The 55,490-nt window shown below is 69.5% G+C and carries 52 protein-coding genes, 1 pseudogene and 1 riboswitch (1 of these 54 running past the window's edge); of the genes and pseudogenes, 23 read left to right on the top strand and 30 right to left on the bottom strand.

Annotated elements, in window-relative coordinates; genetic code table 11:
- Window positions 1–63 precede the first annotated feature (63 nt).
- Window positions 64–1,266: an RSP_2647 family RNA methyltransferase gene (locus DDE23_RS15735; RefSeq protein WP_107752788.1), complete on the top strand. Its 1,203-nt coding sequence runs from the start codon at window positions 64–66 to the stop codon at window positions 1,264–1,266.
- Window positions 1,259–1,774: an RSP_2648 family PIN domain-containing protein gene (locus DDE23_RS15730; protein WP_107752786.1), complete on the top strand. Its 516-nt coding sequence runs from the start codon at window positions 1,259–1,261 to the stop codon at window positions 1,772–1,774. The genes DDE23_RS15735 and DDE23_RS15730 overlap by 8 nt, the downstream gene beginning before the upstream one ends.
- Window positions 1,775–2,048: 274 nt before the next feature.
- Here the strand turns inward: DDE23_RS15730 and metK are convergent, their stop codons facing one another.
- The 7 genes from metK to fabA form a co-directional block, all read right to left on the bottom strand.
- A complete protein-coding gene (gene metK / locus DDE23_RS15725; RefSeq protein WP_107752784.1) occupies window positions 2,049–3,215 on the bottom strand; it encodes a methionine adenosyltransferase in 1,167 nt (388 codons plus the stop codon).
- A 7-nt stretch (window positions 3,216–3,222) separates the two neighbouring features.
- Window positions 3,223–3,271: riboswitch (SAM-SAH riboswitch) on the bottom strand.
- Between the two features lie 32 nt (window positions 3,272–3,303).
- On the bottom strand, window positions 3,304–4,854 hold the full coding sequence (lnt, locus tag DDE23_RS15720) for an apolipoprotein N-acyltransferase (RefSeq protein ID WP_107752782.1): 1,551 nt from the start codon (window positions 4,852–4,854) through the stop codon (window positions 3,304–3,306).
- A complete protein-coding gene (locus DDE23_RS15715) occupies window positions 4,844–5,755 on the bottom strand; it encodes a transporter associated domain-containing protein (protein WP_107752780.1) in 912 nt (303 codons plus the stop codon). Before DDE23_RS15715 ends, lnt begins: the two co-directional genes overlap by 11 nt.
- A 27-nt stretch (window positions 5,756–5,782) precedes the next feature.
- A complete protein-coding gene (gene ybeY / locus DDE23_RS15710; RefSeq protein ID WP_107752778.1) occupies window positions 5,783–6,325 on the bottom strand; it encodes an rRNA maturation RNase YbeY in 543 nt (180 codons plus the stop codon).
- Window positions 6,326–6,361: 36 nt separating this feature from the next.
- Window positions 6,362–7,321: a PhoH family protein gene (locus DDE23_RS15705; protein ID WP_238150008.1), complete on the bottom strand. Its 960-nt coding sequence runs from the start codon at window positions 7,319–7,321 to the stop codon at window positions 6,362–6,364.
- A 286-nt stretch (window positions 7,322–7,607) separates the two neighbouring features.
- A complete protein-coding gene (gene miaB / locus DDE23_RS15700) occupies window positions 7,608–8,942 on the bottom strand; it encodes a tRNA (N6-isopentenyl adenosine(37)-C2)-methylthiotransferase MiaB (protein WP_107752774.1) in 1,335 nt (444 codons plus the stop codon).
- Window positions 8,943–9,135: 193 nt separating this feature from the next.
- On the bottom strand, window positions 9,136–9,645 hold the full coding sequence (gene fabA / locus DDE23_RS15695) for a bifunctional 3-hydroxydecanoyl-ACP dehydratase/trans-2-decenoyl-ACP isomerase (protein WP_107752772.1): 510 nt from the start codon (window positions 9,643–9,645) through the stop codon (window positions 9,136–9,138).
- A gap of 162 nt (window positions 9,646–9,807) precedes the next feature.
- On the opposite strand from fabA, the gene irr reads away from it, so the two are divergent.
- The 6 genes from irr (at window position 9,808) to DDE23_RS15665 (ending at window position 15,016) form a co-directional block, all read left to right on the top strand.
- Window positions 9,808–10,248 (top strand): Fur family transcriptional regulator Irr, encoded by a 441-nt coding sequence (gene irr, locus DDE23_RS15690; protein ID WP_107752770.1) that lies wholly within the window; start codon window positions 9,808–9,810, stop codon window positions 10,246–10,248.
- A 46-nt stretch (window positions 10,249–10,294) separates the two neighbouring features.
- Window positions 10,295–11,065, top strand: coding sequence for a 23S rRNA (adenine(2030)-N(6))-methyltransferase RlmJ (locus tag DDE23_RS15685; RefSeq protein WP_107752769.1), 771 nt, complete (start codon window positions 10,295–10,297; stop codon window positions 11,063–11,065).
- A 384-nt stretch (window positions 11,066–11,449) separates the two neighbouring features.
- Complete coding sequence (gene fabB, locus DDE23_RS15680; RefSeq protein ID WP_107752767.1) at window positions 11,450–12,679, top strand: beta-ketoacyl-ACP synthase I; 1,230 nt, start codon at window positions 11,450–11,452, stop codon at window positions 12,677–12,679.
- A gap of 5 nt (window positions 12,680–12,684) precedes the next feature.
- Window positions 12,685–13,473, top strand: coding sequence for an enoyl-ACP reductase FabI (locus DDE23_RS15675; protein ID WP_107752759.1), 789 nt, complete (start codon window positions 12,685–12,687; stop codon window positions 13,471–13,473).
- A gap of 5 nt (window positions 13,474–13,478) precedes the next feature.
- Window positions 13,479–14,273 (top strand): hypothetical protein, encoded by a 795-nt coding sequence (locus DDE23_RS15670; RefSeq protein ID WP_107752758.1) that lies wholly within the window; start codon window positions 13,479–13,481, stop codon window positions 14,271–14,273.
- A gap of 53 nt (window positions 14,274–14,326) precedes the next feature.
- The gene (locus tag DDE23_RS15665) at window positions 14,327–15,016 is read left to right on the top strand and encodes a hypothetical protein (protein WP_133239579.1); all 690 of its coding nucleotides are present in this window, start codon (window positions 14,327–14,329) and stop codon (window positions 15,014–15,016) included.
- Here the strand turns inward: DDE23_RS15665 and DDE23_RS15660 are convergent.
- Window positions 14,970–16,157, bottom strand: a complete 1,188-nt coding sequence (locus DDE23_RS15660) for a WD40 repeat domain-containing protein (protein WP_107752754.1) — start codon at window positions 16,155–16,157, stop codon at window positions 14,970–14,972. The two genes, DDE23_RS15665 and DDE23_RS15660, sit on opposite strands and share 47 nt — an antisense overlap.
- A 232-nt stretch (window positions 16,158–16,389) precedes the next feature.
- Here DDE23_RS15660 and mbfA point away from each other — a divergent pair, with 232 nt between their 5' ends.
- Window positions 16,390–17,367, top strand: coding sequence for an iron exporter MbfA (mbfA, locus tag DDE23_RS15655; RefSeq protein WP_107752752.1), 978 nt, complete (start codon window positions 16,390–16,392; stop codon window positions 17,365–17,367).
- A gap of 100 nt (window positions 17,368–17,467) precedes the next feature.
- On the opposite strand, the gene DDE23_RS15650 is transcribed toward mbfA, so the two are convergent.
- The 7 genes from DDE23_RS15650 to pcaD all read right to left on the bottom strand — a co-directional run bounded on the left by DDE23_RS15650 (window position 17,468) and on the right by pcaD (window position 25,139).
- Entirely contained in the window at window positions 17,468–18,271 is an 804-nt protein-coding gene (locus DDE23_RS15650) for an ABC transporter permease subunit (RefSeq protein WP_107752750.1), read from the bottom strand.
- Complete coding sequence (locus DDE23_RS15645; RefSeq protein ID WP_107752996.1) at window positions 18,268–19,152, bottom strand: ABC transporter permease subunit; 885 nt, start codon at window positions 19,150–19,152, stop codon at window positions 18,268–18,270. The genes DDE23_RS15650 and DDE23_RS15645 overlap by 4 nt, the downstream gene beginning before the upstream one ends.
- Window positions 19,153–19,325: 173 nt before the next feature.
- Window positions 19,326–20,462, bottom strand: coding sequence for an ABC transporter ATP-binding protein (locus DDE23_RS15640; RefSeq protein ID WP_107752748.1), 1,137 nt, complete (start codon window positions 20,460–20,462; stop codon window positions 19,326–19,328).
- Between the two features lie 74 nt (window positions 20,463–20,536).
- The gene (locus tag DDE23_RS15635; protein WP_107752746.1) at window positions 20,537–21,628 is read right to left on the bottom strand and encodes a polyamine ABC transporter substrate-binding protein; all 1,092 of its coding nucleotides are present in this window, start codon (window positions 21,626–21,628) and stop codon (window positions 20,537–20,539) included.
- Window positions 21,629–21,796: 168 nt separating this feature from the next.
- Window positions 21,797–23,107 (bottom strand): NAD(P)H-dependent oxidoreductase, encoded by a 1,311-nt coding sequence (locus tag DDE23_RS15630; RefSeq protein ID WP_107752744.1) that lies wholly within the window; start codon window positions 23,105–23,107, stop codon window positions 21,797–21,799.
- Entirely contained in the window at window positions 23,104–24,312 is a 1,209-nt protein-coding gene (locus tag DDE23_RS15625) for an MFS transporter (RefSeq protein ID WP_107752742.1), read from the bottom strand. The genes DDE23_RS15630 and DDE23_RS15625 overlap by 4 nt, the downstream gene beginning before the upstream one ends.
- Window positions 24,313–24,344: 32 nt before the next feature.
- Window positions 24,345–25,139, bottom strand: a complete 795-nt coding sequence (gene pcaD / locus DDE23_RS15620) for a 3-oxoadipate enol-lactonase (RefSeq protein WP_107752740.1) — start codon at window positions 25,137–25,139, stop codon at window positions 24,345–24,347.
- 106 nt (window positions 25,140–25,245) lie between these two features.
- On the opposite strand from pcaD, the gene DDE23_RS15615 reads away from it, so the two are divergent.
- Window positions 25,246–25,821, top strand: a complete 576-nt coding sequence (locus DDE23_RS15615) for a nitroreductase family protein (protein WP_107752738.1) — start codon at window positions 25,246–25,248, stop codon at window positions 25,819–25,821.
- Complete coding sequence (locus DDE23_RS15610; protein WP_107752736.1) at window positions 25,818–26,507, top strand: EI24 domain-containing protein; 690 nt, start codon at window positions 25,818–25,820, stop codon at window positions 26,505–26,507. The genes DDE23_RS15615 and DDE23_RS15610 overlap by 4 nt, the downstream gene beginning before the upstream one ends.
- A 14-nt stretch (window positions 26,508–26,521) precedes the next feature.
- On the opposite strand, the gene DDE23_RS15605 is transcribed toward DDE23_RS15610, so the two are convergent.
- Window positions 26,522–26,800 (bottom strand): DUF1467 family protein, encoded by a 279-nt coding sequence (locus DDE23_RS15605; RefSeq protein WP_238150007.1) that lies wholly within the window; start codon window positions 26,798–26,800, stop codon window positions 26,522–26,524.
- Window positions 26,800–27,204: a methylmalonyl-CoA epimerase gene (mce, locus tag DDE23_RS15600; RefSeq protein ID WP_107752734.1), complete on the bottom strand. Its 405-nt coding sequence runs from the start codon at window positions 27,202–27,204 to the stop codon at window positions 26,800–26,802. The genes DDE23_RS15605 and mce overlap by 1 nt, the downstream gene beginning before the upstream one ends.
- A gap of 128 nt (window positions 27,205–27,332) precedes the next feature.
- Between mce and DDE23_RS15595 the strand changes: the two genes are divergently transcribed.
- From DDE23_RS15595 to DDE23_RS15590, 3 genes and pseudogenes are all read left to right on the top strand, one after another.
- Window positions 27,333–28,049, top strand: a complete 717-nt coding sequence (locus DDE23_RS15595) for a response regulator (protein ID WP_107752732.1) — start codon at window positions 27,333–27,335, stop codon at window positions 28,047–28,049.
- 102 nt (window positions 28,050–28,151) lie between these two features.
- Window positions 28,152–28,337 (top strand): hypothetical protein, encoded by a 186-nt coding sequence (locus DDE23_RS24920; protein ID WP_133239578.1) that lies wholly within the window; start codon window positions 28,152–28,154, stop codon window positions 28,335–28,337.
- Window positions 28,338–28,858: 521 nt separating this feature from the next.
- Window positions 28,859–29,613, top strand: a pseudogene (locus DDE23_RS15590) (IS5 family transposase).
- Here DDE23_RS15590 and DDE23_RS15585 read toward each other — a convergent pair.
- The 8 genes from DDE23_RS15585 to DDE23_RS15545 form a co-directional block, all read right to left on the bottom strand.
- The gene (locus DDE23_RS15585) at window positions 29,610–30,746 is read right to left on the bottom strand and encodes a metal ABC transporter permease (protein WP_107752730.1); all 1,137 of its coding nucleotides are present in this window, start codon (window positions 30,744–30,746) and stop codon (window positions 29,610–29,612) included. The pseudogene DDE23_RS15590 and the gene DDE23_RS15585 overlap by 4 nt on opposite strands.
- Window positions 30,739–31,833, bottom strand: a complete 1,095-nt coding sequence (locus DDE23_RS15580; protein ID WP_107752728.1) for an iron chelate uptake ABC transporter family permease subunit — start codon at window positions 31,831–31,833, stop codon at window positions 30,739–30,741. The genes DDE23_RS15585 and DDE23_RS15580 overlap by 8 nt, the downstream gene beginning before the upstream one ends.
- Window positions 31,826–32,593: a metal ABC transporter ATP-binding protein gene (locus tag DDE23_RS15575; protein ID WP_107752726.1), complete on the bottom strand. Its 768-nt coding sequence runs from the start codon at window positions 32,591–32,593 to the stop codon at window positions 31,826–31,828. Before DDE23_RS15575 ends, DDE23_RS15580 begins: the two co-directional genes overlap by 8 nt.
- A gap of 44 nt (window positions 32,594–32,637) precedes the next feature.
- The gene (locus tag DDE23_RS15570) at window positions 32,638–34,047 is read right to left on the bottom strand and encodes a pyridoxal phosphate-dependent decarboxylase family protein (protein ID WP_107752724.1); all 1,410 of its coding nucleotides are present in this window, start codon (window positions 34,045–34,047) and stop codon (window positions 32,638–32,640) included.
- Window positions 34,048–34,102: 55 nt separating this feature from the next.
- A complete protein-coding gene (locus tag DDE23_RS15565; protein WP_107752722.1) occupies window positions 34,103–34,699 on the bottom strand; it encodes a hypothetical protein in 597 nt (198 codons plus the stop codon).
- A gap of 798 nt (window positions 34,700–35,497) precedes the next feature.
- Window positions 35,498–36,634, bottom strand: coding sequence for an arginase family protein (locus DDE23_RS15555; RefSeq protein ID WP_107752992.1), 1,137 nt, complete (start codon window positions 36,632–36,634; stop codon window positions 35,498–35,500).
- The gene (locus tag DDE23_RS15550; RefSeq protein ID WP_107752718.1) at window positions 36,631–37,140 is read right to left on the bottom strand and encodes a glutathione peroxidase; all 510 of its coding nucleotides are present in this window, start codon (window positions 37,138–37,140) and stop codon (window positions 36,631–36,633) included. Before DDE23_RS15550 ends, DDE23_RS15555 begins: the two co-directional genes overlap by 4 nt.
- A 116-nt stretch (window positions 37,141–37,256) precedes the next feature.
- Complete coding sequence (locus DDE23_RS15545; protein WP_107752716.1) at window positions 37,257–37,940, bottom strand: ArsR/SmtB family transcription factor; 684 nt, start codon at window positions 37,938–37,940, stop codon at window positions 37,257–37,259.
- A gap of 70 nt (window positions 37,941–38,010) precedes the next feature.
- On the opposite strand from DDE23_RS15545, the gene DDE23_RS15540 reads away from it, so the two are divergent.
- On the top strand, window positions 38,011–38,328 hold the full coding sequence (locus DDE23_RS15540; RefSeq protein ID WP_107752714.1) for an NIPSNAP family protein: 318 nt from the start codon (window positions 38,011–38,013) through the stop codon (window positions 38,326–38,328).
- Between the two features lie 80 nt (window positions 38,329–38,408).
- On the opposite strand, the gene DDE23_RS15535 is transcribed toward DDE23_RS15540, so the two are convergent.
- The 3 genes from DDE23_RS15535 to DDE23_RS15525 form a co-directional block, all read right to left on the bottom strand.
- The gene (locus DDE23_RS15535; RefSeq protein WP_107752712.1) at window positions 38,409–38,861 is read right to left on the bottom strand and encodes a hypothetical protein; all 453 of its coding nucleotides are present in this window, start codon (window positions 38,859–38,861) and stop codon (window positions 38,409–38,411) included.
- Between the two features lie 140 nt (window positions 38,862–39,001).
- Complete coding sequence (locus DDE23_RS15530; protein ID WP_107752710.1) at window positions 39,002–39,415, bottom strand: (R)-mandelonitrile lyase; 414 nt, start codon at window positions 39,413–39,415, stop codon at window positions 39,002–39,004.
- Between the two features lie 51 nt (window positions 39,416–39,466).
- On the bottom strand, window positions 39,467–40,864 hold the full coding sequence (locus tag DDE23_RS15525) for a lysylphosphatidylglycerol synthase domain-containing protein (protein ID WP_107752708.1): 1,398 nt from the start codon (window positions 40,862–40,864) through the stop codon (window positions 39,467–39,469).
- A gap of 300 nt (window positions 40,865–41,164) precedes the next feature.
- On the opposite strand from DDE23_RS15525, the gene DDE23_RS15520 reads away from it, so the two are divergent.
- Entirely contained in the window at window positions 41,165–46,720 is a 5,556-nt protein-coding gene (locus DDE23_RS15520; protein WP_107752706.1) for a DUF3320 domain-containing protein, read from the top strand.
- Between the two features lie 8 nt (window positions 46,721–46,728).
- Here DDE23_RS15520 and DDE23_RS15515 read toward each other — a convergent pair whose 3' ends face one another.
- Window positions 46,729–47,187, bottom strand: a complete 459-nt coding sequence (locus DDE23_RS15515) for a GFA family protein (protein WP_107752705.1) — start codon at window positions 47,185–47,187, stop codon at window positions 46,729–46,731.
- Window positions 47,188–47,294: 107 nt separating this feature from the next.
- Between DDE23_RS15515 and DDE23_RS15510 the strand changes: the two genes are divergently transcribed.
- From DDE23_RS15510 to purB, 7 genes are all read left to right on the top strand, one after another.
- The gene (locus DDE23_RS15510; protein WP_107752703.1) at window positions 47,295–48,104 is read left to right on the top strand and encodes a helix-turn-helix domain-containing protein; all 810 of its coding nucleotides are present in this window, start codon (window positions 47,295–47,297) and stop codon (window positions 48,102–48,104) included.
- 85 nt (window positions 48,105–48,189) lie between these two features.
- The gene (locus DDE23_RS15505) at window positions 48,190–48,639 is read left to right on the top strand and encodes an acetyl-CoA carboxylase biotin carboxyl carrier protein (RefSeq protein ID WP_107752701.1); all 450 of its coding nucleotides are present in this window, start codon (window positions 48,190–48,192) and stop codon (window positions 48,637–48,639) included.
- Between the two features lie 4 nt (window positions 48,640–48,643).
- Window positions 48,644–50,002, top strand: coding sequence for an acetyl-CoA carboxylase biotin carboxylase subunit (locus DDE23_RS15500; protein WP_107752699.1), 1,359 nt, complete (start codon window positions 48,644–48,646; stop codon window positions 50,000–50,002).
- The gene (locus DDE23_RS15495; protein WP_107752697.1) at window positions 49,999–51,462 is read left to right on the top strand and encodes a biotin carboxyl carrier protein; all 1,464 of its coding nucleotides are present in this window, start codon (window positions 49,999–50,001) and stop codon (window positions 51,460–51,462) included. The genes DDE23_RS15500 and DDE23_RS15495 overlap by 4 nt, the downstream gene beginning before the upstream one ends.
- On the top strand, window positions 51,462–52,301 hold the full coding sequence (locus DDE23_RS15490) for an HAD-IIA family hydrolase (protein WP_107752696.1): 840 nt from the start codon (window positions 51,462–51,464) through the stop codon (window positions 52,299–52,301). Before DDE23_RS15495 ends, DDE23_RS15490 begins: the two co-directional genes overlap by 1 nt.
- Entirely contained in the window at window positions 52,298–53,080 is a 783-nt protein-coding gene (locus DDE23_RS15485) for an SDR family NAD(P)-dependent oxidoreductase (protein WP_107752695.1), read from the top strand. Before DDE23_RS15490 ends, DDE23_RS15485 begins: the two co-directional genes overlap by 4 nt.
- A 103-nt stretch (window positions 53,081–53,183) precedes the next feature.
- Complete coding sequence (gene purB, locus DDE23_RS15480) at window positions 53,184–54,485, top strand: adenylosuccinate lyase (protein ID WP_107752693.1); 1,302 nt, start codon at window positions 53,184–53,186, stop codon at window positions 54,483–54,485.
- Between the two features lie 222 nt (window positions 54,486–54,707).
- Here purB and DDE23_RS15475 read toward each other — a convergent pair whose 3' ends face one another.
- A protein-coding gene (locus DDE23_RS15475; protein WP_107752691.1) for an enoyl-CoA hydratase crosses the window boundary here: on the bottom strand, window positions 54,708–55,490 show its 3' portion. Its footprint extends 6 nt past the window's final position; 783 of the gene's 789 nt are visible here — the last part of the coding sequence; its start codon lies beyond the right edge, outside the window; it ends in the stop codon at window positions 54,708–54,710.

The raw sequence follows: 55,490 nt of genomic DNA, 5'->3' as shown, positions 1-55,490 counted from the left end.
CTTTGGCCTTCCGCCCCGGGCGCCGGGCCGCTATGGGTGGGGCAGCCCTCTCAGGATTGACCGATGACCTCGCTCCCCTCCAGCCGCCCCGTTGTCCGCCTGCGCCCCAAGGCCGAAGCCCGCGCCATCCGCCACGGTTTCCCCTGGGTCTATGCCGATGAGCTGGTCCTCGACCGGCGCACCAATGCGCTGGAACCGGGCGCGCTGGCCGTGCTGGAGGATGGCGAGCGGCGGCCGATGGGGCTGGTGACCGTCAACCCGAAGTCGAAGATCGTCGCCCGGATGCTGGACCGCGACACCGGGGCGGCGCTGGACCGCGCCTGGTTCGAGGCGCGGCTCGCCCATGCGCTGGCGCTGCGCGAACGGCTCTACAGCGAACCCTTCTACCGGCTGGTCCATGCCGAGGCCGATGGCTTCCCGGGCGTGGTCATCGACCGCTTCGGCGATGCGGCGGTGATCCAGCCCAATGCCGCCTGGGCCGAGGCGCATCTCGACATGCTGGTGGCGGCGCTGCAAGCGGTGACCGGGGTCGGCATCGTGGTCAAGAACGGCACCGGGCGAGCCCGCAGCCTCGAAGGCCTGACCGAAGAGACGCTGGTCCTGAAAGGCGCGCTCGACGGGCCGGTGCCGGTGCGGATGAACGGCGCCAGCTATATGGCCGACCTGACCGGCGGGCAGAAGACCGGGATCTTCTACGACCAGCGCGACAACCACGCCTTCGCCGCGCGGCTGGCCAAGGGCGGGCGCGTCCTCGATGTCTTCAGCCATGTCGGCGGCTTCGGCCTCGCGGCGCTGGCGGCGGGGGCGGAGAGCGCGCTGGCCGTCGATGGCTCGGAACCGGCGCTGGTGCTGGCCGAAAGGGGCGCCGCCGCCATGGGCCTGGCGGAGCGCTTCGCCCGCCGCCAGGGCGACGCCTTCGAGACGCTGGAAGCGCTGCAAGCCGAGGGCGAGCGCTTCGAGCTGGTGGTCTGCGACCCGCCCGCCTTCGCACCGCACCGCCAGGCGCTGGACGCGGGGCTGCGGGCCTATGAACGCGTGGCGCGGCTTGCGGCGCCGCTGGTGGCGCCGGGCGGCTATCTGGTGCTCTGCTCCTGCTCGCATGCCGCGGATCTGTCGCAGTTCCGCGCCGCCTCGACCCGGGGCATCGGCAAGGGCGGCCGGCGCGGGCAGCTGATCCATACGGGCTTCGCCGGTCCCGACCACCCGATGCTGCCGCAGCTGGCCGAAAGCGGCTACCTGAAGTCACTCGCCTTCCGCCTTGACTAAGGCCTTCCTCGACACCTGCGTCCTCTACCCGCCGATCCTGCGCGACCTGCTGCTGGGCCTCGCCGACCGCGGGCTCTACCAGCCGCTCTGGTCGGAAAGCGTGGCGGCCGAATGGCTGCACACCACGGCGCGCAAGGGCGAACCCGGCGCCGCCGAGGCGCTGGCGCGGATGCGCGCCCGCTGGCCCGGGGCGGAAGTCGCGGCGGCAGAGGCCGAGTGGCTCGACCTCCCCGACCCCGGTGACCGGCACGTGCTGGCCGGCGCCATCGAAGGCGGCGCGGCGCTGCTGGTCACGCTGAACCTGCGCGATTTCCCCCGCCGCAGCCTCGCCCCGCACGGGCTGCGCGCGGTCCCGCCCGACGATCTCTGCATGGAACTCTGGCTCGCCGGGCGCGAGGCGGTCGAGGCCGAGGTCGCCCGCGTCTGGCCCGGCCTCGAGGGCCGCCCGCTGCGCAACGCATTGAAGAAGGCGGAACTGCCCCGGCTGGGCCGCGCGCTGGAGAGCTGAAGGGAGGGGTTTCGCCCTCGTTGCCCGCTGCCGCGGGCGCCTCGGGCGACCAGCGGCGCGGCGTTGCCGCGCCGAAGAAGGGGGGCCGTCTGCCCCCCTCTGCCCTGCGGGCATTCACCCCCCGAGGATATTTGAAGCGCAAAGAAGACGGCTTAACGCCCTCTTAACTTACATCTTTGTTCTCTAAATATCCTCGGGGGTTTCCAAAGGGGGCCCGAGGGTCCCCTTTGGCGGGGGGCGCGGGGGGCTGGCCCCCCGCATGACCCGGCCCGTCTCAGACCGCGCTCTTGAGAACCCCGGCGAGGTCGATCTTCTCCCAGGAGAAGCCGCCGTCTGCCTCGGGCGCGCGGCCGAAATGACCATAGGCCGAGGTCCGGGCGAAGATCGGCCGGTTCAGCCCCAGATGCGTGCGAATGCCGCGCGGGGTCAGGTCCATGCTGCGGGCCACGGCCGTCTCGATGGCGGCGTCGTCCACCGACCCCGTGCCATGCGTATCGACATAGATCGACAGCGGCTTGGCCACGCCGATGGCGTAGCTCAGCTGCAGCGTGCAGCGCTTGGCCAGCCCCGCCGCCACCACGTTCTTCGCCAGATAGCGCGCGGCATAGGCGGCCGAGCGGTCGACCTTGGTCGGATCCTTGCCCGAAAACGCCCCGCCGCCATGGGGCGCGGCGCCGCCGTAGGTGTCGACGATGATCTTGCGCCCGGTGAGCCCGGCGTCCCCGTCCGGTCCGCCGATCACGAACTTGCCGGTCGGGTTGACGTGCCATTCGGTGGCGGCGTCGATCCAGCCGTCCGGCAGGGTGGCGCGGATATAGGGTTCGACAATGGCCCGCACATCGGCCGAGCTCAGCGACGGGTCCAGATGCTGGCTCGAGAGCACGATCGAGGTCACGCCCATCGGCTTGCCGTCGACATAGCGGATCGACAATTGCGACTTGGCGTCCGGCCCCAGCTTCGGCTCGGTGCCGTTCTTGCGCACCTCGGCCAGGCGCTTGAGGATCGCATGGGCGTAGAGGATCGGCGCCGGCATCAGTTCGGGCGTCTCGTCGGTCGCATAGCCGAACATGATGCCCTGGTCGCCCGCGCCCTCGTCCTTGTTGCCGGCCGCATCCACCCCCTGGGCGATATCGGCGGATTGGGCATGCAGGTAGCTGTCAACCTTGAGGTTGGCCCAGTGGAACCCGTCCTGTTCGTAGCCGATGTCGCGCACGCAGTCGCGGGCGATCTCCTCGACCCGGGCGATGACCGAGGCCGGGCCGCGCACTTCGCCGCCGATCACCACGCGGTCGGTGGTGGCGAAGGTCTCGCAGGCCACGCGCGAATAGGGATCCTCGGCCATGAACGCATCGAGGATGGCGTCCGAGATCCGGTCGCAGACCTTGTCCGGATGCCCCTCGGCGACGGATTCCGAGGTGAAAACGTAGTTCTGTCGGCTCATGGGGATGTGCTCCATTGCATGTCGCCCGTCACGCCAGGAAGCCGTTGTGACAGGAGTATGATGGGGCTATCCCTCCTTGCAGGCAGCGTCAACCGCTTTGTCCGGGGCCTTTTCCCGACTGCCTGCGGCGCAGCGCCGCCAGCGCCAGACCCAGCATTCCAAGGGCCAGAAGCGCGTGCCAGGGCCCGTCGCCCCAGCGCGCATAAGGCGTGGGCGGCAGGGCGCCGGGCAGGTCCGCATCCAGCGCGCCGGTGACGTCGAGCGGCAGCGAGGCCAGCACCCGCCCCCGCGCATCGGTCACCGCCGAGATCCCGGTATTGGCGGCGCGCACCAGCGGCAGACCGGTCTCGACCGCCCGGAGCCGCGCCTGCGCCAGATGCTGGTAGGGGCCGATCAGGTTGCCGAACCAGGCGTCGTTCGTCGCCTGCAGCAGCCAGTCGGGGCGTTCGGTGCCGCGCAGGTCGCGGGGAAAGACCGCCTCGTAGCAGATGAGCGGCAGCGCCCGCCCTGCCCCGCCCAGATCCATCAGTTCCGGCCCCGGACCGGGCGTGTAGCCGTCGAGCAGTTGCTGGGCCAGCCCGCCCCAGCCCTGTTCGCGGGCCCATTCGCCGATCAGGGGGATGTATTCGCCGAAGGGCACCAGATGGTGCTTGTCATAGATTGCGCCGACCGAGCCGCCCTGCCCGATCACCGCCAGCGAATTGAAATACCGGCTGATCCCGGCCGCGTCGCGCTCGCGCCGCTGGATGCCCATGACCAGGGGGGCGCCCGCGGCCTCGGCCGCCATCTCCAGCCCGGCGCCGGGGTTGTCGAGAAGGAAGGGCGCCGCGGTTTCCGGCCAGATGACCAGATCGACGGGCGCCTCGCCGGTCGAGAGGTCGAGATGACGCTCGAAGAACATCCCGATCAGGTCGCGCTGCCATTTCTGGTCCTGCGGCACATTGGCCTGCACCAGCCGCAGCCGGATCCCCGGCCCCTCGGGCAAGGGCTGCGCCAGACGCAGGCTGCCCCAGCCCCAGGCGCCCGCCAGCGCCAGCCCGCCAAGCCCCAGCGCGAGCCCGGCCAGACCGCGCCGCCCGCCCTGCCAGCGCAGAGCGGCCACCGCCAGCGCCGCCGCCAGCGACAGCGTCAGCGCGCTGAGCAGCAACGCGCCGCCGAGGGCGGCCAGCTGGTCAGGGGGCGTGCCGATCCAGACATGCCCGCTCAGGGCCCAGGGGAAGCCGGTGAACAGCATCCCGCGCAGGTCCTCGAAGGCCAGAAACGCCAGCGCGAACCGCCAGACGCGGGCCGTGGGCCGCGGGGTGCCGAGGGACGCCAGCCAGGCGGGAAAGGCCCAGAACAGCGCCATGCCCGCCGCCATCAGCCCCAGCGCGAAAGGGGCCATCCAGCCCGTCACCTCGGGGTCGACGAAGAACGGATCGACGATCCAGGCCATGACCGGCAGGAAATGCCCGAGCCCGGCCAGCAGAGCCCGGCCGAAGGCGCCCCGCGCCGAGGGCGCGCGGGCCACCAGCCAGAAGGCCCAGGCCAGCCCCAGGATCGTCAGCGGCCAGAGCCCCCAAGGCGCCTGCCCCGGGGCGGCCAGCGCCCCGGCGGCCAGGGCCTGCAGGATCACCGGCCAGCGGCGTTCAGCCGGCATCCGTCACCGCGGCCGGGGCTTCATCGGCCGAACCGGCCTTGCGCAGGCGCACGCGCTTGACGCGGCGGGGATCGGCGTCGATCACCTCGATCTCGTGGCCGACGGGATGCTCGATCACCTCGCCCCGCGCCGGCACCCGGCCAAGCAGCAGATAGACGAGGCCGCCCATCGTATCGACGTCCTCGTCTTCCAGACCCTGGCGCAGGTCGAACCCCAGCGCATTCTTCAGGTCGTCCAGCATGGCGCGGGCCTGGATCAGCCAGACCCCCTCGCCATCCTCGGCCCAGAGGTGTTCATCCTCGGTGTCGTGCTCGTCGTCGATCTGACCCACGACCTGCTCCAGCAGATCCTCGATCGTCACCAGACCGTCCACGCCGCCGTATTCGTCGATCACCAGCGCCATATGGGTCCGCTCGGTCTGCATCTTCTGCAACAGCACCACCAGCGGCATCGACGGCGGTACATAGAGCAAGGGCCGCAGCAGGGACGAGACGTCAATCTCGCCGCCCAGATCGAACCCCTGCTTCAGCACCAGATCCTTGAGCAAGAGCAGACCGATCGGCTTGTCCAGCGTCTCGTTATAGACCGGCAAGCGCGAGAAACCCGATTCGCGGAACACCGCGATCAGACCGTCACGGTCGATATCCTTGGGAATGGCGACGATCTCGGCCTTGGGGATCGAGACATCGGCGACCCGCAGGCGCCTCAGATTGGCAAGCCCCGGCAGAACCCGCCGCATCGAGGCGTTGAGCGCGCTTTCGGCCTCACCCGCTTCATGCGGGGCGATGGCGTCGAATAATCGTCCCAGCAGGCCCCGTTCTCGGGTACTGCCGTCCGGACTCTGGTCCGCGCTGCCATCGGCCTCTGCCGAGGGCACCGAACCGGAAGTGAGGTCAGTCATGGGTCCTTTCCGGAATCATCTCAAAAATCAATCCGCCCCGGTCGCGGGTGCGACCGGCTCCGACTCGTCCCCTGCATATGGATCTGCGATCCCCATGGTTGCAAGGATGGCGACCTCGGTTTTCTCCATCAAAGCGGCATCTTCGTCGGTTTCGTGATCGTAACCCAGAAGATGCAACACCGAATGAACGATCAGATGCGTCACATGCTCGGCGAAGGGCTTGCCCTGTTCGCCCGCCTCGCGCAGGCAGGTCTCATAGGCCAGCGCGATGTCTCCCAGCGCCTCGGGCTCCTCGGGCGTGCCGGTTTCGGGCGCCTCTGGCAGGTCGCCGGGCGTCTCGGCCGAGAGGTCCCAGGCGGGCCAGGACAGCACATTCGTCGCCTTGTCCTTGTCGCGAAAGCCCGCGTTCAGCCCCTTGATCCGGGCATCGTCGCAGGCGAGCAGGCTCACCTCGAAACAGGCCGGGTCATGGCCCAGATGGGCCAGCGTGGCGTCAATGGCTGAGCGCGCCAGATGGTCGAGGTCCCCCCAGCGCGGCTCTTCCGCGTTGATGTCGAGTGTCACAGACATGGTTCAGGCGCCCCGCGCCCCTCAGACTTGGGCCCCTCAGACCTGCGAGGGGGACTGGCGATCATAGGCCTCGACGATGCGCGCCACCAGCGGGTGCCGCACCACATCGACCGAGGTGAAATAGGAAAACCCGATGCCCTTGATCCCCTGCAGGATGCGCTCGGCCGAGGCCAGCCCCGAGGTCACGCCGCGCGGCAGGTCGACCTGGCTGCGGTCACCGGTGATCGCCATGCGCGAGCCCTCGCCCAGACGGGTCAGGAACATCTTCATCTGCAATTCGGTCGCGTTCTGCGCCTCGTCCAGCACGACGAAGGCACTGGCCAGCGTCCGCCCCCGCATGAAGGCCAAGGGCGCAATCTCGATGCGCTTTTCCTCCATGTATTTCTGCAAGGACTTGGCCGGCAGGAAATCGTTCAGCGCGTCATAGAGCGGCTGCATGTAGGGATCGACCTTTTCCTTCATGTCGCCCGGCAGATACCCCAGCTTCTCGCCCGCCTCGACGGCGGGGCGCGACAGGATGATCCGGTCCACATGCCCCTCGGTCAGGAAATGCACCGCCGCGGCCACGGCGATATAGGTCTTGCCGGTGCCCGCCGGGCCGATGCCGAAATTCATCTCGTTCTCGAAGAGCGAGCGGGCGTAATCCTGCTGCGCCTTGGTGCGGGGCGCCACGTTCTTCTTGCGGGTGCGGATCTCGACCTGACCGGTGCGGAACATCTCCAGCTGCCGCTCACCGGCCTCGCCCGCCGACAGACGCACCGCGCCATCGACATCGCCGGGCTCCATCCCCTTGCCGTCCTTCAGCCGCGCATAGAGCGATTTCAGCGTCTCGGCGGCCCGGGCGCGGACATGCTCCTGACCCATGATGTGCAGCTGGTTCCCCCGGTGGATGATCTGGACGCCCAGTTCCTCTTCCAGCTTGACCAGATTGCGGTCGTATTCGCCGCACAGGTCTACCAGCAATCTGTTGTCGGCGAACTCAAGCAGGGTCTGCATGCTGTCGCCGGCGGCGGGCGGGGGGGTCAGCGCACTTATGCCCAAGCGGGTCTCCTCTCTGGCGGTCTCTGCGGACGGGTCCGGCTGAGATATGTCCATGCTGCCCCTCAATTGCACCTGTCGCAAGCAACGTTCGCATGACAATTAGGCATGGAACGCGCCAAAGCTGAATCTTGTTCCGCAGCGGTGCAGAAATGCGACATGTGGTGCACATGCCGCTTTCGACCGCTATCCGTGCTGCCCGGCCTTGACCGAATCCCGGCCCGGGTGTTCAATTCCGCCGGCGTCAGAGGGCCCGCCCCGCCAGCGAATTGGCCGCCGAGCCGGTGATCCGCACCCGGATCAGATCGCCCGGTTTCGCCTCGCAGTCAGCGACATGGACCGCGTGCAGGTGGTCCGACTTGCCCACCATCTGCCCCGCCATGCGCCCGGGCTTCTCGATCAGCACCCCCACCTCGCGCCCGACCATCGCCTCCTGCGCCGCGCGCTGCTGCCCGGCGATCAGCGCCTGCAGGCGGTGCAGGCGGTCGTCCAGCACCGAGTCCGGCAGGACCGGGCGTTCGGCGGCGGGCGTGCCCGGGCGCGCGCTGTATTTGAAAGTGAAGGCCGAATGGTAGCCCACCGCCCGGACCAGCCCCAGCGTCTCCTCGAAGTCGGCCTCCGTCTCGCCCGGGAAGCCGACGATGAAGTCGCCGGACAGCGCCAGATCCGGCCGCACCGCGCGCAGCCGCTCGATCAGCCGCAGGTAATCCTCGGCCCGGTGCTTGCGGTTCATCGCCTTCAGCACCTTGTCCGAGCCCGATTGCACCGGCAGATGCAGATAGGGCATCAGCTTGTCGATCTCGCCATGCGCGGCGATCAGGTCGTCCGACATGTCGTTCGGGTGGCTGGTGGTATAGCGGATGCGCCAGAGGCCCTCGATCCCCGCCAGTTCCTGCACCAGCCGAGCCAGCGACCAGACCGCGCCATCCGGCCCCAGCCCATGGTAGCCGTTGACGTTCTGCCCCAGAAGCGTCAGCTCCCGCACCCCGCGCTCGACCAGATCCCGCGCCTCACGCAGCAGCCGCTCGACCGGGCGGCTGACCTCGGCGCCGCGAGTGTAGGGCACGACGCAGAAGGCGCAGAACTTGTCGCAGCCCTCCTGCACGGTCAGAAACGCCGTCGGCCCCCGGCTCGCACGGGGCCCCTTCGGCAACCGCTCGAACTTGTCTTCCTCGGGGAAATCGGTGTCCACGGGACGAGCCCCGGCCCGCGCCGCCGCCTCCATCTCGGGCAGGCGGTGATAGGTCTGCGGCCCGACCACCAGATCGACCACCGGCGCCCGGCGCAGGATCTCCGCCCCCTCGGCCTGCGCCACGCAACCGGCGATGCCGATCTTCAACTCGGGATTGGCGTCCTTCAGCGGCCGCAGCCGGCCCAGCTCGGAATAGACCTTCTCGGCCGCCTTCTCGCGGATATGGCAGGTGTTCAGAAGGATCATGTCGGCGTCTTCCGCCCGATCCGTGGTGACGTAACCGTTGGCGCCCATGGCTTCGGCCATGCGCTCGCTGTCATAGACATTCATCTGACAGCCATAGGTCTTGATGAACAGCTTCTTCGGCGCGGAAACGGGGGCGGTCATGCGGGCGATCCTGTCAAGCAACCCCGCCCCATACCGCATCCCGCGCCCCGCATCAACGCCGCCCCCCGCCCCATCTTTGTTCCCCAAATATCCACGGGGATTTTCAAGGGGGGCGTGCCCCCCTTGAAGCAGGGGGTGCGGGGGGCGGCAGCCCCCCGCCTCGGTCGCCCGAGGGCACCGAGGGCGAAACCCCTCAGCTCTCGCTCAAGGCCACTTTCATGTCCTTGACCTGATAGATCACCTCGCCATCGGCCTCGACGATGCCATCGGCCACGCCCATGGTCAGCCGCCTTGTCTGGATCGCCTTGGTGAAATCGACCTTGTAGGTCAGCATCCTGCGGTCGGGCCGCACCATGCCGGTCAGCTTCACCTCGCCCACACCCAGGGCATAGCCCCGGCCCAGCCAGCCGCGCCAGCCGAGGTTGAAGCCGGTCAGCTGCCAGAGCCCGTCCAGCCCCAGACAACCGGGCATGATCGGATTGCCCGGGAAATGGCAGTCAAAGAACCACAGATCGGGGGTGATGTCGAATTCCGCCACCACATGCCCCTTGCCATGCAGCCCGCCGTCGCCCGAGATCTCGGTGATGCGGTCCATCATCAGCATCGGCGGCGCCGGCAATTGCGCATTGCCGGGACCGAAGAGCTCACCCCGGGCGCAGGCCAGCAGGGCTTCCTTGTCAAAGGACGACGGATAGGACGACATGGCGGCAGGCTCCCTGGATACTTTCTTATGGCGTTTTTCCTCCTCTAGCATCCCGCTTTCCGCCCTGACAAGCCGCAGGCTCTAGGGCCCCTCGCCACCGTGCCCGGGCCAAACCACGGTCAGGGCATTGAATCCCGCCGCGGCTCGGCTTAAAATGACCGCATGATCCGCGAATTCGCTCCCCAGACCCAGGTAGCCCGCGCGCGCGCCTCAGACTGGCTGGTCCAGGCCGGGCTGCGGCCGACCCGCCAGCGTCTGGCGCTGGCCGCGCTGGTCATGGGCGATGGCGAGAACCGGCATGTGACGGCCGAAAGCCTGTTCGCCGCCGCCGCCGACCGGGGCGAGAAGGTCTCACTCGCGACGGTCTACAACACGCTGCGCGCCTTCTGCGAGGCGGGGCTGCTGAACGAGATCACGGTGGACGCCTCGCGCTCCTATTTCGACACGCGCACCGACGATCACCCGCATTACTTCTGGGAAGACAGCCAGAAGCTGACCGACGCCCCCTCGGACCAGCTGGAAATCCTGCGCCTGCCCGATGTCCCCGAAGGCTGCGAGATCGCCCGGGTGGATGTCGTGATCCGCCTGCGCCGCCGCGATTGACGCAGCCCTACCCTCCCCGACATCCTCAGCGAAGGGGCAGCCCCACATGCTCTCGTACCAGCACCTCTATCACGCCGGGAATCTGGCGGATGTGCACAAACACGCGCTTCTCGCCTGGATGCTCGACTACCTGACGCAGAAGGACAAGCCCCTCACCTATCTCGAAAGCCACGCCGGCCGGGGGCTTTACGATCTGGCGGCGCCCGAGGCGCTGAAGACCGGCGAGGCGGCGCAGGGCATCGCCCGCCTCGAAACCCGCCTGCCCCCGGACCACCCTTATCGCCGGGTGCTGGACGCGGTGCGGGCCGATCACGGCCAGGACGCCTATCCCGGCTCGCCCCTGATCGCGGCGCGGCTCCTGCGGGCCACGGACAGCGTGCATCTGGCCGAGAAACACCCCCAGGAACACGCGGCGCTGGCCGAGGCGATGATGCCCTACCCGGTGCGGGTGCATAAGGCCGACGGGCTGACCAAGGTGCTGGAACTGACCCCGCCCAATCCCCGCCGCGGCATGCTGCTGGTCGATCCTTCGTTCGAAAGCCCGGCGGAATACGAGGCGATCCCCCGCTTCCTGGGCCAGGTGGCGCGGAAATGGAACGTCGGCGTGCTGGCGCTCTGGTATCCGCTGCTGCGCGAGCCGCGCCACGGGGGGATGCTGGCCGCGCTGGAGGCCGCGCACCCCGAAGCCCTGCGCCACGAAATCCGCTTTCCCCCCGCGCGCGAGGGCCACCGAATGACCGGCTCGGGCCTTTTCGTCATCAACCCGCCCTGGGGCCTGAGTGGCGAAGCCGCCCGCGTCTCGGCGATCTTCGCGTGAGTGGAGGGGATTCGCCCTCGTTGCCCGCGCCTTCGGCACGAGCGCCTCGGGCGACCAGCGGCGCCGCGTTCCGCGGCGCCGAGGAAGGGGGGCCGTCTGCCCCCCTCTGCCCTGCGGGCATTCACCCCCCGAGGATACTTGGAGAACAAAGATGGCAGGTTGGCGCCCTCTTAACTTACATCTTTGTTCTCTAAATATCCTCGGGGGTTTCCAAAGGGGGCCCGAGGGTCCCCTTTGGCGGGGGGTGCGGGGGGCTGGCCCCCCGCATGACCCGGCCCGCCGCGGCGACAACCGCCACCCTTGCAAATAATCGGTAGCAATTTCGCCTCAGGATAGCTACATACCCACCGCCAGCGAAACCGGCTCCAAAAACAGGGAGATCTCATGCGCCGCGTCGTCATCACCGGGATCGGCATCATCTCGCCCATCGGGAATTCCGCCGCCGAGGTGGAGGCCAGCCTGCGCGCCGGCCGGTCGGGGATCGTCTTTGCCCCGGAATACGCCGAGCGGGGGTTCCGCAGCCAGATCCACGGCATGCCGCAGATCGACCTGGCCGCCCATATCGACAAGCGCGACCTGCGCTTCATGGGGCCCGGAGCCGCCTACAACTTCCTCGCCATGCAGCAGGCCATCGCCGATGCCGGGCTGACCGAGGCCGAGGTCTCGAACGAACGCTCGGGCCTCATCATGGGCTCGGGTGGCCCGTCCACCTCGAATTTCTTCGTCGCCCACAACACGGTCGTCGAAAAGGGCAGCCCCAAACGCATGGGCCCCTTCATGGTCACGCGCTGCATGTCGTCGACCAATTCGGCCTGCCTCGCCACGCCCTTCAAGATCAAGGGCGTCAATTATTCGATCACCTCGGCCTGTTCGACCAGCGCCCATTGCATCGGCAACGGCACCGAGCTGATCCAGATGGGCAAGCAGGACATCGTCTTCGCCGGTGGTGGCGAGGAGCTGGACTGGACCCTGTCGTGCCTCTTCGACGCGATGGGGGCCATGTCGTCCAAGTACAATGACACGCCCGAGCTAGCCTCGCGCACCTTCGACGCCAGCCGGGACGGCTTCGTCATCGCCGGCGGCGGCGGGGTCGTGGTGCTGGAGGAGCTGGAGCACGCCCGCGCCCGGGGTGCGAAGATCTATGCCGAAGTCACAGGCTACGGCGCCACCTCGGACGGGCACGACATGGTGGCGCCTTCGGGCGAGGGTGGCGAGCGGTCGATGCGGCTGGCCATGGCCACCCTGCCGAAGGACCGCAAGATCACCTATATCAACGCCCATGGCACCTCGACCCCGGCGGGCGACGTGACCGAGGTGAAGGCCGTGCGCCGGGTTTTCGGCGAGGACAACGTGCCGCCCATCGCCTCGACCAAGTCGATGACGGGCCACAGCCTCGGCGCGACCGGCGTGCATGAGGCGATCTATTCGCTGCTGATGATGCAGGGGAATTTCATCGCCCCCTCGATCAACGTCACCGCGCTCGACCCCGAGATCAAGCCCGCGGAAATCTGCACCGAATTGCGCGAGGGCGTCGAGCATGACTCGGTGCTGTCGAACTCGTTTGGTTTCGGTGGCACCAATGCCACCCTCGTCATGTCGAAATTCGCGGAGTAACGCCGATGGCCGATCTGATGACGGGCAAGCGCGGGCTGGTGATGGGCGTCGCCAACGAACGCTCCATCGCCTGGGGCATCGCCTCGGCGCTGGCGGCCGAGGGCGCGGAACTGGCGTTCTCCTATCAGGGCGAGGCGTTCGGCAAGCGGGTCGAACCGCTCGCCGCCTCGGTCGGGTCGGATTTCCTGGTCGATGTCGATGTCACCAGCGACGAGAGCCTCGACGCGGCCTTCGCCCGGATCAAGGAGCGCTGGGGCAGCATCGACTTCCTGGTCCATGCCATCGCCTATTCCGACAAGTCGGAACTGGCCGGGCGCTTCATCAACACCTCGCGCGGCAACTTCAAGCATTCGCTGGACATTTCCTGCTTCTCGCTGATCGACGTGTCGCGCCGGGCGTCCGAGTTGATGCCCGAGGGCGGCTCGATCGTCACCCTGACCTATGGCGGCTCGAACCGGGTCACGCCCTTCTACAACGTCATGGGCGTGGCCAAGGCGGCGCTGGAAGCCAGCGTGCGCTACCTTGCCAACGACCTCGGCCCGCAGGCGATCCGCGTCAACGCCATCTCGCCCGGTCCGATGAAGACGCTGGCGGGCGCGGCCATCGGCGGCGCGCGCAAGACCTTCCGCCATACCGAGGCCAACGCCCCCCTGCGCCACAACGCCACGCTGGAATCGGTGGGCGGCGCGGCGGTGTTCCTGTGCTCGGATTACGGCAAATGCACCACCGGCGACGTCATCATGGTCGATTCGGGCTACCACGTGCTGGGCATGCCCCAGCCCGAGAATATCTGATCGTCATGCCGCCGAGCCTGCTGATCCGCCGACTGGCGGCACTGGCGCTCGACCTCCTGATCGCCGGGCTGGTCCTGGTGGTGCTGATCGCTGCCACACCGCTGGGGCGCGTCGCCTCGCTGCCGCTGTCCCCGCGGCTGCTGGGGCCCGGCACCTGCGGGCCCGTCACCGCGGAGACCTTCGCGGACAATCCGTATACGCGCCTGTGGATCGAGATCCGGGAGAACGGCCAACGTGATCCCAGCCTGGGGCGGCTTTCGCCGGAGACTTCGCTTTGTGAGGTACGGATCTTCGGCATCCTGCACTATGCCTATTTCCGCCTCGCCTACCCGTCGCTTCTCAGGGTTTTCCCCTTTGGATACATCGAGATTGTTCCCGTCGATGCCACCGGAACCATCCAGCCTGCGCGCGATCATACCTTGGCGCTGGTTGCTGGCCTGATGCTGCTCGCCGCCTTGCTGCGCCTCGACACACCCGGCAAGCGGCTGCTCGGCCTGCGCATCGCCGGTGCGCGCCCCCGACTGCGCGAGGCGCTGCGCTCGGGGCCCTTCCTGATCTACGGTCTGATCTGCGCCCTCGATCCGTGGATCGTCGACTGGCTCCGTCCCTCAAGGCCGCCGTCGGAAGACCGGGCCTTGATCGAGGCCTATCTCAACACGAGCTGGTTCATCGGCACGTCTTGGCAAAGAGCCATCTCCTGGGCGCTGGCAGGCTATGCCCTGCTGGCCCTGCTGCTGGTTGCCCTGCGCCGCCCTGCGCCCTGGGATCGGCTCGCCCAGACCACGGTCGTCCGCCGATGATCCCGCCCCGCCACCTCGTACGTCGCTTGCTGGCTCTGGCGGTGGATTCGCTGTTGGCCTGGGCCCTGGTCGTGGTGCTGCTCTTGTCCTTCACCGAGCGGGGACTGCGCCTGCCCGTGCCGGTGATCGCCATCCGTGGCTACGATTGCACCGAGGTCGAGCAGGCGCCCGACTGGCTGGAGCAGGCGCTGGGGCAGATCGGCGCCTATTCGCTGCGCCATTGTGCCACCACCCTCTTCGGCCTGCCCAACGGGCATGAGCTGCGCGTGATCCTGTCTGACACCCGCCAGGGGGCACTGCGCACCAGCCGACGGTTCGTCGTGCCGGTCGATGCGGCGCTGCGGGTGGTCCCGGCGCGTCCCTGGATCGACCTTCTGCCGCTGGCGCTGCTGGGCCTGGCCTCGGCGCTTTTCACGGCGTTCGGCTGGTCCACGCCGGGCAAGCGGCTTCTGGGCCTCAGGCTGCAACCGGTGGGGACCCCGCGCCCGATCCGGCGCGAAATCCTGCGCCTTGGCCCGCTGCTGATCCTCGGCAGCGCGCCGCTGTGGCCCGGCCTGGGCGCCATCGTCACCTGGGGGCCGGGCGCGGTGCTGGCCGCAATGGCGGCAATCGCCCTGGCACTGACCTGGTACTACCTCTGGCCCTTCGCCCACTGGACCGGGCAAAGCCGCCACGACCGCCTGTCGGGCACAAGGGTCATCGCTGCCAAAGCCGCGCCGGTCCCGCCCCCAGCTGGGCCGTGATGATCGTGCGACCGTCCGGGGTGAAGAGCACCTCGGTGTTCGGCTCGGGAAATTCCTGCACCACGGCCCCGTCGCCGATCTGGAGCGCGAAGGCCCGACCCAGCCCGGTGCGCAGGAACAGCAGTTTCGAGCCGGGGATGAACCGCGCCTCGGCGTACCAATCCCCGGGCGGATGCCGCATTGCCAGCCGCTGCCCGCCGCTCGCCACATCCCAGAGCGTCACCTCGCCCCCCGTCGTCACCGCCAGCAACAGCGCCCCCCCGGCCGAGAATTCGACCCGCACCGGCGCCTCGCCCAGCGGCAATTCCGCCAGCGGCAGATCGGCGGGCGCCCAGTCCTCCACCCCCAGCCAGATCCGCAGCGAGGGCATGGCGACCGGCCGGAACACCCCGTCCTGCTGCCCGGCCCGGGCCGGATCGACCGGCGGCAGCGTGGCGAAACGCCCGCTCTGGGGATCGACGGCGGCCAGCTCCTCATAGGGGCCATAGGCGCCCGGCAGCGCCGCATAGGCCGCCTCGCAGGCCGGATCGGCGCAGCCCTGCGGCAGGCCCTCCATCCGCGCGGTCAGGGTGAAGGCCTCGGAATCGACCACCAGCCGCGTTCCGCCCTCCACCAGCCAGATCTGCCGGTGCGGGCGCATGGCATCGGTCTCGATCCGGCCCCCGACCCGCCCGTCGCGGTCCAGCACCAGCAGCGGCCCCAGATCCTGCGCCACCAGCAAGGTGCCGCGGTCGGGATCGTGGATCACGTCATTGACCCTGAGGTCGGCGTCAAACCGCAGATCGGCGACCGGCGGCCCCCCGGGCAGATCCCAGAGCCTGAGCCCCTCGCGGTCGAAGGAGAAGACCCGCGATCCTTCCAGGAAACGAAAGAGCGCATAGAGGGGAAAGCCCCCCTCCAGCCGCGCCTCCCGCTTGCCATCGGCCAGCCGCCAGACCCCGCCGGTGAAGGCGCCGCCGCCCATGACCGTCCCCGCCACACGGTCGCCCCCGGGCGACAGGCTCAGCGCGCCGATCTCCTCGCCCGGGGCCAGCTGCAGGTGACCCAGCAGCCGCCAGGGCCCCTGTTGCGCCGCCCCCGGCCCCGCCAGCGCCAGCAGCGCCAGACCCGCGATCCCTGCCCGTCTCCACGCCCGACCCATGCAAGCCTCCGCCACTGCCTGACCTCAGGGAAACACCGCCCCCGAGTCGCGTCAACGCCCGCGCCGGAGCCCTGCGCAGGGAACAATCCTGCCAACCGGTCAACGCACCCGCCCAAGCCCTTGTTTTCCCGGCGATCTCAGGGCTTCCCCACGCGTGGGACACCCTGTCCCCTTGCCCCGCATCCGGCCCCTGCCTAGACTCGCGTCGCAGACCTCAGCCCGAAGGCCCCCCATGCTGCCCAATTACGGCTCCCGCCGCCGCTTCCGCGATCTTTCGGAACAGGAAGTCCTCGCGCTGGCGATCTCCTCGGAGGAGGACGACGCCCGCATCTACCGGACCTATGCCGAACGGCTGCGCGCCGATTACCCGGCCTCGGCCGCGGTCTTCGACGGCATGGCCGAGGAAGAGGACCGCCACCGCCAGCGCCTGATCGCCCTGCACCGGATCCGCTTCGGCGAGGTGATCCCCCTGATCCGGCGTGAGCATGTCGCGGGCTTTTACGCCAGAAAGCCGGTCTGGCTGATGGACACGATGACGCTGGAGCAGATCCGCGGCGAGGCCGAGGCGATGGAACGCCAGGCCGAGCAATTCTACGTCGTCGCGGCGCAGCGCACCTCGGACGCGGAAACGCGGCGCCTCTTGGGCGACCTCGCCGCCGCCGAGGCCTCGCATGAACACAACGCCCACCGGCTGGAACAGAAGAACCTCGGCGATGACGAACGCTCGTCCGAGGACGAAACCGCGCGCCGCCAGTTCCTGCTGACCTGGGTGCAGCCGGGGCTCGCCGGGCTGATGGACGGCTCGGTCTCGACGCTGGCGCCGATCTTCGCCACCGCCTTCGCCACCCAGAACACCCACACGACCTTCCTGGTGGGCCTCGCGGCTTCCGTGGGCGCCGGTATCTCCATGGGCTTCACCGAGGCGGCGTCCGACGACGGCCAGCTCTCGGGCCGCGGCTCTCCCTTGAAACGCGGCATCGCGGCGGGGGTGATGACCGCCCTCGGCGGCCTCGGCCACGCGCTGCCCTATCTGATCCCGCATTTCTGGACCGCGACGGCGATCGCCATGGTGGTGGTCTTCGTCGAACTCTGGGCCATCGTCTGGATCCAGAACCGCTTCATGCAGACCCCGTTCCTGCGCGCCACCTTCCAGGTGGTGCTCGGCGGCGCGCTGGTCTTCGCCGCCGGCGCCCTGATCGGCGGCGGCTGACCCCATCTTTGTTCTCTAAATATCCACGGGGGGTTTCCAAAGGGGGGAGCGTGCTCCCCCCTTTGGCGAGGGGGTGCGGGGGGCGAGCAGCCCCCCGCCTTTACCCGGTCTTCTTCGACTGCCGCATCAGCAGCAGCCCGGCGATGGTCACCGCCACCGCGACGATGACGATGATGATGGTGGCCAGCGCGTTCACATCCGGGCTCACCCCCAGCCGCACCTTCGAGAAGATGACCATCGGCAGGGTCGAGGCGCCGGGCCCCGAGACGAAGCTGGCGATCACCAGATCATCGAGCGACAGCGTGAAGGCCAGCAGCCAGCCCGAGACCAGTGCCGGGGCGATCACCGGCAGGGTGATGTCGAAGAACACCCGCACCGGCCCCGCACCAAGGTCGCGCGCCGCTTCCTCGAGGCTTTCGTCCATGTCACGCAGCCGCGACTGGGCGATGACCGCGACATAGGCCGAGGTGAAGGTCGCGTGCGCGATCACCACGGTCGTGAGCCCCCGCCCGGCCGGCCAGCCCAGCACCAGTTCCATGGCCACGAAGAGCAACAGCAGCGACAGGCCGATGATGACTTCCGGCATGACCAGCGGCGCGGTGACCATTCCGGTCAGCAGCAGTTTGCCCCGGAACTTGCCGAAGCGGGTCAGCACAAAGGCCGCCAGCGTGCCGATCACCGTGGCGATGCTGGCCGCCAGCACGCCGACCTTGAGGCTGATCCAGGCCGCGGCCAGCATCTGCCCGTCGGCCAGCAACTCGCCATACCAGCGGGTCGAGAACCCGCCCCAGACCGTCACCAGACGGCTCTCGTTGAACGAGAAGATGACCAGCGACACGATCGGCGCGTAGAGGAAGCAGAAACCGAAGGTGGCGACGATGGGCAGGAACCAGCCGCGTCTCATTGCCCCTCCTCCTGCCGGTTCTGCACCGCTTGCAGCCACATCATCGGGATCACCACCAGGATCAGCATGATGATCGCCACCGCCGAGGCCACCGGCCAGTCGCGGGCCGAGAAGAACTCGTCCCAGAGCGTGCGGCCGATCATCAGCGTATCGGGCCCGCCCAGAAGCGCCGGGATCACGTATTCGCCGATGGCCGGGATGAAGACCAGCATCGACCCGGCGATGACCCCGGGCAAGGACAGCGGCAGCGTCACGGTGAAGAAGGTCACCATGGGCGTGGCGCCGAGGTCGGACGCCGCCTCCAGCAGCGCGCCGTCCAGCTTCACGAGGTTGGCGTAGAGCGGCAGGATCATGAAGGGCAGATAGGTATAGACGATGCCGATATAGACCGCGAAATCGGTCTGCATCATCACCAGCGGCTCGTCGATCACCCCCAGCCAGATCAGGGTGTTGTTAATAACCCCGTCGCGCCTGAGGAAGCCGATCCAGGCGTAGACCCTGAGCAGGAACGAGGTCCAGAAGGGCAGCACCACCAGCAGCAGCAGGAACGAGCGGCGCGGCTCGGGCGAGCGGGCGATGAAATAGGCGATCGGATAGCCCAGCAGCAGCGCGAAGACGGTCGAGATGGCGGCGATCTTGATCGACGACAGATAGGCGTTGCGATAGAGCGCGTCGCCCAGGATGAACCAGTAATTCTGCAGGCTGGCGATGATCTCGACATTGCCCTGCGCGTCGGTTTCCCACAGCGGCGAATAGGGCGGCCGGGCGATCATCGTCTCGGACAGCGAGATGCGGCCCAGCACGAAGAACGGCACCAGGAAGAAGATCCCCAGCCACAGCAGCGGCACGGCGATCACCATCCAGCGGTCCGACCAGCCCATGAACCGGCTGAGAAGGAAATAAAGCAGACCGGCCCCGAACAGGGCCGAAAGCAGCAGGGCGCTGGTCGGGTTGAGCGTCAGGAAACTGACCGCCACCGCCCCGCCCAGTCCCGCCAGCCCCACGGCCAGCATCCGCAGCGGCAGGCCTGCGCGGCGCGGTACCTCGGCCCCGCTCATTCGGTCAGCACCCGGAAATCCGCCGGCTCGAAGCTGACGTGGACCTGTTCGTCCCATGAGATCGGGTTGTCACGGCGCCCCTCGTTGGCCTGGGTCACCCGGACCAGCCGGCCATTGGCCAGCTTCACCATGTAGGAGGACATATGCCCGACATAGCCCATGTCCTGCACCACGCCCGGCACGCAATTGACCGATTCCGCCGGCCGCTCGCGGGTCAGCCAGGCGCGTTCGGGCCGCATCGCCAGCCAGATCGTCTGGCCCTGGGTCAGTCCCGCCACCGGCGGGGCGACGACCGGGCCCAGATCCTCGGTTTCGACGCGCATCAGGTCTGGCGCGGCGGGGCCGACGCGGCCCTCGAACAGGTTCACCGAGCCGATGAAATCGGCGACGAAGCGGGATTTCGGCGTCTCGTAGATCTCGCGCGGCTCGCCCACCTGCTCGATCACCCCCTCGGTCATGACGCCGATGCGGGTGGCGAGCGTCATCGCCTCGTCCTGGTCATGGGTCACGACGATGAAGGTCACACCCAAAGTCTCCTGGATGCGGATCAGCTCGAACTGGGTTTCCTCGCGCAGTTTCTTGTCGAGCGCGCCCAGCGGCTCGTCCAGCAGCAGGACCTTGGGCTGCTTGGCCAGCGCCCGGGCCAGCGCCACCCGCTGCCGCTGCCCGCCCGACAGCTGGTGCGGCTTGCGTCTGGCGAATTTCTCCAGCTTCACCAGCTTGAGCATCTCGGCCGCGTGGGACATCGCCTCGGCCTTGGATTTCCCTTCGCGCAGAAGCCCGTAGGCCACGTTCTTCTCGACCGACATATGCGGGAAAAGGGCGTAGGACTGGAACATCATGTTGGTGGGGCGGCGGTCGGGCGGGGTGCCCGCCAGATCCACGCCGTCGATCAGGATCTTGCCCTCGGTCGGCGTCTCGAACCCGGCCAGCATCCGCAGCAGCGTGGACTTGCCACAGCCCGATCCGCCCAGCAGGCAGAACAATTCGCCCCGGAAGATATCCAGCGAGACATCGTTCACCGCGGTGAAATCGCCGAAGCGCTTGGTGACATGCTGGATCGAGATGAAGGGCTTGGCGTCGGGGTCGCGCCAGGGCCGGGTGTTCGCGGCAATCGCCGGGTTGCTGGTCATCGAAACACCTTCTCAAAAAGGCCTCGGCAGAAAGGGAAGCCCCGCCCGCAGGGGATGCGGGCGGGGCAAGGGGCTTACTGACCGGTCCGCACGCGGGTCCAGAGCCGCGTGATCATCCGGTCGGTCCGGCTGTCATGCGGGCGCAGGGTCCAGAAATTGGCCTGCGTCTCGGCCGGGGGATAGATGGTCGGATCGCTCAGCACCGCCTCGTCGATGAACTCGTTCGAGGCCGCGACCGCGTTCGGATACTGGATGTAGTTGGTGTTCGCCGCCGCCACATGGGCGTCGATCATGAAGTTGATGAAGGCATGCGCGGCCTCGGGGTTCGGCGCATCCGAGGGGATGGCCATCATGTCGAACCACAGGTTCGCGCCCTCTTTCGGGATGGCATAGGCGACTTCGATGCCGTTGCCGGCCTCTTCGGCGCGGGCCGCGGCCTGCAGGATGTCACCCGACCAGCCCACCGCCACGCAGATCTCGCCATTGGCGAGGTCCGAGATGTATTGCGACGAGTGGAAATAGCGCAGCGAGGGCCGGATGGTTTCCAGCATCGCCACCGCCTGCTCCAGATCCGCCTCGGCGGTCGAGAGCGGGTCGAGGCCGAGGTAACGCAGCGCGGGCGGCAGGATCTCGGTGTGGTCATCGAGGAAGGCGATGCCGCAATCGGCGAATTTCGCCGCGATCTCGGGATCGAAGACCAGCGCCCAGCTGTCGACCGCGTAATCCTCGCCCATCCGCTCGCGCACCGCCTCGACATTGTAGCCGATGCCGGTGGTGCCCCACATGTAGACGACGGCGTGTTCGTTGCCCTCGTCGAAGGCCGAGGCCAGTTCCATCAGGCGCGGGTCGAGGTTCGACCAGTTCGGGATCAGGTCGCGGTTCAGCGGCTGATAGACGCCGGCAGAAATCTGACGTTGCAGGTAATTGCCGGTCGGCACCACCACGTCGAAGCCCGAGGACCCGGCCAGCATCCGCGCTTCGAGCGTGTCGTTCGAATCGTAGACGTCATAGTTGACGGTGATGCCGGTCTGTTCGGTGAACGCGGCGAGGTTTTCCTCGGCGATGTAATCCGACCAGTTGTAGACATTGACCACGTTCTGGGCCTGGGCAAGGCCGCCGGTCGCGGCCGTGGCGACCAGCAGGGTCGTGCTCAGCAGTTTGCGCATGCGCTTTCACTCTCCGTTGGGCCCCTTTCGGGGGTACTTTGGCTGGACTCTGAAGGTCCTTGACCAAAACTGTGCGAAAATATGATCAAAACCTCAAGCAAGGATTGTGCGTCGTGCGGGGGTATCGGGCCTTTCCTTGCCCCCGCCGAGAGCGAAAGTGCCCAAAGTCTAGCCAGCGCCCAAGGATGCGGCAAGCATCTCTCTGCGCAGCCGGACGCCGGTGTGCGATTCGGTGAGTTCCACATCCGTCATGCCCAGAATTTCGCCTTTCCGCCGGGCGCAGCGCATCCGCACCCTGTGGGCAAGTCCGATGGGCAGCAGCGCCTTCGCCGCCGAGACCGAGGCCGGGCAGGCCCTGCCCCAGACGGTATAGCCGCCCTCGCCATCCAGCATCTCGCCCGCTTTCAGGTCGCGCTTGGCCACCGCCACCGCATCGCCCCGCCAAGCCCTGCTCTGGCCCGTGGCCTCGCCCCTCAGTGCGGCGGACAGCACGCTCACCGACAGCTCCATGCCGATCAGGTGGAAGGGTTTGTACATCGAGGCGTATTGCCCGGTCGAATCGGTCGGCAGCCCGTATTGCCGGAAACAGCCCGCCGCGTAATCGTTCTGCGCCTTCAGCACGACAAAGACGCCCCAGCGCAGATCGCGGAACACCGGCCGCCCGTCGCGTTCGAGGGACGAGACCACCTCGACCATCCCGTCCCGCTCCAGCTGCCCGCCCAGCGACCGGGGCCTCAGCACCTGCGCCAGATCGTCGACGCCGCAGGGCGGGAAGGCCAGCCCGTCCTCGGGCACGTCGAGGCCGCAGGCATTGGCGATTGCCGACATCTCGATGGCCGATTTGGTGCCGTCGAGGAAGGAGTTGAACATCTGCGGGTTCATCCCCGCCTCGGCCGCCTGTTCCGCCGTCAGCCCGTAATGCGGCCAGACGCCATCAGGCGTGACCGAATGATAGAGCGGCAGGAACTTGGTCCCCTTGCCCGCCGCCGCGACCTCGAAGCCGGTCGCGCGGGCCCAATCGACCATCTCGGCCACCAGCGCGGGCTGATCGCCATAGGCCATGGAATAGACCAGCCCCGCCGCCCGCGCCTGCGCCGCCAGCACCGGACCCGCCAGCACATCGGCCTCCACATTCACCATGACCACATGCTTGCCGGCGTCGAGCGCGGCGCGGGCATGGTTGAGCCCGGCCTCGGGGGCGCCGGTGGCCTCGATCACCACCTCGGCCGGGGTCCGCGCCACCTCCAGCCCGTCCTCAAGGAAGGTCGTGGCGGCGATGCGTTCCGCGCTCCAGCCCACCGCGCGACAGGCGGCGCGGGCGCGGTCGGGGTTCAGATCGGCGATATGGGTGACGGAAAGCCCGGCGATATGCGGCACCTGCGCCAGGAACATCGAGCCGAATTTCCCCGCGCCGATCAGGGCGACGCTGACGGGGCGGCCCGCCTCGGCGCGGGCACGGGCCAGGGCGGCAAGGTTCATGCGGGACTCCTTTCGGTCTGGGGTCGCAACAGGATCAGGGCGATCAGGCTCAGGAGCGCGGGCAGGGCAAAGACCATGCCCGGCAGCTCGATGATCGCCCCGGCCCCGGTGAAGGCGGCGAAGACCTGGGTATAGACGAAGGGCGCGACGATCATCCCCAGGGCGTGCAACGAGGCCAGCGCGCCCTGCAATTCGCCCTGCTGGCTGGCCTCGACCCGATCCGACATCTCGGCCCTGAGCGCGGGGTTGATGAGCCCCGACAGGGACGAGATCGGGATCAGCACCAGCGCCAGCACGCCGCTCTCCACCACCGTGAGGAAGGAGAAGGACACCAGCGCCGCCGCCGCCCCCAGCGCCATGGCGCCGCCCCGGCCCAGCCAGCGGATCGCCCCGCGCATCAGCACGCCCTGCACCAGCACCATGCCCAGCCCGTAATAGGCCAGCGACAGCCCGACCTGCCCCGCGCTCCAGCCAAAGCGCGCGGTCGAGAAATAGGCCCAGATGACCGGATAGACGGTGAAGGCGAATTCAAAGGCGAAATAGACGGTCAGGAACCGGCCCAGACCCGGCAGGCGGCCGATGTTCTTGAAGGCGCCGAACGGGTTGGCCCGGCGCCAGTCGAACGGGCGGCGGTTCTCGGGTTTGAGCGATTCGCGCATGACAAAGGCGCCGAAGACGAGGTTCAGCGCCGCCACCGCCGCCGCGGCCAGAAAGGGCGCACGGGTGCCGAACTCGCCCAACATGCCGCCCACCGCCGGGCCGAGGATGAACCCCGCCCCGAAGGCCGCGCCGATCAGGCCGAAGCGCTGCGCCTTCTGCTGCGGGGTGGAGATATCGGCGATATAGGCGCTGGCCGTGCCATAGGTGGCCGAGGTCACGCCATTGACCAGCCGCGCCAGAAAGATCAGCCAGATGCTGCCCGCCAGCGCCAGCACCAGGTAATCCGCGGCCAGCATGCCCAGGGACAGCAGCAGCACCAGCTTCCTCCCGTAGCGGTCCGACAGGTTGCCGATCACCGGGCCGAACAGGAATTGCATGACCGCGAAACCGCCGGTCAGCAACCCGCCCCAGAGCGCGGCATGCGACAGATCCTCGCCCGTCACCTCGCGGATCAGGTCGGGCATGACGGGCATGATAAGCCCGTAGCCGATGGCATCGAGCATCAGCGTGACGAGAATGAAGACGACGGGCAGCGATTGGCGCATGTTTCAGCCGGTCTGGGGGTGTCGGGGCGGGGTCACGCCGCCAGATGCCCGGTTTCGTGGATGAAGGCGGTCAGCGCCTCGGCATAGTCGGCCGGTTTGTCGACGCAGGGCAGATGGCCCGCGCCCCGGATCAGGTGAAAGCGCGAACCCGGCACCAGCTCGGCGGTTTCGCGCACCAGATCGGGCGGGGTCGAACCATCCTCGCTGCCCGCGATGGCCAGCACCGGCAGCCTGAGCCCGCTGGTCGGCGTGTAGAAATCGGTCCCGGCGATGGCATGGGCGCAGCCGACATAGCCGTGACGCGGCGTGCGGGTGACCATGTGACGCCAGGCAAGGGCCTCGTCCGTCTGGCGGAAGGGCTTGGGAAACCAGCGTTCCAGCGTGGCGTCGGCGATGGCCTCCAGCCCCTTGTCCTCGATCAGGGCGATGCGCTGACGCCAGATCTCGGCGGTGCCGATCTTGGCGGCGGTGTTGGACAGGACCAGCGCGCGCACCAGATCCAGCCGCTTGACCGCCAGCCCCTGCGCCACCAGCCCGCCGATGGACAGCCCCACGACCAGCGCGTCGCGCATCCCCACATGCTCCATCAGGCGCTCAGCATCGCGCACCAGCGTGCCCATCGGATAGGGCGGGTTCGGCGCATCCGAGAGACCATGCCCGCGCAGCGAATAGCGCAGCACCCGCAGCCCCCGGGGCAGAAGCGGCAGGATCTTGTCCCAGAGCCTCAGGTCCGTCCCCAGCGCATGGATCAGCACCAGCGGCGGCCCCTCGGGATCGCCATGCAGCTGGTAGTTCAGGCGTATGTCGCCCAGATCGGCCATCAGCATGAGCCACCCTCCCTGTTCCGGGCTCAATGTCGCACTTTTGGCGCCCGCGGCAAGCGGCCTTGAATCTCCGGTGCAGAGTTGCGATCTGAGACGCCGGAGGTACCCGATGACCCAAGCCAATCCGGTGATGGATTTTCTCCTCACCCGCCGCTCGAAACCCGCCGCCGCCCTGACCGCCCCCGCCCCCGAGGGCGCGGCGCTGGAGCAACTGCTGACCGCCGCCGCCCGGGTGCCCGACCACGGCGCGCTGGCGCCCTGGCGCTTCCTGGTGCTCGAAGCCCCCGCCCGCCAGCGCCTCGCCGGGCTGGTGCGCGAGCGCGGTCCGCTGCTTGGCGTCGATCCCGTCAAGGTCGAGAAATCGGCCAGCCTGTGGGAGAAATCGCCGCTGGTCGTGGCGGTGATCGCCGCGCCCGTGCCCTCGGAAAAGGCCCCCGAGCTGGAGCAGATCCTCTCGGCCGGCGCGGTCTGCGCCGCGCTGGTCAATGCGGCGCTGGCCTCGGGCTGGGGCGCGGCCTGGATCACCGGCTGGGCGGCTTTCGACCGCGAGTTCATGAGCCGTGGCCTGGACCTTGCCCCGCAGGAACAGGTGGCGGGCTTCGTCCATCTCGGCAGTTGCGCGACGGCGGTGGGCGACCGGCCCCGGCCTGACCTCGCCGCCATCGTCACCCGGGTTTCAGCATGATCCTCGGTGCGATCTTCGCGGCCCTTGGCCAATTCGGCGACCCGCGGTTCCGCCGCGTGGTCTGGCTGGGGCTCGCCCTGTCGGTGGCGCTGCTTTTCGCGCTTTACTGGCTCCTGGTGCTGGCGATCCAGCTGCTGGTGCCCGACAGCGTGGGCCTGCCCTGGGTCGGCCCGGTCGGCGGGCTCGACACGGCGCTGACGCTGGCCTCGATCCCGGTCATGCTGGTGCTCAGCATCTTCCTGATGGTGCCCGTCGCCTCGGCCTTCAGCGGGTTCTTCCTCGATGAGGTCGCCGATGCCGTCGAGGCCGAGCATTACCCCCAGCTGCCCCCCGCCGACAGGGCGGGCTTCTGGGACTCGCTCAAGGACGCGCTGCGCTACACCGGGCTTTTCATCCTGCTCAACCTGATCGGACTGATCATCGTCGTCTTCACCGCCGGGCTCGGTTTCGTGGTGTTCTGGGCGATCAACGGCTTCCTGCTGGCGCGGGAATATTTCACCACCGTGGCGCTGCGCCGCATGGGCCCGGTCGAGGCTGCGCGGATGCGCCAGGCCAATATGGGCACGCTCTGGATCGCCGGGGTGCTGTTTGCCATCCCGCTCAGCGTGCCGGTGCTGAACCTGTTCGTGCCGGTGTTCGGGGTGGCGGCCTTCACCCACCTGTTCCACCGCATCGCGATGCGCTGAAAAAGGGGCGCCCTTTACGGGGCGCCCATGTAGCGGTGCAGGATGTCCACATCCTCGATCGAGATCCAGCCCGAGACGATGATCGCCACCACCACGGCCCAGATCAGCGTCCCGGCGATGGTGGTCACCAGCATCTTGCGGCCGATCCTGGGATCATGCGGCGCCGATTCCGGGGTGCCGGCGACGATCTGACCCGCCTCGCCCTGGGTGGTCAGCCGCAGGGGCAGGACGACCAGCAGCGTCAGGAACCAGATGAAGGCGTAAAGGACGAAGGCGGAAAAAAGCGGGATCATCAGACCTGTTCCAGTTCGATCAGGCAGCCGTTGAAATCCTTGGGATGCAGGAAGAGCACGGGCTTGCCATGGGCGCCGATCTTGGGCTCGCCGGTTCCCAGCACCCGCGCGCCTTCGGCCTTCAGCCGGTCGCGCGCGGCGAGGATGTCGTCGACCTCGAAACACATGTGGTGGATCCCGCCCGAGGGGTTCTTGTCCAGAAAGCCCTGGATCGGGCTGCTCTCGCCCAGGGGATAGAGCAGTTCCACCTTGGTGTTCGGCAGGGTGATGAAAACCACGGTCACCCCATGGTCGGGCTCGTCCTGCGGCGGGCCGACCTCGGCCCCCAGCGTCATGCGGTACTGGGCCGCGGCGGCCTCGAGGTCCGGCACGGCGATGGCGACATGGTTCAGGCGTCCGATCATGGTCTCTTCCTCTGCGGTGTCGCTGCCTGAATATAGGCCGCGGCGCGGAAAGCAAGCGACGCGAGGCCGCAGTTTAACCGGGCGTGAACCATTGGCTGCCAGGATCGGGGTCAGAATCGGAGGTGCCCATGCCCATCGCGCCCTGTGCGGCAGAACAGCCGCGTCCCCTGCCCGCCCGTGCCGCGGCCGCGGCCTTCGCCATGCCGCCCCGCACGCTGCTGCTGGTCGAGGACAGCCGCCTTGCCGCCGAAGCGGTGCGGCTGATCTGCCGCAACGCCGGGATCCGGCTGCGCCGCGCCGAATCGCTGGCCTCGGCCACGCTGCATCTGCGGGTCTACCGGCCGGATATCGTGCTGGTGGATCTGGGCCTGCCGGACGGATCGGGGCTCGACCTGATCGCCGCCCTCGCCCCCACGTCCCTGCGGCCGCAGCGTCTGGTGGCGATCAGCGGCGACGCGGGGCTTGAGGGGGAAGCGATGGCCGCGGGCGCCGACGCCTTCCTCGCCAAACCCGTGAGCCTCGCGCGCCATCTGGCGCTGCTGATCGGCGAGCCCCTGGGCGACGGCCTGGCGGATTGGCCGCCCCGGGCCGAGGTCCTGCGCGAGCGCTACGCGGGCGGCGACCCGATGGCGCTGCGCGACGATCTGCGCCGCGCGACCGAGCTTCTGAACGGGTCCGCGGACAGGGGTCAGCAGCGCTATGCGGCGCAATTCCTCGCTTCGGTCGGCCAGACCCTGCGCGACCCCTCGCTCACCGACCTCGCCGAACGCGCCGTGCGGCTGGGCGATTACGGCAGCCTCGCGGCGCTGGTCCGCGCCCGCTCGGCGGTGATCCCGACCATCTGACGCCCCGATCGCAGGCGCAAGATCGCCGCCGGTGCCCCGTGTGACGTGTCGCCGCCGCTGGCAGCCTGCCCGATTTCAAGACCCGCGCAGGAGTGACAGGCCATGCGCGGGGCAAGTGCCACGGCCATGTCGGTACGGGCAACCTGCGCACCAACCGCTTTCCTGCGACAGGGCGGAACCGGGCGGCATGACGACGACCTGCTGACGCGGGTGACCAAGCCGGTGCGCGACGTGGTGGACAGCCTTGGCGGCTCGGTCAGCACCGGGCCCAGTTGCGGGCGGCCGTGAGGAAGGGGCTTCCTGCAACAGTCGATCCGGTTGACGGTGATGCACGCAGTCAGGACGGCGCTGGCCCCGCCGAGGATCCCGATCCCGCGGGGATGCTGCAAGGCCGAGGGGTTTCGCCCTCGTTGCCCGCTGTCGCGGGCGCCGCGGGCGACCAGCGGCGCGGCTTCGCCGCGCCGAAACAGAAAGGGGGGCCGTCTGCCCCCCTCTGCCCTGCGGGCATTCACCCCCCGAGGATATTTGAAGAACAAAGATGGGGCTTAGTACCCTCTTAACCTCCATCTTTGTTCGAAAAAATATCCTCGGGGGTTTCCAAAGGGGCCCGAGGGTCCCCTTTGGCGGGGGGGATCGGCGCACCGGAAACGGACCAGTGGCGCGGCCGGGAGCCGAGGGGGCTGGCCCACCGGTCTCTGGCGCCGGCACCCTCGCTTCCCGCGCCCCCCGTCCGCCACCAGGCTCTGAACCCATGAAGAGGATTTCCGGCGGCGCCCGTCCGTAATTCACGTCCAACGACGGAGGTGACCATGGCACGTTTCGATCTGACCGATGTCGAGAGGGGGCTGATCCAGCCCCTCCTGCCCAATAAGCCGCGCGGGGTGGCTCGGGTGGATGACCCCGGGTGCTGAACGGGATTTTCCGGGTGCTCCGAACCGGCTCGCCCCGGCGCGACCTGCGCGGACGCTATGGCCCCCACACCACCGTCTATGACCGCTTCAACCGCTGGGCCAAGGCAAGCGTCTGGATGCAGGTCTTTGAAACCCTTGCGGAAAAATCCCCTGATAGCCTACAGTTCATCGACAGCTCGATCGTCCGCGCCCACCAGCATGCGGCCGCGGGCAAAGAGGGGTGAAGATGACACCATTGGCCGTTTTCGTGGCGGATTGAGCACCGAGATCAACGCGATGGTCGATCATCGTGGCCTGCCGGTGGCGGTCACGCTCTCGCCTGGGCAGGCCTCCGACAAGGCTGCCGGTGGCGATCTCCTCGCGGCCCATTGCGCGCCCGGCGATGTCATCGCCGATGGCGGGTATGACGCCCGCGCCCTCCTCGATCTGATGGCGGGCGGGGCCATATTCCCACGCAGCGCGACCGCAAGGTTCAGCGTTCCGTCGATGCCGAGCTCTATCGACGGCGCAGTCTCGTCGAGCGGTTCTTCAACAAGCTCAAGCACTTCCGAAAGGTCGCACCACGACACGACAAGACGGCCCGCAATCACCTCGCAGCTGTCCTCCTCGCATCATCACGCCTCTGGCTCAGGTTCCATGAGGCCGCGGCCTAATCCGCCAGCGCCCTGCGACGGTCGTTGCGGCGGACTTCGGCGCGGGCCAGCGCCCGGCCTGCCTCGGTGAGCGACAGCCGCTCGCCCTCGCGCCGGATCACCCCGCGGTCGAGGGCGGCGGCGACCACCGTCTGCGCCTGGGCCGCGCGCCAGCCCAGATGCTCGACCAGCGCGGCGGGGCCGGATTCCTCGGCTTCCTCGGCCGTCCCCTCATGCGCGGCGAGATGGGCGATCAGCACCGCGACCAGCCCCTCTTCGCGCAGCGCCCGCCGCCGGACCCAGGCCGCCACCACGCCCGAACGCGGCGAGGCCACCAGCGCCAGCACCAGCCCCAGCCCCGTGGCCAGCGCCATGCCGCCGCCCAGCGACACGTCCGCCCGGAACGCCGCCGCATAGCCGATCCCGACCGCCGCCAGCCCCGACACCAGCGCCACCGCCAGCATGCCGCCGACCGAGGCCGCGACCAGCCGCCCGGTCACCGCCGGCACGATCAGGAAGGCCAGGAACAGCACCACGCCCACCGCGTCGAAGGCCGCCACCGCCGTGGCCGCGGTCAGGGCCAGCAGCAGGAAGCCCATCGCCCCGGGCCGCAGCCCCAGGGCCGAGGCCAGCCCCGGATCGAAGGCGGCGATCTTCCATTCCTTCCAGAACAGCGCCACGACCGCCACGTTCAGCGCCCCCACCGCCGCCAGCGTCACCCCCGCCACCGGCCAGTCGATCCCGAAAATCACCACCGTGTTCAGCCAGACGAAGCCGATCTCGCCCAGCAGAACGGTGTCGATATCGAGATGCAGGTTGCGGGCGTTGAGGTTGATCAGCAGCACCCCCAGCGCGAACATCGCCGGAAAGACGATGCCCGTCGCCGCGTCCTGGCCCAGGAGCTTGCTGCGCGCCAGCGCCTGCGCGCCGAAGACCGCGCCGACGCCCGCCAGAACCGCCCCCGCCACCGGCACCAGCCCGGCCCGGGCCCCGGTCAGCATCCAGGCCAGCACGATCCCCAGCACGATGGCATGGCTGATCGCGTCGCCCGACATCGACTCGCCCCTGAGCACCAGGAAGGTGCCGAGCAGCGCGCCCGAGATGGCCACCAGCGCGCCGGTGCCCAGGATCATCAGCGCCACGGCGTCAAGCATCGGGGGCCTCCAGCCGCTGGCGTCCGGCCTCGGTCAGCTCCCAGCGCCGCGCGCCGGGTTCGGGGGCCAGCGCGACCGGGCGCACATAGCCCTCGCGCTGCAACCGGGCCAAAACCGGGCCCGCATCGGCGCCGAGATAGGCGTCCAGCATCGCCTGATCGCCCGCATAGCCCGGGTTCGCGTGATCGGCCCCCAGCCCCCCCAGCGCTGCCAGAACCTGCCGACCGCGCAGGGATTTCCGCGCCTGCGCCTGCCGGTTGCGGCGGGCGAGAATCCCGCGTTCGGGCGCCAGCAGCAGGGACAGCGCGGCCAGAGCCACGGCGGCCAGCACCATGACCGGCCCGGTCGCCACCCCCTGCCCGATGGCCGAGATCACCGCGCCCCCGGTCCCGGCCAGCGCGCCGAAAAGCGCGGCCAGCCAGACCATCGGCGCCAGCCCCCGCACCCATTGCCGGGCGGCGACGGCGGGGGCGATCAGCAGCGCCACCATCAGAACCACGCCGGCCAGCGTCAGCCCCAACACGATGGTCACGGCGATAAGGAGCGTGAGCAGCACCTCCAGCCGCGCCACCGGCAAGCCCTGGGCGCGGGCGCCCTCGGGGTCGAAGGCCAGGAACTGGAATTCCTTCCACAACAGCGCCAGCACGACCAGCACCCCGCCGCCGACCAGTGCCATCGGCACCAGATCCGCCCGCAGGACCGAGGCCGCCTGCCCGAACAGGAAGACGGTCAGGCCCGCCGAGCCGCCCCGCGTCTGCGCCAGGGTCAGCAACACGACGCCCGCCGCGAAAAAGAGGCTCAGCACCACCCCCAGCGCCGCGTCGGGCTTGACCCCCGCCCCGCGCCGCAGCGCCTGAACCGAAAGCCCTGCCAGCGCGCCCGCGATCAGCGCCCCCGCGAGGATGGCAAAGAACCCGCGCCCGCCGGAGATCAGGAAAGCCGCCACCACGCCCGGCAGCGAGGCATGGGCGATCACATCGCCCAGAAGGCTTTGGCCGCGCAGCACCAGGAACGAGCCCAGCACCCCGGCCAGCGCGCCGATCATTGCCGCCGCCAGCGCCACGGTGATGAGTGTCGGACTAAGCATCGTCTGCCAGCCTCAGCGTGCCGATCAGCGCCAGTTGTCCGCCATAGGCGGCGCGCAGGTTGTCTTCGGTATAGACCTCGGCCACCGGGCCCTGCGCGATGATCCGCTGGTTCAGCATCACCAGCCAGTCGAAATAGCGCGCCACGGTCTGCAGATCGTGATGGACCACGACCACCGTGCGCCCGGCGTCGCGCTGCGCCTTCAGCAACGAGACGATGGCGGCCTCGGTCACCGCGTCGACGCCCGCCATCGGCTCGTCCAGAAACAGCAGATCCGCCTCCTGCACCAGCGCCCGGGCGATGAAGACCCGCTGCTGCTGCCCGCCAGAAAGCTGGCTGATCGGCCGCGCGGCGTAATCCTGCATGCCGACCTGTTCCAGCGCGGCCTGGGCCTTGGCCTTTTCGGCCCGGCCCGGGCGGCGCAGCCAGCCCAGCGTGCCGTAAAGCCCCATCAGCACCACGTCGCGCACGGTCGCCGGAAAGTCCCAATCGACGGACTGGCGCTGCGGCACATAGGCGATGCGGCGGCGCGCCTCGGCCACCGGCTGGCCGAAGACGCGGACATGGCCCGCGACCGGCGGCACCAGCCCGAGGATCGCCTTGATGAGCGTGGATTTCCCGGCGCCATTGGGCCCGACCACCGCGGCCATCACCCCGGGTGGGATATCGAGGTCGATATCCCACAGCACCGGCCGCTCGCGATAGCTGACGGTCAGATCCTCGACGTGGCAGGCGATATGCGGTTCATGGAGATTCTTCATGATTCGTAGCCTAGGCTACACTTTGTAGAAAGGGAAGGGTTCTCTTAGCCCGCCATCTGTTTCAGCACCTGCCCCGCCAGCTGCACATCCGCCTCGGTGCAGGCGAAGCTGCCGACCGAGAAGCGGACCACGATCCGGCCCCCGGTGCGCCCCTGGGTGACGTAGATGCGCCCGTCCTCGTTCACCCGGTTCACGTACTCGATCATCGCCGCGTCATCCGCGCCCCTCAGCGCCACGGTGAAGAGCGACAGAACCGGCTCGGTGACGATCTCGAAGCGGGGATCGGCGCGCAGTTCCTCGGCCAGGGCCTGCGACCAGCGGACGTGATCGCGGATCACCGCGCGCAGCCCCTCCAGCCCATAGGCGCGCAGCACGAACCACAGTTTCAGCGCCCGGAAGCGGCGGCCCAGCGGCACCGACCATTCGGAATAATTGATGAACCCGTCCTTGCCATGGGTCTTCAGATATTCGGGCTGGATGGCGAGGGTCTTCACCAGCGGTTCCGGGTCCTTCAGGTAATGGGCCGAGAAATCGAACTGCACGCCCATCCATTTATGCGGGTTCAGGACCAGCGAATCCGCCGCCTCGATCCCCTGCCACAGGTCGCGGAACTCGGGACAGATCATCGCCGCCCCGGCCCAGGCGGCATCGACATGGGAATAGAGCCCCTCGGCCCGGGCGACAGCCAGCACCGCCCGCAGATCGTCGCAGGCGCCGGTCCCGGTGCCGCCGGTGCAGGCCACCACACCCGCGGGCAGGTAGCCCGCCGCCCGGTCGTTGGCGATCTGTGCCTTCAGCGCCACCGGGTCCATGGCCCTCAGCGGCCCCTGCGTCGGGATCCGCACCAGATTGTCGGCCCCGATCCCCGCCACCCAGATCGCCCGGTCGACCGAGGTGTGAACCTCGTCCGAGGCATAGATCCTGAGCCGCTGCTGCCCCGGCAGGCCCTGCTGGTTCCCCGCCCAGTTCAGCGCGCGTTCGCGCATCACCAGCACCGCGGCCAGCGTCGCGGACGAGGCGCTGTCCTGGATGACGCCGTGGAACCCCTCGGGCAGGCCCAGCCCCTGCCGCAGCCAGTCCAGCATCAAGGTCTCGACCTCGGTCCCGGCGGGCGAGGTCTGCCAGAGCATGCATTGCTGCGCCAGGATCGAGGCGGCGAAATCCGCCAGCATCGAGGCGGGCGTGGCATTGGCCGGGAAATAGGCGAAGAACCGCGGGTGCTGCCAATGGGTCAGGCCGGGCACGACCTTGTCGTCCAGCTCGGCCAGCACGCCGTCGAGCCCCTGCCCCTGTTCCGGCGGCGCCTTGGGAAAGCGCGCGGCGACGGCGCCCGGGGTCAGCGGCGCGCGCACCGGCCGGTCGGGCAAGGAGCGGTGATAGGCCGCGCCCCATTCGGCGATCTCGGCGCCGAGGCGGGTGAATTCGTCCCAATCGAGGCGGGGCGTTTCGGTCATGGTCATTCCTCCCGGATCACGGCCGGACCAAATCAGATAGTAGTGAACAAAGCAATCATTCCGCGCTGCGGTGCCGCTGTACCTCCAGCCCGCGCCACATCAGTTCGGCGACCGGCTCGGGCGTGACGAGCCGCAGGCCGGGGCCGGGACCCGCTGCCGGCGCATAGCCCTGGAACGACCAGCGCCACCAGCCTTCAATGCCGCGCAGCAGGATCTCGCCGCCCGCCTGCACCATCGCCCCGGGCGGCACGTCCCCGGCGCGCACCGGCACCAGCCGCCGCGCGCCCTCCTGCCAGCGCGCGGCCTGCAGCCGCCGGTCGATGGCGGCGACGCCCGTCTCGCCGAAGTGCTTTTGCCACAAGGCCTCGAAGGCCCTGAACGCCGGGCGGCGGCATTCGGCGCAGGGTCGGTGGCCCGCGGCATAGGCGGTGGCCTCGTCCAGAAAGAACAGCTCGGTGTAGCGCCCGGGCACCAGAAGCGTCCGTCTGCGTGGCGGGAACTCGGTCAGACAGCAGAGCCAGCGCGTGCCCTGATGATGGCGCCGGATCGTACCCCCGTCATCGTGCAGGCAGCCCCGGTTGCCGAACCAGGCGCCGCGCTCGGGGGTCGCGTGCAGGTCTCCCAGCGGGTCGACGCGGTTCTGATGCGGCATCGGCTCAGGGCTCCGTGATCGGCACAAGTGACCCCTTGCGGAAGGTGCGGAAATGTCGCTGGGTGGCAGCGTTCGACTCGCGCGGGGTTTCCCGATGATGGCGCAGATCCTGCGTCTTGTCCCCCTTCTGCTTCTGGTGCTGATGCTCTCGGCGCCGGGCCGGAGCCCTCTGGCGCCGGTCGACGGGGCGATCTTGCCGCCGGTCACCGCCTTCGCGCCAACGCCCGAGCCCCAGCACCCCCAGCCGCTGCCGCCGTTGCTTGCCGCCCTTGCCCCGCCGCCGCTGCGGCTGCAGGGGCCGCAGAAGGCACGCCGCCGCGGCCCCTCGCCGCATCCCAGGGCCCCCGGGCCGCGGCCGCTTCACCGGCCCGCCCAGCCCCGCGCGCCCCCGCATTCCGTCCCGCAAACCCGTGATCCCATCACCCTTGCGAGGACATCATGTTCAAATACCCGACTCTCATGGTCTTCATCATCCTGATGCTGGCCTTCATGGTCTATGCCGTGGCCACGATGATCGTGCACCCGGGCTGACGCGCGGCCGGGGCCGCATGCCCCTGCCCGCCAGCCCTCCCTCACCCGGCCTGCTCCGCTCCGCGCCCCAGGGCGCCGGATGGGCGTCTCCGCGCACGCCGGGGCAGCGCCAGATCCCCTTTCCACGAGGTTTCCATGTTCAAGACAACCAGCCGGGCGATCTTTGCGATCCTGCTCGCCGTCTCGCTCCTCAATTCCGTCGCGGCCATGTTCACCGCGCATTTCTGAGGCGCCGGGGCCCCGTAAGGTGGGGTTTCACCCCACCCTTCAGCCCCAGACCCGCTGCCGCAAGCCCGGCAGCCGGTCCCGCACCACCGCGATCCGCGCCGCCACCTCGGCGCGGATCGGCCCTTCGCGCGGGGGATCGGCCAGCGTCCGCGACCAGGCCGCAGGCGGGTTGCGCCCCGCCGATCGCCCCGGCCAGACCAGCCCCTCCAGCACCGCCCGCGCCGCACCCTCCAGCCGCTCCGGCGCCTGCTGTCCGGTCAGCGCGCCCCAGACCCGGGTCCAGCAACGCGCCACCGACCAGGGATTGTAGCCGCCGCCGCCCGTCACGATCAGCCGGTCGGTCTGCGCCCCGATCGCCAGCACTGCCGCCACATGCGCATTGTTGGACAGCGCCAGCCGCGACAGCGGATCTTCCTCGACCGCATCGGCGCCGCATTGCACGATCACCGCTTCGGGCTGGAAGGCCTCCAGCCCGGGCAGGATCACCCCGTCGCGCACCGCCGCCATTTCGGTATCGTTGAAGCCGCGCGGCACCGGCAGGTTCAGATGGGTGCCGCCGCCCTCGTCCCCAAGGGCGCCGGTCCGGGGCCAGCGGTCCTCCTCATGGACCGAGATCAGCAAGAGATCGCGGTCCCCCTCGAAGGCCGCTGCCACGCCGTCGCAATGATGCGCGTCGATATCGACATAGGCCAGCCGCCGCAGCCCCAGCCGCCTGAGGTGCAAAAGCGCCAGCACCGGATCGTTGAGATAGCAAAACCCGCCCGCCCGGTCGGCGAAGGCGTGATGGGTGCCCGCCCCCGGCACCATGACCACGCCCCCCGCCCGCACCATCTCGGCCGCCAGCAGCGCGCCCCCGGCGCTGGTCGCGGGACGGCGGAACATCAACCCGTGCACGGGGTTCGAAAGCGTCCCCAGCCCGTGGCGGACCCGCACGGCCTCGGTGACCGCGCCCTCGGCCTCGGCGGCCAGCAGCGCCGCGACATACTCGGGGGTGTGGAAGCTGGTCAACGCCGCGGGCCTTGCCCGGGGCGAGGTGACATAGGCCCCGCCCGGCAGCCATCCCAGCGCCCGCGCCAGATCCGTCACGGTCGAGACCCGCGGGATCGCCAGCGGGTGCCGGGGGCCGAAGGGGCTGGCCCGATAGATCTCGGAGCCGATGAAACGCGGGGCGCTCAGCGGGGCAGCAGGGGTTCGATCAGATCGGTGATCCGGGCGCTGGTCGGCCGGGTGGTCGAACCCCAGAAGCCCAGAAACTCGCCCTCGGGCCCGATCAGCGCCTTGTTGAAATTCCACGTCGGTTCGACCCCGTGTTGCTGGGCCAGCCAGCGGTAGAAGGGATGCGCGTCCGGGCCGCGGACCGGGGTGATGCGGGTCAGCGGCACCTCGACGCCCAGCTCGACGCGGCAATATTGCGCGACGGCGGCGTCATCGTCCAGTTCCTGCCGGAAATCGTCCGACGGCACGGCCAGCACCACCAGCCCGCGCGCCGCATAGCGGTCATGGAGCGCCTGCAGATCGGCGTATTGCGGGGTGAAGCCGCACAGCGAGGCGGTGTTGACCACCAGCACCGGCCGACCGCGCCAATCGTCGAGGTCATAGGTCGCGCCGTCGATGGCGGTGAAGGTGAAAGCCCGTGCCGGCAAGGCCAGCATCAGCAGCAAAGCGACAACCCAAAAGCGCATCCGACCCTCCAGCGGACGCCTTGCGCGCCCTGCGCCCGAGGGTAGAGCCGCGCCGCCGTTCGGCAAGGGCGCCGGGCGATGTCTTGCGCCCCGGCCGCCGCCATCGACCCGGGGGCCTAGATCGGCGCCAGATCGCGCCGGAACGCCGCTTCGCCGGCGGGCGAGAAACGCACGATCCGGGACTCGCCCTGCCGCGTCGCCCAGCCCAGCTCTTCGATCCGGGTCAGCAGCGCCCGGCCCAGCGAGCCCGCCAGATGCGTGCGCCGTTCCGACCAGTCGAGGCAGGCGCGGCACAGCGGCGCCCGGCCGCGCGACAATCCCGCCACATCAATGCCGAAAGCCGCCATCGCCGCCGCGCCCTCGGGCGTCAGGCTGACGCTCTCGCCCTCGGCCCGGATCAGGGCGCGGGCGGCGAGGCTGTCGTAAAGCCTTGTGCCCAGATCGCCCGCCAGATGGTTGTAGCAGACCCGGGCCTTCCGCAGCGCCGCATCGCGCGGCCCCGGGCGGGTGCGCAGATGGCCGGTGCCGGCGGCCAGCCCCATCAGCCCCTCCAGCACCCGCGCCACCTCGTCGCCCGCCAGCGTCACGTATTTGTGCCGCCCCTGACGGCGCTGGCGGACCAGTCCCCCCGCCTCCAGCCGGGCCAGATGCGAACTGGCGGTGGGCGCGGCGATCCCGGCCTCGGCGGCCAGCTCGCTCGCCGTCAGCGCCTTGCCCGCCATCAGCGCGCTCAGCATGTTGGCGCGGGCGGGGTCGCCGATCAGCGCGGCGAGGCGGGCGATGTCAGGTCCGTCTTTCATACTTCGATGCTAACCGAAGCATTCGCGGTCAACAAGCGGCTATGAAGCCCGGGTCACGAAAGGAAATCCCATGCTGACCTGTATCATCCGCTACCAGATCAACCCGACCCGCAAAGCCGCCTTCGAGGAATATGCCCGCAACTGGAACGAGGCGATCCCGCGGGCGGGCGCCGATCTCATCGGCTATTTCGCCCCGCATGAAGGATCGTCGACCCTGGCCTATGGCATCTACACCATCGCGAGCCTCGCCGCGTACGAGGCCTATCGCGCCCGCCTGTCCGAGGATCCGCTGGGCCGCGAGACCTACCTCTTCGCGCAACGCGAAGGCTTCATCCTGCGCGAGGACCGGACCTTTCTGAAGCGCGTGACCGGCGGCCCCGGCGTCTGATCGCCGCCCCTGTCGCCGTCGCACCGGGCAAGGCGCCGCTGACGTAGGATGGGCAATATTGCCCATCCTACCCCGACCCGTCAGCCCGCCACCGCGCTGCCGCCGTCGTGGAACAGGTCGGCATGGCGCATGCCGCCCAGCCCGATGGTCTCGAAAGCGTCCCGGCCCGCGTCCGGCAGCACCCCGATCCGCTCCAGCGCGTCGTTGATCGCCGCCATCCCCTCGCGCGCGGGCATGGTCCGTTCCAGCCCGTGATAGACCGTCGCCCGTTGCGTTCCCGGCCCGCCTGACTCCGAGCTCTGGATCAGCGCGAAGCGGTCGAAGCCCAGCTCGGCCGCGACCCGCAGGGTCAGGGGGCGATCGGCCAGCAGGTCGGAGAGGCGGCGGTAATCCGGACCTTGCGCCCCCTCCTCGTCCGCCCCCAGCGGCACGATGACGAAGGCGCCCGCCTCGACCAGCGCCAGCCCCAGCCGCCGCGCGGCCGCCACCTTGCCCGGCCCGCGCGCGACGATGGCGGAGAGTTCATGGCCCATGGCGGGGCTCCCATCCGTTGCTGCTGACGCAATGCTGCGACGCAGCACGGGCCCGGTCAAGCCGTCCTGTCGTGGACGCTCCCGAAACGGCCCCGGAATCCGCGCCCTTGCTGCGGAATTGCCCATCGTGCGGGCGCTGCTCAGCCCCCGGTTGCGGGCTCGGCGGTATATTCGGCCTCGGACACCGGCGCCATCCAGGTCACGGCCGAGCCGTTCACCACTTCATGCACGGCGATATGGGTCATGCCGTTCCCCGGCGCCGCGCCGTGCCAGTGCTTTTCGTCCGGGGCGAACCAGACCACATCGCCCGGGCGGATCACCTCGACCGGACCGCCCTCGCGCTGCACCCGGCCTACGCCCTGCGTCACGATCAGCATCTGCCCGGCGGGATGGGTATGCCAGGCGGTGCGCGCGCCCGGCTCGAAGGTCACCGCGGCCGAGCTGATCCGCCCGGTCAGTTCGGAGGCGATCAGCGGGTCGAGCCGCACGCGGCCGGTGAAATAGGCGGCATTGCCCTCGGCCGAGGGGGCGGTTGCGGCGCGAATGATCTGCATGGCGGGCTCCTGTGCTGGTCCCGGGGCAAGCTAACCCGCCCCCCGCCGCATTCAAGCGCCGGGACCGGTCCGGCCCGGGGGCAGATCGCGCCCCGCCCGCACCGGCTGGTCGAACGCGCCCCGGAACGGCAGCAGTAGCAGCACACCCAGACCCAGGAACGCGGCATTCTCCAGATCGACGCGATCGGCCAGCGCGATCCCCGCCCCGGCCAGCATTAGGAGAAGCGTGGCGACGAAGGCGCTGCGCAGGCGCCGCACCAGCCCGAAGGACAGCGCCACCAGCCCGGCACCGGCCAGCGCCGAGGCCAGCGTGCCGCCCTGGGTCAGGATCATCGCCGCCAGATCGCCCCCGGCCAGCGCGTCGCTGCGCATCCCCGGCACCAGCGAGATCAGGCCCAGATAGAGGCCATAGCCACAGGCCACCGCCGCCACCAGCGACGGCGCCAGCCCGTGCAGCGCCGCCAGCACCGGCTGCATCGGCTCGGGCGCGCGGGGCAGCAGGCGGCGGGCGAAGCGGCTGATGGCCCGGGCCTCGGTCAGCGCCACGACCAGGAACCCCAGCGCGAAGGGCACGAGGTAATAGATCAGCCGGAACAGGAGCAGCGCCGCCGCCGCCTCGCTCACCGGCACCGCGGCAGGCATGACGCCCAGCACCACGGTCTCGAATACGCCGACGCCGCCCGGCACATGGCTGAGCACGCCGATCATGATGGCGGCGGAATAGACCGCGAGGAAGGTGGCGAAATCGGGCTTGCCCGCGGGCAGCAGGATCCAGAGCGCGAAGGAGGCCGCGGCGATGTCGATCAGCGTGACCACCGCCTGCCCCAGCAGGTCGCGCGGCGGCGGCATGTGCATGGTGACGCGGAACAGGTGCAGGTTGCTCTGCCGGATCGAGACGGTCAGGATCACCGCCAGCGTGCCGACCAGCGCCGCCGCGGCGATCAGCCGGATGGTCCCCGTCCCATAGGGCAGATAGCCAGCGATGGCATGGGGATGGATGGCCAGCGCCCCCAGTCCCACCAGCGTCAGTCCGGTGCCAAGCGCCATGGCGACATAGGCCGAGACCGCCGCCACCTCCATCGCGCTCAGCCCCACCGCCGAATAGAGCCGGTAGCGCACCGCGCCGCCCGAAATGGCACTGACCCCGATGGTGTTGCCGAAGGCGAAGGCCAGAAAGCCCCCCAGCGCCACCACCCCGCCCGGCAGCTCGCGCCGGATGAAGCGCAGCCCGAACCAATCGTAGCAGACCAGCGCCGCATAGGCGGCGGCCGTCGCCCCGAAGGCCAGCGCCAGCGACGCGGCGGGCATCGCCCGCACCTGCGCCATGATGTCCCCGGGATGGACCGGGCGCAGCAGATGCACCAGCGCATAGATCCCCATCGCGAAGAGGGCGCCGGCCAGCAGGATCGGGCCATAGCGCTTCAGCGCGAAAAGGATCTTTCGTGACACGGGGCGCTGGCTCCTTGCTGCCGCCAGAAGGGCGGTCCGGCTCGGCTGGGGGTTCGATACGCCAAGTCGGCGGGGCGGCAAATCGCTTTCTGCCTGCCACGGGGCCCCCCGGGCGAAATTGTCGCGATCCGCTCGGCTCCTGACCGGCACGAATCGCTGGTCCCGGCCCGCCGCACCCGCCCTGACCGCGCCCTGATCGGCCAGCGAAATCACGCCGCAGCGCGAGTTTTCGCCGTTGCCCGAGGCGTCGGGGCCGTGCCAAGGTCCGGGCAATTCACGGTGACGGCACGAGGTGCGAGTATGGACGATTTCCTCACTGCGGGCGATGCCTCGGTCTATGCCGGGCCCGGCGGCGTGGCTGACAAGCTGGATCGCGCGCGCACCGAGCTTCTGGACCTCTCGGCCCGCAACCGGCTGCTCAACATGCCCAAATCGGGCAAGGCCGCCAAGACGATCGAGGTGGTGGACGAGATCAGCGCCGAGATCTTCCGCCTGCTGGTCACCGAATCGAAGGCCTTCACCTTCCTGCCCGGCACGCCGTCGCGCAAGGCGGCCTCGCCCGACGATCCGCCCGTCGAGGGCGACGATCCCGAGGAAGAGAGCGACATCATCCAGGAACTGGCCCTGCCCGAGGATGACGCGCTGGACGAGCGCGGCATCGCCGGGCGCCATTCGGACACCAAGTTCCAGACCCGTTTCACCCCCGAAGGCCTGCAAAAGCGGCTGCTCGACCTCTATTACGACGCGAAGACGCTGGAGGACGAACAGGGCGTCAACGTGCTTTACCTCACGCTCGGCGCGCTGCGCTGGGTCGATCCGGCCGACAAGAAGAACATCCGCCGCGCGCCCCTGTTGCTGCTGCCCGTCTCGCTTGAGCGCGGCTCGGCCGGCGAACGCTTCCGCCTGCGGGCCCGCCCCGAGGATTTCGCGACCAACCTCTCGCTTGAGACCTTTCTCGACCGGCTGCACGGCATCCGCCTGCCCGAGATCGACACCGAAGGCTTCGACCCCACCGCCTATTTCGACATCGTGGCCCGGTCCATCGAGGGCAAGGAAGGCTGGGCGGTGGAGCCCGATGTCATCCTGCTCGGCTTTTTCTCCTTCGCGAAATTCATGATGTATCGCGACCTTGACCCGGCCAATTGGCCGGACGGGGCCTCGATCACCGACAAGCCGCTGCTGAAGAGCCTCCTTGCCGACGGGTTCGAGGCGGGCGAGGCGCTTTATCCCGACAATATCTCCATCGACCCGATCATCGCCCCCGCCGACCTGCACCACATCCTCGACAGCGACAGTTCGCAGAGCCTGGCGGTGCACGAGGTCCGGCGCGGGCGCAATCTGGTGATCCAGGGCCCGCCCGGCACCGGCAAGAGCCAGACCATCGCCAATCTGATCGCCGCCGCCATCGCCGATGGCAGGACCGTGCTGTTCGTGGCCGAGAAGATGGCGGCGCTGGAGGTGGTGAAGCGCCGCCTCGACGCCAGCGGCGTCGGCGCCGCCTGTCTGGAACTCCACAGCCACAAGGCCAACAAGAAGGCGGTGCTCGAGGAAATCCGCCGCACCTGGGAGAATGGCGCGCCGCGCACCGGCGATATCGGCTCGCTCAACGCCCGTCTGGGCGATCTGCGCGACGAGCTGAACGGCCATGCCGCGCGCCTGCATGCCTTGCACCAGCCCTCGGGGCTCACGCCCTATCAGGTGCAGGGCCAGCTGGTGCGCCTGCGCGCCGAGGGCGAGGAGCCCAACGACATCGCCCTCGACGCGCCCGAGAGCTGGACCGCCGAGGCCTTTGCCGAGCGCCATGCCGTGCTGCGGGAACTGGCCGAGCGGGTCGAGGAGATCGGCACCCCCGCCGCGCATCTGTGGCACGGGGTGCGGATCACCGGCATCACGCCGATGGAGGGCGAGCGCCTCGCCAAACGGCTGGCCGCCGCCGCCGCCGACAGCGCCGCGCTGGACGAGGCCGCGGCGGGGCTCGCCGCGCTCCTCGGCACCGCCCCGCCCGAAACCCGCGCCGCCGCCGACCCGCTGATCGCGACCGCGCGGCGCATCACCGCTGCCCCCTTGTCCCCCGCGGCGCTGGCGACCCCCGCCTGGCACGACGATCCCGCGCAGCTGCTGGAGATCGTCGCGGCGGGCGAAAGGCTCGCCGCGGCGCGGGAAGACCTTGCGGGCCGCGTCACCGCCGAGGCCTGGCAGGTCGCGACCGGGCCGGATCACCAGACCCTTTCCGCCCTGCCCGCCGCCACCAATGCCGCCGATTTCGCCGCCATCGCCGACCTGGCCGACGCCCTGCCCGAGGCGCTCGACGCCGCGCTGAGCCTCGCCGCGCTGCTGGGCGAAGGCGCGCCCCGGACCGTGGACGCGCTCGCGACGCTGACCGAGGCCGCCACGGCCGTCGTCGCCGCCCCGCCCCTTGCGCCGCAGGCCCTCGCCGCCCCGGTCTGGGACGACCTGCCGGGCGCGCCCGCCGATCTGGTCGCCGCCCTCGACCGGCTGCAAACCGCGAAAGCGGCGCTTGACGGCAAACTCACCGAATCCGCCTGGGAGGCCGATCTCGGCGCCTGCCGCGCGACGCTGGCCTCGCATGGCTCCGGCCTGTTGCGCTTTCTCAGCGGCGAGTGGCGGCGGGCCAACCGGCTGGTGCGCACCTATCTCTGCCAGCCCGATCAGCCGCTGACCCAGACGCTGGCCCAGCTCGACCAGCTGCAGAAGGGCCGCGCCGCCCGGGCCGAGGTGCAGCGCGACGAGTCGCTGGGGCGCGAGGCTTTCGGCGCCCCCTGGCGCGGCGAACGCTCGGACCTTGCCACGCTGTCGGCGGCCGTCACCTGGGCGCAGGGCCTCGGCCAGAACGGGCGCCTCGTGCGCCGGATCGTCGCCCGCGAGACCGATTCCGCGGCGCTTGCCCGCCTGCTGCCGCGCCTCGCCGCGGCGCCCCGCCTGCGCGAGCTTGACCGCCGCCTCGGCGCGCTGCTGGGCCCCGCCGCGGCCGACATGACCGCGCCCGATTGCGCCCGCCTCGCCGCCGCCCTGACCGCCAGCGAGGCCGCGACCCGGGCGCTGCTGACCCCGCCGCCACCGACCCTGGGCGAGCGGCTGGAGCGGCTGGCGACGCTCGACGAAGGCCGGATCGCCGCGCAGCAGATCGCCGGGGCCGATGCCCTCGCCGCCGCCGGTTTCGGCGCCCTCTGGCAGGGCGAGGGCTCGGACTGGCCCCGCCTGCGCGCGGCGGGCAACTGGGTGCGGACCAATGCCGATATCCTGCCCCTCGCCGCGGCCATCACCGACCGCGACCGGCTGGGGACGCTGGCCGACAGCATCGAAAGCCGCTGGCCCGGCCTCGTCTCGGACACAGGGGCGATTGCCGCCGACCTCGACCTCGATCTCGCCGCCCGCTTCGGCGCCCCGCTGGAAAACCTGCCCTCGCATCGCCTGACCGGCACCCTGCGGGACTGGAGCATGGGCGGCGAAAGCCTGTTCCGCTGGACCGCCTATCGCGACCGGGCCGAACGGGGCCGCGCGCTGGGTTGCGCCGAACTGGTCGACCGCCTGTCCGACGGCAGGCTCACGCCCGCCCGCGTCATCCCTGCCTTCGAGATGGCCTATTACGAGGCGCTGCACGGTGCGCTGATCCGCCGCGAGCCCGAACTCGGGCGCTTCGACGGCTCGCTCCATTCCCGCAAGGTCGCGGAATTCGCCGACCTCGACCAGCGCCGTATCCGCGTCTCGGCCGACGAGACGGTCAAGGCCCATTACAGCCGCGTCCCCCCGCGTGAGGGCGGTGCCATCGGCCCCCTCGGCACGCTGCGCAACGAGCTGCAGAAAAAGCGCGGCCACATGCCGATCCGCAAGCTGATCGAACGCGCCGCCCCCGCGCTGCAGGCGCTGAAGCCGGTGTTCATGATGAGCCCCCTGTCGGTCGCGCAATTCCTGCCCGCCGGGCTGATCGACTTCGACCTCCTGGTGATGGACGAGGCCAGCCAGATCCAGCCGGTCGACGCGCTGGGCGCCGTGGCCCGCGCCCGGCAGGTGGTGGTGGTGGGCGACCCGCGCCAGCTGCCGCCCACCGCCTTCTTCGCCCGCCTGACCAGCGGCGGCGGCGATGACGAGGATGACGGCACCAGCGTCAGCGATATCGAAAGCATCCTTGGCCTGTTCACCGCGCGGGGCCTGCCGATGGCCATGCTGCGCTGGCACTACCGGTCCCGCCACCAGTCGCTGATCGCCGTCAGCAACCGGCAATTCTATGAAAACAAGCTCTTCGTCGTGCCCAGCCCCTATACCGCCGAAGCCGGGATGGGCCTGCGTTTCCACCATATCCCGAACGGACTCTTCGACACCGGCGGCAAACGCTGCAACATGGTCGAGGCCAAGATCGTCGCCCGGGCCATCATCGCCCATGCGCTGGACACGCCCGAGCTGTCGCTGGGCGTCGCCACCTTCTCGGTCGCGCAGCGCCGGGCGATCCTGGACGAGCTGGAACTCCTGCGCCGCGCCCGGCCCGAGACCGAAGGCTTCTTCCACGCCCATGCCGCAGAGCCGTTCTTCGTCAAGAACCTGGAAAACGTGCAGGGCGACGAGCGCGACGTGATCTTCATTTCCGTGGGCTACGGTCCCAGCGTCCCGGGCGGCCGGGTGCCGATGCGCTTCGGTCCCCTTGGCTCGGACGGGGGCGAGCGGCGGCTCAACGTGCTCATCAGCCGCGCCAAGCAGCGGTGCGAGGTCTTCGCCTCGATGACTGACGAGGATATCGAGCCCGATTTCGCCCAGACCCGCAAGGGTGTCTTCGCCTTCCGCCTGTTCCTGCAATTCGCCCGCACCGGCCATCTGACCATGGCCGAGGCCACGGGCCGCGACCATGACAGCGTGTTCGAGGAACAGGTCGCCAATGCCGTGCAGTCCCGCGGCTACCGGGTTCACCGGCAGGTCGGACTGGCCGGGTTCTTCATCGACCTTGCGGTGTCCGACCCGGAACGGCCGGGGAAATACCTGCTGGGCATCGAATGCGACGGCGTGGCCTATCACGATTCCCTCTCGGCCCGGGACCGCGACCGCCTGCGCCAATCGGTGCTGGAAAGCCACGGCTGGCACATCCACCGATTGTGGAGCGCCGACTGGTTCCAGCGGCCGCAGCAGGAACTGGACCGCATCGTCGCCGCCATCGAGGCCGCCCGTCTCGAGGACGAGGCCCGCCCGGCCGGCACCGGCAGCGCCGGGCTGCGCATCACCACGCAGGACGTCGGCGACTGGACGCTCTATGACATCGAGCCCGCGACCGGCGAGGAAACCGCCGGGCCCGAGGGCGCCGTCAGCCCCTATGTCGAGGCCAGCGTCCTGCGCCCCGCCCATGTGCAGGGCGAGTTGCACGAGGCGCCGCGCGGCATTCTGGCCGATCTGGCGGAACAGATCGTCACCGTCGAGGGGCCCGTGCACCTCGATGAGGTGGTGATCCGCATCCGCCAGGCCTGGGGGCTGGCCCGGGCCGGCGGGCGCATCCGCGATGCCATCGCCGCCGGGGTCGATCTGGCGCTGCGCAAGGGCAACCTCCGGCGCGACGGCGATTTCCTGAGTGTCGAGGGGCGCCTGCCCGTTCTGCGCGACCGCGCCGCCGTGCAATCGACCAGCCTGCGCAAGCCCGAGATGCTGCCGCTGGACGAGATCGCCGCCGGGGCCGTGCTGCTGGTCCGCCAGAACTTCGGCGCCGAGCGCGACCAGCTGGTCACCGAACTGGCCCGCACGCTGGGCTTCAAGGCGACCGGCGAGGCGCTGCGCCTGAGGCTTCTTGCCGGGATCGACCTCGCGCGCGGCGACGGACGGCTGGTCGAGCAGAACGGCCTCCTGCAGGCCGCTCCCTGACGGCGGCCTCAGCCCCCGGCCAGCGAGGGCCGCTCGACGATCACCGGCCGGTGGCTGCTGGAGGTCTCGGCGCTGTCGGTCACCCCCGGCAGCGCCACGAAAGCCGCCCGCGACCGGGCGAAGACCTCGCGCCGGATGTCGTACCAGAAGCTCGGCGGGTCAAAGGTGCCCCCGGCGACGCCGGTCAGGCCCGGGAAGACCTCGGGCGTCCAGAAAACCGTGGTGCCGCAGGCCGGGCAGAAGCGCTGGCAGAAGCCCCGGTCGGATTCGGTGCGGAAGACGTAGTCGGTCAGCCGGCCTGACAGCAGGTCAACCGCGTCGTCCCGGAAATAGACCGAGACGCCGAAGGCCGAGCCGGTGCGCAGCTGGCAATAGCGGCAATGGCAGATCGCCGCCTTTTCCGGCATCCCCCGCGTCCGGTAGCGCACCGCGCCGCAGGCGCAGCCGCCCTCGTGAAGCTCGTCCATCCACCCCTCCCTGTTGGCCGCAGGCTGCCTCGCCGCCGCGCCCGGGGCAAGCCCTTGCCTGCGCCCGGCCGCCCGCTTAGCCTCGCCGCGCAGGACAAAGGGACCGCATGTCGGAATCCGTCAAATCCATCCGCGCGCTGGCCCGCGGGCTCGAGGTGCTGCAGCTCTTGCAGGCACGGGGTTCGGCCACGCTGCAGGCCCTGCACCGCGAGACCGGGCTGCCCAAGGCCACGCTTTTGCGCATCCTCAGGACGCTGCGCGAGGGGGGCATGGTCTGGCAGCGGATGGCGGACGACGCCTATCTGCCCAGCTATTCGCTGGTGGAACTGGCCGGGCGGATGAACCGCGACGTCGCCCTGGTCGAGGTTGCTTCGCCGATCCTCGAACACTTGTCGGCGCGGATCAAATGGCCCTCGGTGCTGGCCGTGCCGCGCCTCACGCATATGGAGGTGATCGAAACCAACGCCTCGCGGGCCTATTTCGACCAGATCCCGCTGGGGCCGGTGGGGTTTCGCGTCAGCATGCTGCGCTCGGCCTCGGGGCGGGCGTTCCTGACCTTCTGCGAGGCCCCGGTGCGCGAGGCGATCCTCGACAGCCTGCGCCGCTCGGATCACCCGGGCGACCGGGGCGCCCGTGATCCGGCCTATCTGGCGCGGCTGATGGCCGAGACGGGGCAGCAGGGCTACGGCCTGCGCGACCCCGATTTCGGCGGCGATTTCGACCGTGGCAGGGCCGAGATCGACGACGGGCGGGAATCGCTCGCCGTGCCGATCCGCGCGGGCGAGCATGTGCTGGGCACGCTGAACATCACCTGGGCCCGCAGGGTCCATGGCCGCGACAGGGGCGCGGCACTCTTCTCCGGTCCGGTGGCCGAGGCCGCGGCGGAGGTCGGCGCGACGCTGGTGGCGCGGGTATAGGTTTCACCTGGTGAAATCTTGCACGGTGCCGGATTGCCCGGGCAGGGCCGGCGGCGGCACTGTCGCCCCAACTCGGGAGGACATCATGGCAGAGCTGACGCGCGCCGATATCGACGAGATCCTGAAGCTGGTGGACGGCTCGGATTTCGATGAACTGAAACTGGAAATGGGCGATCTGAAGCTGGAATTGCGCCGCCGCGGGGCCTCGTCCCCGGCAGCGGCTCCTGCCTCCGCTCCCACGCCGGTGGCCAGACCCGCCGAAGCCGTCGCCGCCCCGGTCGTGGCCTCGGGCGGCGGGTCCGAGATCCCGGCGCCGCTGTTGGGCACCTTCTGGCACGCCCCCCGCCCCGGCGCCGCCCCCTTCGTGCAACCCGGCGACGCGGTGCAGGCCGACACGATCATCGGCATCATCGAGGTGATGAAGCTGATGAATTCGGTCCCTGCGGGGCTTGCCGGCACGGTGCTGGAAATCACCGCGCCGAATGGCGAACTGGTCGAACATGGCCAGACGCTGATCCGCATCCAGCCGGATTGAGCCCATGCCGACCATCAAGCGCCTGTTCATCGCCAACCGCGGCGAGATCGCCGTGCGCATCATCCGCACCGCCCGCGCGCTGGGCATCGAGACGGTGCTGGGCGTGTCGCAGGCCGACCGCGACTCGCTGGGCGCGCGCCTCGCCACCCGCGCCGTGGTGCTGGGCCCGGCACCGTCGAGGGAAAGCTACCTGCGCGTCGGGACCGTCATCGAGGCGGCGAAGGGCACCGGCTGCGACGCGATCCATCCGGGCTATGGCTTCCTGTCGGAGAACCGCGAACTGGCGCAGGCCTGCGCCGAGGAAGGGCTGATTTTCATCGGCCCCAGCCCCGACAACCTGTCCGCCGTGGGCGACAAGCTGACCGCCCGCACCCATGCGCTGGCGGCGGGCGTGCCGGTCGTCCCGGGCGGCACGGTGAAAACGGCCGAGGACGCGAGCGCGCTGGCCGAAACCATCGGCTTCCCCCTGCTCATCAAGGCGGTGGCGGGTGGCGGCGGCAAGGGCATGAAGCGGGTCGACGACGCGGCCGCCCTGCCCGCCCAGCTGGATCTGGCCATGGCCGAGGCCGAGGCCGCCTTCGCCGATGCCCGCGTCTATCTCGAACGCTTCGTCACCGTCGGCCGCCATGTCGAGGTGCAGATCCTTGCGGACGGCACCACGATTCTGCACGCGGGCGAGCGCGATTGTTCGGTCCAGCGCCGCTATCAGAAAGTGGTCGAGGAAGCCCCCGCCCCCGACCTGCCCGACGCCCTGCGCCAGGGCCTGCTGGAGGCCGCCGTCCGCTATGCCCGCCACATCGGTTACCGCTCGCTGGGCACGGTGGAATTTCTGGTCGATGTCCCCCGCGGCGAATTCTATTTCCTCGAGATGAACGCCCGCGTGCAGGTGGAACATCCGGTGACCGAGGCGATCACCGGCCTTGACCTGATCGCGCTGCAGATCGCCATCGCCGAGGGAAAGCCCCTGCCCCTGACGCAGGACGACATCCGCCTGAGCGGCCACGCGCTGGAATGCCGCCTGAACGCCGAAGACCCCGCGCGCGACTTCATGCCCTCGCCCGGGCGGGTGACGCAGGCGTGGTTCCCGCCGGTACCGGGGCTCAGGGTCGATACCCATATGCAGCCCGGGGCGATGATCCCGCCCTATTACGATTCCATGGTGGCCAAGCTCATCACCTGGGGCGCGACGCGCGACGAGGCCATCGCCCGCATGCTGACCGCCCTCGATGTCTGCGTGCTGGAGGGGGTCACCACCAACGCTCCCTTGCACCGCGCGATCCTGTCGGACCCTGCTTTCCGCGCGGGCGGCGTCGACACCAATTTCCTCGGCGCACTGCTGCCGACACTGGGAGGCCGTTCATGACCATCGAGATCGTCGATACCACGCTTCGCGACGGCAACCAGTCGAACTGGGGCGCGACCGGGCTCGACACCGGGATGATGCTGCAGATCGCCCCGGTGATGGAGCGGGTGGGCTTTCACGCCATCGACTTCCTCGCCTCGACCCATATGGGCGTGGCGGTGCGCTTCAAGAAAGAGGACCCCTGGGAGCGCCTGCGCCTGATGCGCGCGGCCTGCCCGACCACGCCCCTGCAATTCCTGACCACCGGGATGCGCTTCATCTCGTGGGAGATCGCCTCGGACGAGATGATGGAATTCGCCTTCCGGCTGCTGGTGACGAACGGCATCGACCGTTTCGCCATCATGGACCCGATGAACAACACCGGGGCCATGCTGCGGATGGCGGCGCTCACCCGCCGCGCCGGGGGCTCCGCCATTGTCGCGGCACTGACCTTCACCCTCTCGCCGCTGCACGACGACGCCCATTTCGCCGAGGCCGCGCAGGCGCTGACCGCCTCGGGCCAGTTCGACCGGCTCTATCTGAAGGACCCGGGCGGGCTGGTCACACCCGAGCGCGCGAAAACCCTGATCCCGGCGCTGAAGGCGGTGATGGGCGCCGTGCCGCTCGAATTCCATTCGCACACCACGATCGGCCTTGCGCCTTTCAGCTATCTGGAGGCCGCGCCGCTGGGGGCCACGACGCTGCATACCTCGGCCCGGGGCGCCGCGAACGGCACCGGCCAGCCCTGGACCGGCGCGGTGGTGGCGAACCTGCGCGACCTCGGCCTGTCGGTCGATGTGGATGATGCGGCGCTCGCTGAATACGACGCCTATATCGCGGCGCTCACCCAGGCCGAGGGGCTGGTCCACGGCCAGCCCGGCGAATTCGACCGCGCCTATTTCCGCCACCAGATGCCGGGCGGCATGATGGGCACTATGAAGCGCCAGCTGGCCGAGATCCGGCGCCTCGACCTGCTGCCCAGGGTGCTGGAAGAGGTGGAACAGGTCCGCGCGGAACTGGGCTATCCGATCATGGTCACGCCCTTTTCGCAGGTGGTCGGAACCATGGCCCTGATGAATGTCATGCAGGGCGAGCGCTACAAGACCATCCCCGACGAGGTGACGCGCTATGTTCTGGGCCGCTTCGGCCAGCCCACCATGCCGATGGACGCGGCTGTCGAGGCCCGGATCCGCGACACCAAACGCGCGCGGGAGCTGGAGGACGAGGCGCATATGGCCTCGCTCGATGAATTGCGCGCCCGCATCGGCCGGGGCTATAGCGACGAGGAATTCCTGCTGCGCGCGGTGATGCCGGCCGATCAGGTCGATGCGATGAAAGCCGCCGGGCCCGCCCGGCGCGGCTATGACGCAAAGACTCGGCCGGTCATGGCGTTGATGCGGGAACTGACCGCCCGCAAGGGGCTCAGCTCGATCCGGATCGAGAAGCCGGGCCTGAAACTGGAACTGAACGGAGGACGGTGATGCATCCGCATATTATCAAGGCCGTGGTCTTCGACATCGACGGCACGCTGGCGATGCTGGACAAGGAAACCGGCCGCTACACCGCGCTCCCCGGCGCGGTCGAGGCGCTGGCCGAATGCCGGGCGCGCGGCCTGCCGGTCGTGGCCTATACCAACGGCACCTTCTTTCCGCCCGCGCATTACTACCCGATCCTGGCCGAGGCGGGGCTCAGGCTGGAGCCCGGCCACATCCTGACCCCCGCCGCCGTCGCCGCCCGCGCGCTGAAGGCCATGGGCTACAGCCGGATCATGGTCATGGGGGCCGAGGGCACCACGGTTCCGGTCGCAGAGGCAGGCATCGAGGTCATCGCCCCCACGAAACACGCGCCCAAGGTCGACGCGGTGCTGCTGGGCTGGTGCAAGGATTTCAACGCCGAACAGGTCGAGGCCGTGGTGCAGGCCGTCTGGGACGGCGCCCGGCCCTTCGCGGGCTCGGTCGCGCCCTATTTCGCCGGGGCGGGCGGAAAGCGGCTGCTGGGTATCTCGGGCGCCATCGCCGCGGCGCTGACCAATGCCACGGGCGTGCCGGTCACCGTCTTCGGCAAGCCCGAACCGGCGGGGCTGGAGATCGTCAGCGCCCTGACCGGCGCCCGGCCCGAGGAAATGGTGATCGTCGGCGACGACCCCAAGCTTGAGATCCGCATGGGCCGCAGGGCCGGCGCGCTCTGCGTCGGCGTGACCACCGGCGTGGTCGATGCCGCGGGCTTCGCCAGCCAGCCCGAGGAAATCCGCGCCCAGATCGTCCTGCCCTCGCTCGACGGTTTCGCCGCGCGGATCCTGACGGCGGAGGCCCGGGGATGAACCCGGGGAGCGCCGCCGCCATCTTCTCGGTCGCGGGCAAGACCGCCCTCGTCACCGGCGCCGCCGCGGGCCTCGGCCGCGCCATGGCCGAGGCGCTGGCCGAGAACGGCGCCCGCGTCGTCCTCTTCGACCGCGAGGCCGGGGATCTGGCCGCCACCGCCGCGGACATGACCGAGGCCGGACTGCAGGTCCTGGCCATCCCCGGCGACGTCACCGACCGCGCTCAGGTCGAGGACGCCGTGGCGCAGGCCATCGCCCGTTTCGGCGGGCTCGACATCTGCGTGGCCAATGCCGGGATCTCGGACCCGGACGGCGCGCGGCTGCACGAGATGCAGGAAGACCACTGGCGCCGGACGCTGGAGGTGAACCTGACCGGGCTTTTCCACACCAACCGCGCGGCGCTGTCCGCCATGGTGCCGCAGGGGCGCGGCAAGATCGTCAACGTCGCCTCGATGTGGGGCCATGTGGCGCCCGCGGGCCTCTTCCCCCGCCCGGCCTATGCCGCGAGCAAGGGCGCAGTGGTCAACCTGACCCGCGAACTGGCGCTGGAATACGCCACCTCCGGTATCCAGGTGAACGCGCTCTGCCCCGGCTTCTTCCGCACCAAGGGCCGCCCCCGGTCGGACGCGGACGCCCGCCGCATGGCCGAATACACGCCGATGAAACGCCTGGCCGAGGCGGCGGAGATCAAGGGCAGCCTGCTCTACCTCGCCTCCTCGGCCTCGGATTTCGTGACCGGGGCCAGCCTGATCATCGACGGCGGCGTGACGGCGGGCTGAATGCCTGCCGCCAATGCTTGCCCCAAGGGCAACGGCCAAGGCTTGCACGGCCCGGCCCCGGGGTCTATCAGGCGCCAACCCCGCCAGATCCGAAGGATTGCCGATGATCCCCCGCTATTCCCGCCCCGAGATGGTCGCCCTCTGGTCGCCCGAGACCAAGTTCAAGATCTGGTACGAGATCGAGGCCCATGCCTGCGACGCGCAGGCCGCGCTGGGGGTGATCCCCAAGGAAAACGCCGAGGCCGTCTGGAAAGCCAAGGATGTCGATTTCGACGTGGCCCGCATCGACGAGATCGAGGCCGTCACCAAACATGACGTGATCGCCTTCCTGACCCATCTGGCCGAGCATGTCGGCTCGGACGAGGCGCGTTTCGTGCATCAGGGCATGACCTCGTCCGATGTGCTGGACACCTGCCTCAACGTGCAGCTGGTGCGCGCGGCGGATCTTCTGGAAGCCGGGATCCAGCGGGTACTGGCCGCCCTGAAAACCCGCGCCGAAGAGCATAAATACACCGTGCGCGTCGGCCGCTCGCACGGGATCCACGCCGAGCCCACCACCATGGGCCTGACCTTCGCCCGCTTCTACGCCGAATTCGACCGCAACCTGGCCCGCCTGCGCGCGGCGCGGGACGAAGTGGCGACCGGCGCCATCTCGGGCGCGGTCGGGACCTTTGCCAATATCGACCCGGCGGTCGAAGAACATGTCTGCACGATGATGGGCCTGAAGCCGGAGCCGATCTCGACCCAGGTCATTCCGCGCGACCGTCACGCGATGTTCTTCGCCACGCTGGGGGTGATTGCCTCCTCGATCGAGAACGTCGCCATCGAGATCCGCCACATGCAGCGGACCGAAGTGCTGGAGGGGGCCGAGTTCTTCTCGATGGGCCAGAAGGGCTCGTCGGCCATGCCGCACAAGAAGAACCCGGTGCTGACCGAGAACCTGACAGGCCTTGCGCGCCTGGTGCGGATGACGGTGGTGCCGGCGATGGAGAATGTGGCGCTCTGGCACGAGCGCGACATCTCGCATTCCTCGGTCGAGCGCGGCATCGGTCCCGATGCCACCGTGACGCTGGATTTCGCGCTGCACCGGCTGGCGGGCGTCGTGGAGAAGATGCTGGTCTTCCCGCAGAACATGCTCGACAACATGAATAAATTCCCCGGGCTGGTGATGTCGCAGCGCGTGTTGCTGGCGCTGACCCAAGCTGGCGTCTCGCGCGAGGACGCCTATGTCATGGTCCAGCGCAACGCGCTGAAGGTCTGGGAAGAGCGGGTGGACTTCCAGGAACAGCTGCTCGCCGACCCCGATGTGGTCGCCGCGCTGGGTGTCGACGGGATCAAGTCCAAGTTCGACATGGAGTACCACACCAAGCACGTCGACACGATCTTCCGCCGGGTGTTCGGGTAAGCCGCGTATCGGAAACGCTCCGGAGGAGCGTTTCAGCGGTGAACGCCGCGCCCGGGGCGCGGCCGGCAGATGAGGCGGGGGGCCAGCCCCCCGCACCCCCCGCTCAAGGGGGTTTTCCACCCCCTTGAGAAACCCCCGAGGATATTTTCAGCGCAAAGAAGGCGGGTTAACGGAAGGTTAGCGCGCTTTTCCAAGCCGTTGATTTTGCTGCGGGTGATCGGCTCACGCCCAGTCGGGTTTGCGTTTCTCGATGAAGGCGGTGATGCCCTCATCGGTGTCCCGCAAGAGCATGTTTTCCACCATCACGTCGCGGGTGTAGTCATAAGCCCGGTCGAGCGGCATGCCGGCCTGTTCGTAGAACGCCCGCTTGCCGATCCGGACCGCGGCACCCAGTTTGCCCGCCACGGTCTGGGCCAGGGTCATCGTCTCTGCCTCCAGCCCATCGGGCGGGGCGATGCGGTTGATGAGACCCAGATCGCGGGCGCGCTCGGCCGGGATGAACTCGCCCGTGGTCAGCATCTCGAAGGCCTGCTTGCGGGGGATGTTGCGGCTGAGCGCCACCATCGGGGTCGAGCAGAAGAGCCCGATATTCACGCCGTTCACGCCGAACCGCGTATCCTCGGCCGCCACCGCCATGTCGCAGCTCGCCACCAGTTGGCAGCCCGCCGCCGTGGCGATGCCCTGGACCTGGGCGATGACCGGCTGCGGCATCGCCGGAATGAGCTGCATGAGGGCGCCGCAGCGGGTGAAGAGATCGGCGAAATAGGCGGCGCCCCCGTCCGGCGCCGCGCGGCCCGCCTGCATCTCCTTCAGGTCGTGACCGGCGCAGAAGGCCTTGCCCGCCCCCTTCAGCACCACCACCCGCACCGCCGGATCGGCGGCCAGCGCCGTCAGCGTCCCGGTCAGCGCCGCCAGCAGCCCGTCCGACAGCGCATTCAGCGCCGAGGGGCGGTTCATCTCCACCACCGCCACCCGTTCCGCAACGTCACAGCGCACCAAGGCCTC

This window comes from Pararhodobacter aggregans (genome assembly GCF_003075525.1).
Lineage (GTDB): Bacteria > Pseudomonadota > Alphaproteobacteria > Rhodobacterales > Rhodobacteraceae > Pararhodobacter > Pararhodobacter aggregans.
This window is presented reverse-complemented; position numbering and strand designations above follow the sequence as displayed.

What these genes read in the sequence shown, in the direction of transcription:
- DDE23_RS15545 (WP_107752716.1), bottom strand. Translation starts at nt 37,940, where the DNA reads ATGAAAGACGGACCTGACATCGCCCGCCTCGCCGCGCTGATCGGCGAC.
- DDE23_RS15500 (WP_107752699.1), top strand. Translation starts at nt 48,644, where the DNA reads ATGCCGACCATCAAGCGCCTGTTCATCGCCAACCGCGGCGAGATCGCC.
- purB (WP_107752693.1), top strand. Translation starts at nt 53,184, where the DNA reads ATGATCCCCCGCTATTCCCGCCCCGAGATGGTCGCCCTCTGGTCGCCC.
- DDE23_RS15490 (WP_107752696.1), top strand. Translation starts at nt 51,462, where the DNA reads ATGCATCCGCATATTATCAAGGCCGTGGTCTTCGACATCGACGGCACG.
- DDE23_RS15650 (WP_107752750.1), bottom strand. Translation starts at nt 18,271, where the DNA reads ATGAGACGCGGCTGGTTCCTGCCCATCGTCGCCACCTTCGGTTTCTGC.
- DDE23_RS15550 (WP_107752718.1), bottom strand. Translation starts at nt 37,140, where the DNA reads ATGCGCTTTTGGGTTGTCGCTTTGCTGCTGATGCTGGCCTTGCCGGCA.
- DDE23_RS15735 (WP_107752788.1), top strand. Translation starts at nt 64, where the DNA reads ATGACCTCGCTCCCCTCCAGCCGCCCCGTTGTCCGCCTGCGCCCCAAG.
- DDE23_RS15595 (WP_107752732.1), top strand. Translation starts at nt 27,333, where the DNA reads ATGCCCATCGCGCCCTGTGCGGCAGAACAGCCGCGTCCCCTGCCCGCC.
- DDE23_RS15535 (WP_107752712.1), bottom strand. Translation starts at nt 38,861, where the DNA reads ATGGGCCATGAACTCTCCGCCATCGTCGCGCGCGGGCCGGGCAAGGTG.
- irr (WP_107752770.1), top strand. Translation starts at nt 9,808, where the DNA reads ATGATCCGCGAATTCGCTCCCCAGACCCAGGTAGCCCGCGCGCGCGCC.
- fabA (WP_107752772.1), bottom strand. Translation starts at nt 9,645, where the DNA reads ATGTCGTCCTATCCGTCGTCCTTTGACAAGGAAGCCCTGCTGGCCTGC.
- DDE23_RS15520 (WP_107752706.1), top strand. Translation starts at nt 41,165, where the DNA reads ATGGACGATTTCCTCACTGCGGGCGATGCCTCGGTCTATGCCGGGCCC.
- DDE23_RS15580 (WP_107752728.1), bottom strand. Translation starts at nt 31,833, where the DNA reads ATGCTTAGTCCGACACTCATCACCGTGGCGCTGGCGGCGGCAATGATC.
- DDE23_RS15605 (WP_238150007.1), bottom strand. Translation starts at nt 26,800, where the DNA reads ATGATCCCGCTTTTTTCCGCCTTCGTCCTTTACGCCTTCATCTGGTTC.
- ybeY (WP_107752778.1), bottom strand. Translation starts at nt 6,325, where the DNA reads ATGTCTGTGACACTCGACATCAACGCGGAAGAGCCGCGCTGGGGGGAC.
- DDE23_RS15625 (WP_107752742.1), bottom strand. Translation starts at nt 24,312, where the DNA reads ATGCGCCAATCGCTGCCCGTCGTCTTCATTCTCGTCACGCTGATGCTC.
- DDE23_RS15585 (WP_107752730.1), bottom strand. Translation starts at nt 30,746, where the DNA reads ATGCTTGACGCCGTGGCGCTGATGATCCTGGGCACCGGCGCGCTGGTG.
- DDE23_RS15530 (WP_107752710.1), bottom strand. Translation starts at nt 39,415, where the DNA reads ATGCAGATCATTCGCGCCGCAACCGCCCCCTCGGCCGAGGGCAATGCC.
- lnt (WP_107752782.1), bottom strand. Translation starts at nt 4,854, where the DNA reads ATGCCGGCTGAACGCCGCTGGCCGGTGATCCTGCAGGCCCTGGCCGCC.
- metK (WP_107752784.1), bottom strand. Translation starts at nt 3,215, where the DNA reads ATGAGCCGACAGAACTACGTTTTCACCTCGGAATCCGTCGCCGAGGGG.
- DDE23_RS15485 (WP_107752695.1), top strand. Translation starts at nt 52,298, where the DNA reads ATGAACCCGGGGAGCGCCGCCGCCATCTTCTCGGTCGCGGGCAAGACC.
- DDE23_RS15635 (WP_107752746.1), bottom strand. Translation starts at nt 21,628, where the DNA reads ATGCGCAAACTGCTGAGCACGACCCTGCTGGTCGCCACGGCCGCGACC.
- DDE23_RS15610 (WP_107752736.1), top strand. Translation starts at nt 25,818, where the DNA reads ATGATCCTCGGTGCGATCTTCGCGGCCCTTGGCCAATTCGGCGACCCG.
- DDE23_RS15615 (WP_107752738.1), top strand. Translation starts at nt 25,246, where the DNA reads ATGACCCAAGCCAATCCGGTGATGGATTTTCTCCTCACCCGCCGCTCG.
- fabB (WP_107752767.1), top strand. Translation starts at nt 11,450, where the DNA reads ATGCGCCGCGTCGTCATCACCGGGATCGGCATCATCTCGCCCATCGGG.
- DDE23_RS15645 (WP_107752996.1), bottom strand. Translation starts at nt 19,152, where the DNA reads ATGGGCTGGTCGGACCGCTGGATGGTGATCGCCGTGCCGCTGCTGTGG.
- miaB (WP_107752774.1), bottom strand. Translation starts at nt 8,942, where the DNA reads ATGACCGCCCCCGTTTCCGCGCCGAAGAAGCTGTTCATCAAGACCTAT.
- DDE23_RS15675 (WP_107752759.1), top strand. Translation starts at nt 12,685, where the DNA reads ATGGCCGATCTGATGACGGGCAAGCGCGGGCTGGTGATGGGCGTCGCC.
- DDE23_RS15575 (WP_107752726.1), bottom strand. Translation starts at nt 32,593, where the DNA reads ATGAAGAATCTCCATGAACCGCATATCGCCTGCCACGTCGAGGATCTG.
- DDE23_RS15715 (WP_107752780.1), bottom strand. Translation starts at nt 5,755, where the DNA reads ATGACTGACCTCACTTCCGGTTCGGTGCCCTCGGCAGAGGCCGATGGC.
- pcaD (WP_107752740.1), bottom strand. Translation starts at nt 25,139, where the DNA reads ATGCTGATGGCCGATCTGGGCGACATACGCCTGAACTACCAGCTGCAT.
- DDE23_RS15705 (WP_238150008.1), bottom strand. Translation starts at nt 7,321, where the DNA reads ATGCAGACCCTGCTTGAGTTCGCCGACAACAGATTGCTGGTAGACCTG.
- DDE23_RS15565 (WP_107752722.1), bottom strand. Translation starts at nt 34,699, where the DNA reads ATGCCGCATCAGAACCGCGTCGACCCGCTGGGAGACCTGCACGCGACC.
- DDE23_RS15640 (WP_107752748.1), bottom strand. Translation starts at nt 20,462, where the DNA reads ATGACCAGCAACCCGGCGATTGCCGCGAACACCCGGCCCTGGCGCGAC.
- DDE23_RS15685 (WP_107752769.1), top strand. Translation starts at nt 10,295, where the DNA reads ATGCTCTCGTACCAGCACCTCTATCACGCCGGGAATCTGGCGGATGTG.
- DDE23_RS15570 (WP_107752724.1), bottom strand. Translation starts at nt 34,047, where the DNA reads ATGACCGAAACGCCCCGCCTCGATTGGGACGAATTCACCCGCCTCGGC.
- DDE23_RS24920 (WP_133239578.1), top strand. Translation starts at nt 28,152, where the DNA reads ATGCGCGGGGCAAGTGCCACGGCCATGTCGGTACGGGCAACCTGCGCA.
- DDE23_RS15630 (WP_107752744.1), bottom strand. Translation starts at nt 23,107, where the DNA reads ATGAACCTTGCCGCCCTGGCCCGTGCCCGCGCCGAGGCGGGCCGCCCC.
- DDE23_RS15540 (WP_107752714.1), top strand. Translation starts at nt 38,011, where the DNA reads ATGCTGACCTGTATCATCCGCTACCAGATCAACCCGACCCGCAAAGCC.
- DDE23_RS15495 (WP_107752697.1), top strand. Translation starts at nt 49,999, where the DNA reads ATGACCATCGAGATCGTCGATACCACGCTTCGCGACGGCAACCAGTCG.
- DDE23_RS15510 (WP_107752703.1), top strand. Translation starts at nt 47,295, where the DNA reads ATGTCGGAATCCGTCAAATCCATCCGCGCGCTGGCCCGCGGGCTCGAG.
- DDE23_RS15515 (WP_107752705.1), bottom strand. Translation starts at nt 47,187, where the DNA reads ATGGACGAGCTTCACGAGGGCGGCTGCGCCTGCGGCGCGGTGCGCTAC.
- mce (WP_107752734.1), bottom strand. Translation starts at nt 27,204, where the DNA reads ATGATCGGACGCCTGAACCATGTCGCCATCGCCGTGCCGGACCTCGAG.
- DDE23_RS15670 (WP_107752758.1), top strand. Translation starts at nt 13,479, where the DNA reads ATGCCGCCGAGCCTGCTGATCCGCCGACTGGCGGCACTGGCGCTCGAC.
- DDE23_RS15505 (WP_107752701.1), top strand. Translation starts at nt 48,190, where the DNA reads ATGGCAGAGCTGACGCGCGCCGATATCGACGAGATCCTGAAGCTGGTG.
- DDE23_RS15660 (WP_107752754.1), bottom strand. Translation starts at nt 16,157, where the DNA reads ATGGGTCGGGCGTGGAGACGGGCAGGGATCGCGGGTCTGGCGCTGCTG.
- mbfA (WP_107752752.1), top strand. Translation starts at nt 16,390, where the DNA reads ATGCTGCCCAATTACGGCTCCCGCCGCCGCTTCCGCGATCTTTCGGAA.